At 58.8% G+C, this 55,245-nt stretch carries 58 protein-coding genes and 3 tRNA genes (2 of these 61 only partly in view); 23 read left to right on the forward strand and 38 right to left on the reverse strand.

Annotated elements, in window-relative coordinates:
* The 10 genes from flgK to flgB all read right to left on the reverse strand — a co-directional run.
* On the reverse strand, window positions 1-1,245 hold the 5' portion of the coding sequence (gene flgK, locus B3229_RS05090) for a flagellar hook-associated protein FlgK (protein WP_048784497.1). It extends 396 nt beyond the left edge of the window; 1,245 of the gene's 1,641 nt are visible here — the first part of the coding sequence; its start codon is at window positions 1,243-1,245; the stop codon falls past the left edge of the window.
* 121 nt (window positions 1,246-1,366) lie between these two features.
* A complete protein-coding gene (flgJ, locus tag B3229_RS05095) occupies window positions 1,367-2,305 on the reverse strand; it encodes a flagellar assembly peptidoglycan hydrolase FlgJ (RefSeq protein WP_096072933.1) in 939 nt (312 codons plus the stop codon).
* A 2-nt stretch (window positions 2,306-2,307) separates the two neighbouring features.
* Window positions 2,308-3,408, reverse strand: coding sequence for a flagellar basal body P-ring protein FlgI (locus B3229_RS05100; protein ID WP_376781090.1), 1,101 nt, complete (start codon window positions 3,406-3,408; stop codon window positions 2,308-2,310).
* Window positions 3,409-3,427: 19 nt separating this feature from the next.
* Window positions 3,428-4,090, reverse strand: a complete 663-nt coding sequence (locus B3229_RS05105; RefSeq protein ID WP_253296959.1) for a flagellar basal body L-ring protein FlgH — start codon at window positions 4,088-4,090, stop codon at window positions 3,428-3,430.
* A gap of 111 nt (window positions 4,091-4,201) precedes the next feature.
* Entirely contained in the window at window positions 4,202-4,984 is a 783-nt protein-coding gene (gene flgG / locus B3229_RS05110; protein WP_033750971.1) for a flagellar basal-body rod protein FlgG, read from the reverse strand.
* 15 nt (window positions 4,985-4,999) lie between these two features.
* The gene (locus B3229_RS05115; RefSeq protein ID WP_033750975.1) at window positions 5,000-5,758 is read right to left on the reverse strand and encodes a flagellar basal body rod protein FlgF; all 759 of its coding nucleotides are present in this window, start codon (window positions 5,756-5,758) and stop codon (window positions 5,000-5,002) included.
* 20 nt (window positions 5,759-5,778) lie between these two features.
* Window positions 5,779-6,996, reverse strand: a complete 1,218-nt coding sequence (flgE, locus tag B3229_RS05120) for a flagellar hook protein FlgE (RefSeq protein WP_286869952.1) — start codon at window positions 6,994-6,996, stop codon at window positions 5,779-5,781.
* Window positions 6,997-7,022: 26 nt separating this feature from the next.
* Complete coding sequence (flgD, locus tag B3229_RS05125; RefSeq protein WP_048784493.1) at window positions 7,023-7,694, reverse strand: flagellar hook assembly protein FlgD; 672 nt, start codon at window positions 7,692-7,694, stop codon at window positions 7,023-7,025.
* 12 nt (window positions 7,695-7,706) lie between these two features.
* A complete protein-coding gene (gene flgC, locus B3229_RS05130) occupies window positions 7,707-8,111 on the reverse strand; it encodes a flagellar basal body rod protein FlgC (protein ID WP_048784492.1) in 405 nt (134 codons plus the stop codon).
* 2 nt (window positions 8,112-8,113) lie between these two features.
* Window positions 8,114-8,527, reverse strand: coding sequence for a flagellar basal body rod protein FlgB (flgB, locus tag B3229_RS05135; RefSeq protein ID WP_033750987.1), 414 nt, complete (start codon window positions 8,525-8,527; stop codon window positions 8,114-8,116).
* A 154-nt stretch (window positions 8,528-8,681) separates the two neighbouring features.
* Here flgB and flgA point away from each other — a divergent pair, with 154 nt between their 5' ends.
* The 3 genes from flgA to flgN all read left to right on the forward strand — a co-directional run bounded on the left by flgA (window position 8,682) and on the right by flgN (window position 10,184).
* Window positions 8,682-9,341 carry a flagellar basal body P-ring formation chaperone FlgA gene (gene flgA / locus B3229_RS05140; RefSeq protein WP_286869956.1) on the forward strand — a complete coding sequence of 220 codons (660 nt, stop codon included), beginning with the start codon at window positions 8,682-8,684 and terminating at the stop codon, window positions 9,339-9,341.
* A 103-nt stretch (window positions 9,342-9,444) separates the two neighbouring features.
* Window positions 9,445-9,747, forward strand: a complete 303-nt coding sequence (gene flgM, locus B3229_RS05145; protein WP_033750992.1) for a flagellar biosynthesis anti-sigma factor FlgM — start codon at window positions 9,445-9,447, stop codon at window positions 9,745-9,747.
* Between the two features lie 5 nt (window positions 9,748-9,752).
* Window positions 9,753-10,184 carry a flagellar export chaperone FlgN gene (gene flgN, locus B3229_RS05150; RefSeq protein WP_048784489.1) on the forward strand — a complete coding sequence of 144 codons (432 nt, stop codon included), beginning with the start codon at window positions 9,753-9,755 and terminating at the stop codon, window positions 10,182-10,184.
* A 295-nt stretch (window positions 10,185-10,479) separates the two neighbouring features.
* Here flgN and murJ read toward each other — a convergent pair whose 3' ends face one another.
* The 4 genes from murJ to rimJ all read right to left on the reverse strand — a co-directional run bounded on the left by murJ (window position 10,480) and on the right by rimJ (window position 14,294).
* Window positions 10,480-12,018 carry a murein biosynthesis integral membrane protein MurJ gene (gene murJ, locus B3229_RS05155; protein ID WP_286869959.1) on the reverse strand — a complete coding sequence of 513 codons (1,539 nt, stop codon included), beginning with the start codon at window positions 12,016-12,018 and terminating at the stop codon, window positions 10,480-10,482.
* A 120-nt stretch (window positions 12,019-12,138) separates the two neighbouring features.
* Window positions 12,139-13,059: a Gfo/Idh/MocA family protein gene (locus B3229_RS05160; RefSeq protein ID WP_286869961.1), complete on the reverse strand. Its 921-nt coding sequence runs from the start codon at window positions 13,057-13,059 to the stop codon at window positions 12,139-12,141.
* Window position 13,060: 1 nt separating this feature from the next.
* Window positions 13,061-13,690 (reverse strand): YceH family protein, encoded by a 630-nt coding sequence (locus B3229_RS05165; RefSeq protein WP_033751005.1) that lies wholly within the window; start codon window positions 13,688-13,690, stop codon window positions 13,061-13,063.
* A gap of 13 nt (window positions 13,691-13,703) precedes the next feature.
* Window positions 13,704-14,294, reverse strand: coding sequence for a ribosomal protein S5-alanine N-acetyltransferase (rimJ, locus tag B3229_RS05170; protein ID WP_048780858.1), 591 nt, complete (start codon window positions 14,292-14,294; stop codon window positions 13,704-13,706).
* Between the two features lie 242 nt (window positions 14,295-14,536).
* Between rimJ and grxB the strand changes: the two genes are divergently transcribed.
* The 7 genes from grxB to solA all read left to right on the forward strand — a co-directional run bounded on the left by grxB (window position 14,537) and on the right by solA (window position 19,599).
* The gene (gene grxB / locus B3229_RS05175; protein WP_286869963.1) at window positions 14,537-15,184 is read left to right on the forward strand and encodes a glutaredoxin 2; all 648 of its coding nucleotides are present in this window, start codon (window positions 14,537-14,539) and stop codon (window positions 15,182-15,184) included.
* 110 nt (window positions 15,185-15,294) lie between these two features.
* Window positions 15,295-15,858: a lipoprotein gene (locus B3229_RS05180; RefSeq protein ID WP_286869965.1), complete on the forward strand. Its 564-nt coding sequence runs from the start codon at window positions 15,295-15,297 to the stop codon at window positions 15,856-15,858.
* Window positions 15,859-16,127: 269 nt separating this feature from the next.
* Window positions 16,128-17,174: a dihydroorotase gene (gene pyrC / locus B3229_RS05185; RefSeq protein ID WP_048786520.1), complete on the forward strand. Its 1,047-nt coding sequence runs from the start codon at window positions 16,128-16,130 to the stop codon at window positions 17,172-17,174.
* 69 nt (window positions 17,175-17,243) lie between these two features.
* A complete protein-coding gene (gene dinI, locus B3229_RS05190; RefSeq protein ID WP_033751014.1) occupies window positions 17,244-17,489 on the forward strand; it encodes a DNA damage-inducible protein I in 246 nt (81 codons plus the stop codon).
* A 145-nt stretch (window positions 17,490-17,634) separates the two neighbouring features.
* On the forward strand, window positions 17,635-17,904 hold the full coding sequence (locus B3229_RS05195) for a hypothetical protein (RefSeq protein ID WP_033751017.1): 270 nt from the start codon (window positions 17,635-17,637) through the stop codon (window positions 17,902-17,904).
* 221 nt (window positions 17,905-18,125) lie between these two features.
* Window positions 18,126-18,383, forward strand: a complete 258-nt coding sequence (gene bssS / locus B3229_RS05200) for a biofilm formation regulator BssS (protein WP_048786525.1) — start codon at window positions 18,126-18,128, stop codon at window positions 18,381-18,383.
* 97 nt (window positions 18,384-18,480) lie between these two features.
* Complete coding sequence (gene solA / locus B3229_RS05205; protein WP_286869970.1) at window positions 18,481-19,599, forward strand: N-methyl-L-tryptophan oxidase; 1,119 nt, start codon at window positions 18,481-18,483, stop codon at window positions 19,597-19,599.
* A 42-nt stretch (window positions 19,600-19,641) separates the two neighbouring features.
* On the opposite strand, the gene B3229_RS05210 is transcribed toward solA, so the two are convergent.
* The gene (locus tag B3229_RS05210; RefSeq protein WP_286869971.1) at window positions 19,642-20,691 is read right to left on the reverse strand and encodes a rhodanese-related sulfurtransferase; all 1,050 of its coding nucleotides are present in this window, start codon (window positions 20,689-20,691) and stop codon (window positions 19,642-19,644) included.
* A gap of 240 nt (window positions 20,692-20,931) precedes the next feature.
* On the opposite strand from B3229_RS05210, the gene B3229_RS05215 reads away from it, so the two are divergent.
* The 3 genes from B3229_RS05215 to B3229_RS05225 all read left to right on the forward strand — a co-directional run bounded on the left by B3229_RS05215 (window position 20,932) and on the right by B3229_RS05225 (window position 23,193).
* Window positions 20,932-21,855 carry a Kdo(2)-lipid IV(A) acyltransferase gene (locus tag B3229_RS05215; RefSeq protein WP_286869972.1) on the forward strand — a complete coding sequence of 308 codons (924 nt, stop codon included), beginning with the start codon at window positions 20,932-20,934 and terminating at the stop codon, window positions 21,853-21,855.
* 561 nt (window positions 21,856-22,416) lie between these two features.
* Complete coding sequence (locus B3229_RS05220; RefSeq protein ID WP_286869973.1) at window positions 22,417-22,683, forward strand: hypothetical protein; 267 nt, start codon at window positions 22,417-22,419, stop codon at window positions 22,681-22,683.
* 111 nt (window positions 22,684-22,794) lie between these two features.
* Window positions 22,795-23,193 carry a MysB family protein gene (locus B3229_RS05225; RefSeq protein ID WP_033751038.1) on the forward strand — a complete coding sequence of 133 codons (399 nt, stop codon included), beginning with the start codon at window positions 22,795-22,797 and terminating at the stop codon, window positions 23,191-23,193.
* On the opposite strand, the gene B3229_RS05230 is transcribed toward B3229_RS05225, so the two are convergent.
* The 3 genes from B3229_RS05230 to B3229_RS05240 form a co-directional block, all read right to left on the reverse strand.
* Entirely contained in the window at window positions 23,194-23,409 is a 216-nt protein-coding gene (locus tag B3229_RS05230; protein WP_075203257.1) for a YceK/YidQ family lipoprotein, read from the reverse strand. It lies immediately after the preceding gene.
* A 167-nt stretch (window positions 23,410-23,576) separates the two neighbouring features.
* Window positions 23,577-26,132, reverse strand: coding sequence for a glucans biosynthesis glucosyltransferase MdoH (gene mdoH, locus B3229_RS05235; protein WP_048786533.1), 2,556 nt, complete (start codon window positions 26,130-26,132; stop codon window positions 23,577-23,579).
* Complete coding sequence (locus B3229_RS05240) at window positions 26,125-27,663, reverse strand: glucan biosynthesis protein G (protein ID WP_193390109.1); 1,539 nt, start codon at window positions 27,661-27,663, stop codon at window positions 26,125-26,127. The genes mdoH and B3229_RS05240 overlap by 8 nt, the downstream gene beginning before the upstream one ends.
* 269 nt (window positions 27,664-27,932) lie before the next feature.
* Here B3229_RS05240 and mdoC point away from each other — a divergent pair, with 269 nt between their 5' ends.
* Window positions 27,933-29,057 (forward strand): glucans biosynthesis protein MdoC, encoded by a 1,125-nt coding sequence (mdoC, locus tag B3229_RS05245; protein ID WP_048786536.1) that lies wholly within the window; start codon window positions 27,933-27,935, stop codon window positions 29,055-29,057.
* Between the two features lie 43 nt (window positions 29,058-29,100).
* On the opposite strand, the gene B3229_RS05250 is transcribed toward mdoC, so the two are convergent.
* A complete protein-coding gene (locus B3229_RS05250; RefSeq protein ID WP_048786539.1) occupies window positions 29,101-30,561 on the reverse strand; it encodes a phospholipase D family protein in 1,461 nt (486 codons plus the stop codon).
* A 148-nt stretch (window positions 30,562-30,709) separates the two neighbouring features.
* Between B3229_RS05250 and B3229_RS05255 the strand changes: the two genes are divergently transcribed.
* Window positions 30,710-31,867 (forward strand): beta-glucosidase, encoded by a 1,158-nt coding sequence (locus B3229_RS05255; protein WP_286869977.1) that lies wholly within the window; start codon window positions 30,710-30,712, stop codon window positions 31,865-31,867.
* Here the strand turns inward: B3229_RS05255 and B3229_RS05260 are convergent.
* From B3229_RS05260 to B3229_RS05285, 6 genes are all read right to left on the reverse strand, one after another.
* Window positions 31,855-32,028 carry a hypothetical protein gene (locus tag B3229_RS05260; protein WP_187143625.1) on the reverse strand — a complete coding sequence of 58 codons (174 nt, stop codon included), beginning with the start codon at window positions 32,026-32,028 and terminating at the stop codon, window positions 31,855-31,857. The genes B3229_RS05255 and B3229_RS05260 overlap by 13 nt on opposite strands.
* A gap of 315 nt (window positions 32,029-32,343) precedes the next feature.
* The gene (locus B3229_RS05265; RefSeq protein WP_286869979.1) at window positions 32,344-34,554 is read right to left on the reverse strand and encodes a TonB-dependent receptor; all 2,211 of its coding nucleotides are present in this window, start codon (window positions 34,552-34,554) and stop codon (window positions 32,344-32,346) included.
* Window positions 34,555-34,746: 192 nt separating this feature from the next.
* Window positions 34,747-36,120, reverse strand: a complete 1,374-nt coding sequence (locus B3229_RS05270) for an efflux transporter outer membrane subunit (protein ID WP_286869980.1) — start codon at window positions 36,118-36,120, stop codon at window positions 34,747-34,749.
* Window positions 36,120-37,214, reverse strand: a complete 1,095-nt coding sequence (locus B3229_RS05275) for an HlyD family secretion protein (protein WP_286869981.1) — start codon at window positions 37,212-37,214, stop codon at window positions 36,120-36,122. Before B3229_RS05275 ends, B3229_RS05270 begins: the two co-directional genes overlap by 1 nt.
* Window positions 37,211-38,896, reverse strand: coding sequence for an MFS transporter (locus B3229_RS05280; RefSeq protein ID WP_048786580.1), 1,686 nt, complete (start codon window positions 38,894-38,896; stop codon window positions 37,211-37,213). The genes B3229_RS05275 and B3229_RS05280 overlap by 4 nt, the downstream gene beginning before the upstream one ends.
* Window positions 38,897-38,898: 2 nt before the next feature.
* Window positions 38,899-39,330, reverse strand: a complete 432-nt coding sequence (locus B3229_RS05285) for a MarR family winged helix-turn-helix transcriptional regulator (RefSeq protein ID WP_048786582.1) — start codon at window positions 39,328-39,330, stop codon at window positions 38,899-38,901.
* 160 nt (window positions 39,331-39,490) lie between these two features.
* On the opposite strand from B3229_RS05285, the gene B3229_RS05290 reads away from it, so the two are divergent.
* From B3229_RS05290 to B3229_RS05305, 4 genes are all read left to right on the forward strand, one after another.
* Window positions 39,491-40,336, forward strand: coding sequence for an AraC family transcriptional regulator (locus tag B3229_RS05290; RefSeq protein WP_048786584.1), 846 nt, complete (start codon window positions 39,491-39,493; stop codon window positions 40,334-40,336).
* A 41-nt stretch (window positions 40,337-40,377) separates the two neighbouring features.
* Window positions 40,378-40,785, forward strand: coding sequence for a DUF2000 domain-containing protein (locus tag B3229_RS05295; protein ID WP_048786586.1), 408 nt, complete (start codon window positions 40,378-40,380; stop codon window positions 40,783-40,785).
* 373 nt (window positions 40,786-41,158) lie between these two features.
* Entirely contained in the window at window positions 41,159-41,419 is a 261-nt protein-coding gene (locus B3229_RS05300; protein WP_048786588.1) for a biofilm/acid-resistance regulator YmgB/AriR, read from the forward strand.
* 145 nt (window positions 41,420-41,564) lie between these two features.
* Window positions 41,565-43,064: a SulP family inorganic anion transporter gene (locus tag B3229_RS05305; RefSeq protein ID WP_286869986.1), complete on the forward strand. Its 1,500-nt coding sequence runs from the start codon at window positions 41,565-41,567 to the stop codon at window positions 43,062-43,064.
* 41 nt (window positions 43,065-43,105) lie between these two features.
* On the opposite strand, the gene B3229_RS05310 is transcribed toward B3229_RS05305, so the two are convergent.
* Window positions 43,106-43,309: a DUF6404 family protein gene (locus B3229_RS05310; protein WP_048786591.1), complete on the reverse strand. Its 204-nt coding sequence runs from the start codon at window positions 43,307-43,309 to the stop codon at window positions 43,106-43,108.
* A gap of 231 nt (window positions 43,310-43,540) precedes the next feature.
* Between B3229_RS05310 and B3229_RS05315 the strand changes: the two genes are divergently transcribed.
* The gene (locus tag B3229_RS05315; protein ID WP_048786593.1) at window positions 43,541-43,711 is read left to right on the forward strand and encodes a hypothetical protein; all 171 of its coding nucleotides are present in this window, start codon (window positions 43,541-43,543) and stop codon (window positions 43,709-43,711) included.
* Between the two features lie 107 nt (window positions 43,712-43,818).
* Here B3229_RS05315 and B3229_RS05320 read toward each other — a convergent pair whose 3' ends face one another.
* From B3229_RS05320 to uvrY, 7 genes are all read right to left on the reverse strand, one after another.
* Window positions 43,819-44,019, reverse strand: a complete 201-nt coding sequence (locus B3229_RS05320) for a hypothetical protein (RefSeq protein WP_286869990.1) — start codon at window positions 44,017-44,019, stop codon at window positions 43,819-43,821.
* Window positions 44,020-44,181: 162 nt separating this feature from the next.
* Window positions 44,182-44,267: transfer RNA gene (locus tag B3229_RS05325), tRNA-Leu, on the reverse strand.
* An 11-nt stretch (window positions 44,268-44,278) separates the two neighbouring features.
* Window positions 44,279-44,352: transfer RNA gene (locus B3229_RS05330), tRNA-Cys, on the reverse strand.
* 40 nt (window positions 44,353-44,392) lie between these two features.
* A tRNA-Gly gene (locus B3229_RS05335) sits at window positions 44,393-44,468 on the reverse strand.
* A gap of 152 nt (window positions 44,469-44,620) precedes the next feature.
* On the reverse strand, window positions 44,621-45,169 hold the full coding sequence (gene pgsA, locus B3229_RS05340; protein WP_033751087.1) for a CDP-diacylglycerol--glycerol-3-phosphate 3-phosphatidyltransferase: 549 nt from the start codon (window positions 45,167-45,169) through the stop codon (window positions 44,621-44,623).
* A gap of 68 nt (window positions 45,170-45,237) precedes the next feature.
* The gene (gene uvrC / locus B3229_RS05345) at window positions 45,238-47,070 is read right to left on the reverse strand and encodes an excinuclease ABC subunit UvrC (RefSeq protein ID WP_286869993.1); all 1,833 of its coding nucleotides are present in this window, start codon (window positions 47,068-47,070) and stop codon (window positions 45,238-45,240) included.
* Entirely contained in the window at window positions 47,063-47,722 is a 660-nt protein-coding gene (uvrY, locus tag B3229_RS05350) for a UvrY/SirA/GacA family response regulator transcription factor (RefSeq protein ID WP_048782205.1), read from the reverse strand. The genes uvrC and uvrY overlap by 8 nt, the downstream gene beginning before the upstream one ends.
* Before the next feature lie 423 nt (window positions 47,723-48,145).
* Here uvrY and B3229_RS05355 point away from each other — a divergent pair, with 423 nt between their 5' ends.
* Entirely contained in the window at window positions 48,146-48,370 is a 225-nt protein-coding gene (locus tag B3229_RS05355; RefSeq protein WP_033751095.1) for a DUF2594 family protein, read from the forward strand.
* A 34-nt stretch (window positions 48,371-48,404) separates the two neighbouring features.
* On the opposite strand, the gene B3229_RS05360 is transcribed toward B3229_RS05355, so the two are convergent.
* Window positions 48,405-49,016 carry an acyl-homoserine-lactone synthase gene (locus B3229_RS05360; protein ID WP_033751919.1) on the reverse strand — a complete coding sequence of 204 codons (612 nt, stop codon included), beginning with the start codon at window positions 49,014-49,016 and terminating at the stop codon, window positions 48,405-48,407.
* Between the two features lie 122 nt (window positions 49,017-49,138).
* Window positions 49,139-49,861, reverse strand: coding sequence for a transcriptional regulator SdiA (sdiA, locus tag B3229_RS05365; protein WP_048782207.1), 723 nt, complete (start codon window positions 49,859-49,861; stop codon window positions 49,139-49,141).
* A gap of 556 nt (window positions 49,862-50,417) precedes the next feature.
* On the opposite strand from sdiA, the gene B3229_RS05370 reads away from it, so the two are divergent.
* On the forward strand, window positions 50,418-51,092 hold the full coding sequence (locus B3229_RS05370) for a DUF4396 domain-containing protein (RefSeq protein WP_286869994.1): 675 nt from the start codon (window positions 50,418-50,420) through the stop codon (window positions 51,090-51,092).
* 1 nt (window position 51,093) lies between these two features.
* On the opposite strand, the gene B3229_RS05375 is transcribed toward B3229_RS05370, so the two are convergent.
* Window positions 51,094-51,792 carry an extensin family protein gene (locus B3229_RS05375; RefSeq protein ID WP_048782212.1) on the reverse strand — a complete coding sequence of 233 codons (699 nt, stop codon included), beginning with the start codon at window positions 51,790-51,792 and terminating at the stop codon, window positions 51,094-51,096.
* Between the two features lie 283 nt (window positions 51,793-52,075).
* On the opposite strand from B3229_RS05375, the gene cycA reads away from it, so the two are divergent.
* The gene (gene cycA / locus B3229_RS05380; RefSeq protein WP_048782214.1) at window positions 52,076-53,470 is read left to right on the forward strand and encodes a D-serine/D-alanine/glycine transporter; all 1,395 of its coding nucleotides are present in this window, start codon (window positions 52,076-52,078) and stop codon (window positions 53,468-53,470) included.
* 123 nt (window positions 53,471-53,593) lie between these two features.
* Here the strand turns inward: cycA and B3229_RS05385 are convergent, their stop codons facing one another.
* Together B3229_RS05385 and rutR are read right to left on the reverse strand one after the other, a co-directional pair.
* Entirely contained in the window at window positions 53,594-54,568 is a 975-nt protein-coding gene (locus B3229_RS05385; RefSeq protein ID WP_048782216.1) for a metal-dependent hydrolase, read from the reverse strand.
* A 42-nt stretch (window positions 54,569-54,610) separates the two neighbouring features.
* Window positions 54,611-55,245: the 3' portion of an HTH-type transcriptional regulator RutR gene (gene rutR, locus B3229_RS05390; RefSeq protein ID WP_048782218.1), read on the reverse strand. Its footprint extends 1 nt past the window's final position; the window shows 635 of its 636 coding nt (coding positions 2-636); its start codon straddles the right edge of the window (only 2 of its three bases are visible, at window positions 55,244-55,245); its stop codon occupies window positions 54,611-54,613.

A 55,245-nucleotide genomic window follows, 5' to 3' on the forward strand; every position in this document is an offset into this window, starting at 1 on the left:
CTTCACCAGGAAGCTGTCCTGCGCGTTCGGCGTGCCGTTCACGGTCAGCTGCACGCCGTCGAAGCTCAGCGTGGCGTTGCCGGAGGCGTCGGTGCCGGCCGTGGCGGTAATTTTCACATTGTCGGACGCGCGCGTGACGTTCCAGTTCGCGCCGTCATAGCTGACGGTATAGTTAGAAGCTTTCAGCGCGCTGGTATCGGTCCAGCTCGCCGTCAGGGTCGTGGCGGAGCTGTTTTTACTGTTGCTCTGCACCGTTGGGCTGCCGATGGTGAAAAAGTCCGTGCCCTGATCGCCGTTGCTGTCGTAGCCCTGCTTATGCACCGCGTTGAAGCTGGTGGTAAAGGCGGCCGCCAGCTGGCCGAGCTGGTTCTGCGCGCTGTCCAGGTCCTGGGAGCGGAAAGCCAGCAGGCCGCCCAGCGAGCCGGTAGTGATGTTCTTTTCAGCAATCTCGACGTTGCCGGCGCTGTTATCCACATAGCCGACGGCGGTGCGCGTCGGATCGCTGCTGGAGGGCATCGCGACCAGGCTGGTGGATTTGTTGCCGTTGACCAGCGTTACGCTGCCCATGGCGACGATATAGTTGCCGTCCTGCTTAGAGACGGTTACCCCAACGATATTATTCAGGCTGTTGACCAGCTGGTCGCGCTGATCCAGCAGATCGTTCGGCTGCGCGCCGCTTGCGGTGCTTAGCTTGCCGATCTGCTTGTTGAGGTCGGCGATCTGGCTGGTAAAGGTGTTGATCTGGTCAATGTTCGAGGCGACATCGGTATTGACGCTGCTCTGCATATTGGTCAGATACTGCGCGGTGGTCTGGAACTGGTTTACCAGCCCCTGGGCGTTGCTCAGCATCGACTGACGCGCCGACGGATCGTTGGCGTTGCTCACCACGTTCTGAAGGTTGGTAAAGAAGCCCTGGATCGACGTCGAGAGACTAGTGGTTGAGGTTGAAAGCAGATCGTCGATGTTGGAGATTTGCGAGTACTGGGTGTTGGCCGCGCTGTAGGTGGCGCTGGAACTGCGCAGCTGCGCCGTAATGAACTCGTCATACTCGCGCTGCACGCCGGTAACGTTTACGCCGTTGCCGTAATAGCTGCTGCCCTGCAGGGTGCTGTTCGCCTGCGACAGCAGAATCGTCTGCCGCGAATAGCCCGCGACCGTGTAGTTGGTGATGTTGTTGCTGGTGGTGCTGAGCGCCGCCTGTGCGGCGCTCAGCCCACTCATCGCAGAGTTTATTATGCTGGACATTTCGGTTCCTTTCTTTCCCGTTAAGCGGGCTCGCACTCATCAATGCTCGCCCGTGCGCGAAAACGCGTCTGGCATCTGCTGATATTATCGGCGCGCCTGAGTGAAACTTGAGGCTGAGCCGCTAGAAGAGATCGTTTAAATCTTTGCTGTACGCCTTCACCACTTTCTCGCCCATGCTTTTGAATTGCTGGATCATTCCTACCAGCTTCTGCGCATATTTCGGATCGGTGGCGTAACCGGCGGCCTGCAGCGCGTGCGCGCCCTGCTCGGCGGTCTGCGCGCTGGTGACGGCGGCGTAACGCGGGTTGTTCGAGAGGAGTTTGACGTAGTCGGTAAGCGCCTCGAAATAGGAGTGGTAGACGCGGAAGCTGGCGCGCACCTTCTTCGCCTCGCCCTGCTCATACTCGGTGGTCATGATATCGGTGGTTTCGCCGGTCCAGTTGCCGCTCGCCTTGATGCCGAACACGTTGTAGCTTGGTTTGCCGTCGCGGGTCAGGATCTGGCGCTGGCCCCAGCCCGACTCCAGCGCTGCCTGCGCCAGAATCAGGTGGTGCGGAATGCCGCTCTCGGCGCTGGCCGCCTGCGCAGGCTGCGCCAGCTGGGCGATAAACTCGCTGCTGTCGGCAGGCAGGTTAGCCGGCGAGACCGGCAGGCGCGGCACCGCCTTGCGCACCATCTGCTCCAGCTGGCTGGAGGCCGCCGCGCTGTAGATAAAGCTGTCGTCGAGCGGCATCGGCACGGTGCCGGCGCGCTCGTCGGGCTCCTGCGCCGGCTGCATCTGCTTGACGATAAGATCGGCCATGCCCAGACCACGCTTGCCGATCTCCTGCGCAATCTGCTGATCGTACATCGAGGTGAACATTTTGGTCGATTCGTTGCTGAAGATGCCGTCCTGCGGCAGCGCTTCGCGCATGCTCTTCATCATCATCTGCACAAACATTCCCTCGACCTGTTTCGCTACCTGCAGCGCCTTGCCTTTCGGGTCGGTGCTGGCTTCGCGCTTCAGGTCGTTCAGCGAGCGGCTGTCAAAGGCCGCCTTCGTCAGCGATTGCGTATCCATCGTCAGATAATTTCCAGTTTGGCGCGCAGGCAGCCCGCGCTCTCCATCGATTGCAGAATCGACATCAGCTCGATCGGCGAGGCGCCTAAGGCGTTGAGCGCGCGCACCACGTTGTTCAGATTGGCGCTGGCGCTGACGCGCTGCAGCGCGCCGCCGCTCTGGCGCAGATCGATCTGCGTCTGCGGCGTCACCACCGTCTGACCGCCGCCAAACGGCGTATTCGGCTGGCTGACGTTCTGCGACTGGTTGACCGTGACCGACAGGTTGCCCTGCGCCACCGCACAGGTGCTCAGCGTCACTTCGCGGTTCATCACCACTGACCCGGTGCGCGAGTTGATGATCACTTTGGCGTCTTCAATCGGAATCGAAACGTCGATGTTCAGGATCTCCGCCAGCATGCGCACCTGGGAGCTGTTGTTGGGCGAAACGCGCACCTGTACGGTGCGGGCGTCAAGCGCCGTCGCCTGGCCGTAGCCGCCGCGTCCGTTGATGGCGTCGGCGATACGCTGCGCCATCGAGAAATCTTCATTGTTCAGCTGCAGGTTAAGGGTGTTCTGGCTGCCGAAGTTGCTTTGCAGTTCGCGCTCGACGGTGGCGCCACCGGTAATGCGCCCGCCGTTAAGCTGGTTGACCTGCACGCTGCTGCCGCCCGCCGACGCGCCCGCGCCGCCGACCAGAATGTTGCCCTGCGCCAGCGCGTAGACCTGATTGTCGACGCCTTTCATCGGCGTCATCACCAGGGTGCCGCCGCGCAGGCTTTTGGCGTTGCCCAGCGAGGAGACCACCACGTCGATGGTCTGCCCCTGACGGGCGAAGGCCGGCAGCTGCGCCGTCACCATCACCGCCGCGACGTTTTTCAGCTGCATGTTGGTGCCCTGCGGCACGGTAATGCCGAGCTGGGAGAGCATGTTGCTGACGGTTTGCGTGGTAAACGGCGTCTGGGTGGTCTGGTCGCCGGTGCCGTCGAGGCCCACGACCAGGCCATAGCCGATCAGCTGGTTGTCGCGCACGCCCTGCACGCTGGTCAGATCGCGAATGCGATCCGCATGGGCGCTCAGGCAGAGGCCGAGCGTCAGGCTCAGGCCGAGCAGTAAACTTTTCACACTTTTCATCATGACCTCATTACATCGGCGAGATGTTCAGGAAGAAACGCTGGAACCAGCCCATGGTCTGCGCTTCATTAATATATCCATTGCCGACATATTCGATGCGGGCGTCGGCCACCGCCGTCGACAGTACCGAGTTGCTGGCGCTGATCGTGCGCGGGTTCACCACGCCAGAGAAACGAATAAACTCGGTGCCCTGGTTGATCTCGATCTGCTTCTCGCCGACCACGCGCAGGTTGCCGTTCGACAGAACCTGATTCACGGTGACGGTAATGGTGCCGGTAAAGGTGTTGTTGGCGGTTGCGCCACCTTTGCCAGCGAAATCGTTTTTGCCGTTGGCGCCCACGTTGGCTTTCGAGCCGTCTGCGCCCACCAGGCCGTTCAGGCCGGTCGGAATAGCGTCGAGGCCGAAGCTGGCGCTGCCGTCGCGCGTCGCGTTGGCGGAAGAGCTCTTGCTGGCGCTGACGTTTTCCTGCAGGACGATAGTGAGCGTATCGCCGATATTGCGCGGGCGACGATCCTCAAACAGCGGCTGATAGCCGTAGTTGAGCGGCGCGACGCCTTGAAAAATAGAGCCGTTGACCACCGGCGGCGCGGAAGGCAGCGGCTGCGCCGTCGTTGCCCCTTCCACCAGCGGCGTGCGCGGCACTAACGCACAACCGTTAAGGGTCAGCAGCATTGTCGCCGCCAACCAATGTCCAGGCTTTATGTTCAGTTGCTTCGCCACGGAGTCACGACCTTATAGATGTGTTGACTTCAGGCCAGCCAGCGCTGGCCCTGATAACCGACATTAAATCTGCGTTAACTTCTGCAGCATTTGATCGGAGGTGCTGATCGCCTTGCTGTTGATTTCATAAGCGCGCTGCGTCTGGATCATGGTGACCAGCTCTTCCGCCACGTTGACGTTAGAGGTTTCCACATAGCCCTGATAGAGCAGGCCCGCGCCGTTCTGGCCCGGCGTGCTCTGGGTCGGCGCGCCTGACGCCTGGGTTTCCTGGTAAAGGTTTTCGCCCATGCTGTCGAGACCGGCATCGTTAATAAAGGTGCTGATAGTGAGCTGTCCGACCTGCGCCGGATTGGTCTGGCCCTGCTGCGTCACGCTCACCACGCCGTCGCGCGAGATGGTGATGCTGGTGGCGTTGGCCGGGATCGTGATGCCCGGCTGCACCGGATAGCCGGCGTTGTTGACCAGCTGACCGTTCTGGTCCACCTGGAACGAGCCGTCGCGGGTGTAGGCGGAGGTGCCGTCCGGCAGCTGCACTTCAAAATAGCCCTGGCCGTTGATCGCCACATCTTTGGAGTTGCTGGTCTGCGACAGGTTGCCCTGGGTATGCAGGCGCTCGGTGGTGACCGGACGCACGCCGGTACCGATCTGCAGGCCCGACGGCAGCGTAGTCTGTTCGGAAGACTGCGTGCCCGGCTGACGCAGGGTCTGGTACATCAAATCTTCAAACACCGCGCGCGAACGTTTAAAGCCGTTGGTGCTGACGTTCGCCAGGTTGTTGGAGATGACGTCCATATTGGTTTGCTGGGCGTCAAGACCGGTTTTGGCGATCCATAAGGAACGAATCATCTGTTTTCCTCTGCCTTAGCTGCTCATGTTCAGCAGCTGGTTGGCTTTTTGTTCGTTTTCGTCGACGTTGGTGATGACTTTCATCTGCATCTCGAAACGTCGGGCGTTGGCGATCATATCGACCATGGTCTCTACCGGCTTGACGTTGCTGCCCTCCAGCACGCCCGGCATCACCTGCACCGTGGCGTCGGCGGCCAGCGCCGCGCCGCGCGTCGCCTGGGTCTGCTGGTTGGGACGGAACATGCCGTCGTCGCCGCGCTGCATCTCTTTGCCGGTGGCTTTCACCAGCTTCAGGCGACCGATCTGCACCGTGGCGTTTGGCGCATCGCCCGCGTTGCGCGAAGTGATGGTGCCGTCCGCCGCAATGGTCAGCTCGGCGCCCTGCGGCACCGCGATGGGGCCGCCGTCGCCCATGACGGGATTGCCCTGGACGGTCAGAATGCCGGTCGAGCTGATCTGCATATTGCCGTTGCGGGTATAGGCTTCGCTGCCGTCAGCGGTACGCACCGCCAGCCAGCCGTCCTGCCCCATCGCCACGTCCAGCGTGCGTCCGGTATTGTCCATTGCGCCCTGGCTCATATCGGCGCCAGGCGTCGAGGCGGCTACCAGGGTGCGCGTCGGCAGCGACCAGCCGCTGACCGGCACCGCGCGCAGCGCATTGAGCTGCGCGCGAAAGCCCGGCGTTGAGGCGTTGGCGAGGTTGCTGGCCGTGACGGCCTGCTGATCCAGCGTCTGGCTGGCCGCGCCCATTGCGGTATATATCGCGTGATCCATAAAGCAATCCCGTTAGTGAATTAACGCAAGTTAACCAGGGTGTTGAGAATCTGGTCCTGAGTTTTGATGGTCTGGGCGTTCGCCTGATAGTTGCGCTGCGCCACGATCATGTTCACCAGCTCTTTGCTCATATCGACGTTCGACGCTTCCAGCGCGCCGGAGGTCAGCGAACCGTAGGTGCCGGTGTTCGCCAGACCGATCGCCGCCTGACCAGAGGAGCTGGTCGCGGACCAGACGTTGTCGCCCTGCGACTGCAACCCTTCCGGGTTAGAGAAGCTGGCCAGCACGATCTGGCCCAGCAGCTGGGTCTTTTTGTTGGAGTAGCTGCCGGTAATGGTGCCGTCGTCGTTAATGGCGTAGCTGGTCAGATCGCCCGGCGCGTAGCCGTCCTGCGCCGGGTTGCCGAAGGTGGTAGTGCCGGTGTTCTGCTGCAGGCTGCCCAGCATGCTCAGCGAAATGACCTGGCCCGCCGCCGCGCCGTTAGAGCCGTTGATGGTCAGGTTGACGGTTGACGTCGTGCCGCCGTTAAGGCCCGTCAGATTACCGCTCGCGTCGAACGCCGCGGTGAAATCCCCTGCGCTGGTGCCGGTGGTGGAGTCAATCGCGTGCACCGTCCAGTTGTTGTCGGCGGTTTTGACGTAGTACATGTCGAGGTTGTGGTCGTTGCCCTGAGAGTCGTAGATCGTCATGGTGCTTTTCGCGTTGTAGCTGTCGACATTAGCGGCGTTGAACGGCGTTACGGTCGGAATGGTGCTGGTAGAGTTCAGGTTCGCCACCTGGGTTGCGGTGGTGGTGGCGCGCGCCGACATCTGCGTGGTCGGAATGCTCAGCGCGACCGGGTTGGCGCCGGTCTGCACCGTCGGCGGCGTGCCGCTTACCGGATAGCCGGTGACTTTCAGGCCCTGGGTATTCACCAGGTTGCGGTTCTCATCCAGCGTCAGCTGACCGTTGCGCGAGTAGTAAACCGCGCCGCTGGCGTCAGCCATGCGGAAAAAGCCGTTGCCGCTCAGCGCGACGTCAAGGCCGCGGCTGGTGGTGGTGGTGGCGCCGTCGTTAAAGTTCTGGATCACCGCCGCCACCTTGGTGCCGAGGCCGACGTTGGAACCGGCGAACATATCGGCGAAGGCGATGGTGCTGGATTTAAAGCCCGCCGTCGCGGAGTTGGCGATGTTGTTGCCGATAACGTCCAGGTTGCTGGAGGCAGCGCCCAGGCCGCTCACCGCTTGGGAAAATGACATGTTTATTTCTCCTGTTTAGAGATGAATCAGAGAATCTGACGTACTTCATCAAGGGTTGCGGAGCCCATGGTGCCGAGATCCAGTTTGGTGGTGTTATCTGCCGTCGACACGCCGTTGACGTAGGCGTAGTTAAGCGGCTGGGCCACCAGTTGCGTGCTGCCATTGCTGGCGGCGATTGAAACCGTATATTTGCCGTCCGGCGCGGTGGAGCTGTCCGCCAGGGTGCCGTCCCACGAGAAGGTGTGCACGCCAGCCGAGAGCGCGCCCAGATCGATGGTGCGCACCACGTTGCCGCCGGCGTCTTTCACCGTGGCGGTGGTGGCGGTCGACGCGGTGGCCAGCTCGACGCCAAACGGCGTGGTGGTGCCTTTGCCGACCAGCACCTGCGTGCCGTTTACCATCACGCCGTGGCCGATCAGCGTCGAGCTCTGCAGCGACTGGCTGGTGCTGATCTGGCCGGAGATCGAACCCAGCGTGGTATTGAGTTTTTCAATTCCGCTCAGGGTGTTGATCTGCGCCAGCTGCGTGGTGAGCTGGCTATTGTCCATCGGATTGGTGGGGTCCTGATTCTGCAACTGCGTAACCAGCATGGTCAGAAACTGGTTCTGCAGATCCTGCGCGCTGTTGCTGGTGCCGCTGCTGGATGAGCTGAGGACCGTGGGGTCCAGTTTCTCGTTGACGCCTACTGCGATGCCCATGTCGTTTCTCCGTTAGGAACCCATGGTCAGGGTTTTCATCATCATTGATTTCACGGTGTTCAGCACTTCGACGTTGGCCTGGTAGCTGCGCGACGCCGACATGGTGTTGACGGTTTCCGCTACCACGTCCACGTTCGGCATCTTTACGTAGCCCTTGTCGTCCGCCAGCGGATTGCCTGGGTCGTACACCAGCTTCGCCGGAGAGGGATCGTCCAGCACCTGCGCCACTTTAACGCCGCCGGTCGCCGCGCCGGGCGCCGCATCGGTCTGGAACACCACCTGCTTCGCCACGTAAGGCTTGCCGTCAGGACCGGTGACGCTGTCGGCGTTCGCCAGGTTACTGGCGCTGACGTTGAGGCGCTGGGATTGCGCGGTCATCGCTGACCCGGCAATGTCAAAAATATTCAGCAATGCCATGTTTATTGCCCTTGTAACACGCTCATCATGCCTTTGATCTGGCTGCTGATGAGGGTGAGATCGGTCTGGTACTTCAGACTGTTGTCCGCGAACTGGGTACGTTCGCGATCCATATCGACGGTGTTACCGTCGGCTGCAGGCTGATCGGGAATGCGATAGAGCAGGTTGGCCGACGCCGCCGAGTTGACCTGCGCTTCGATATGGCGCGGTGAAGTCACCTTCAGCGACATGCCGCTGCCTTCGGCGCGACCATTTTTCATTACCCGACTAAGCTCGCTGGCAAAGTCGATATCCCGCGCCTGATAGCCTGGGGTATCGGCGTTGGCAATATTTGACGCCAGGATCTCCTGACGTTGAGCACGCAGATTGAGAGCTTCAGTGCCGAACTGCAGCGCAGCATCCAGTTTGTCGAGCATGCTTCCTCCGCAAATGAGAATTTCGAGCGGACAGCTTATGTGGGGAAAAGCAATAGCCATCGTCTGAATAACGTTAAAAACCACGGCTATTTTTCGCCTTGATTTTGTCGCGGCGCGAGTACACTCGTCGCCATTAGCAGCAAGGAGTCATGTGATGCGTACTATTACCGCCCTGTTGGCCAGCCTGCTGGCGCTGTTCGCCCTGCCCGCCGACGCCGCCGATCTTTCCGCCCAGCTGACGGGCTTTTTTCAGGCTCGCGACGCGCAGCACGCGGCGGGCATGACGGTTGAGATTAAGACGCCGCAGGCGCAGTGGCCGAACTGCGACGCGCCGCAGTTCACCCTGCCCGGCAATAGCCGCCTGTGGGGACCCATGAGCGTGGCCGCCACCTGCGGCGATACGCGACGTTTTCTTCAGGTGCAGGTGCAGGTTACCGGCCAGTATCTGGTGGCGACGCGTCTGCTGGCGCGCGGCTCGACCGTCAGCGCCGACGATTTCCGCCTGCAGAGCGGCCGTCTCGACACTCTGCCGGCGCGCGCCATGCTTGACGTCGGTTCGGTCGCGGATGCGGTGGTGCTGCGCGATATTCAGCCGGGCCAGCCGGTGACGCTGTCGATGGTGCGTCAGCCGTGGCGCGTGAAGGCGGGCCAGAGCGTGATGGTGATCGCCAGCGGCGAAGGCTTTAACGCCAGCGGCGAAGGCAAAGCGTTAAACAATGCGATTCTGGCGCAGTCGGTGCGCGTGCGCATGGGCAACGGTCAGGTGGTGAGCGGGAAAGTGGATGCGGATGGGAATATTCTGATATCGCTATAAGGCGCTAAAGAACGCTGTTTTTCTGCCGATAGAGAAATCAATTAAGCGATTACGCTATTCTGATTCAGGTGGCAGTTTCCCCTGACCGTACAGGAGCCCGAATATGAGCATCGACAGAACGCAACCTCTGAAGCCCGTCGCTACCGTGCAAACCCGTGAAAGCAACGAGTCCGCAACCGGTAAAACGCGCCAGGCGTCGAACGCTACCGCAACCACGCCCGCCGCAGCCCAGGTCAGCCTGAGCAATGCGCAGTCGCAGCTGACCCAGCCGGGCAGCCAGGACATTAACGTGGCGCGCGTCGAACAACTGAAAACCGCCATTCGCAATGGCGAACTGAAAATGGATACCGGCAAGATCGCCGATGCGCTGATTGCCGACACTAAGGCGTATTTAGAGGGTAAATAATCCCCATGAGCAACCTGTTGACCACACTAGATAAGATGCAGGAAGTGCTTTCCTCGCTGTCGAGCGTTCTCGAAGAGGAGCAGCACCAACTGGCCGCAGGCAGGATTAACAATAATCTGCTGCAGCGCATTACCGAAGATAAAGGCGCGCTGCTGGCGACGCTAAGCTATCTTGATGAGATGCGTCGCAGCACCGAGCGACAGCTCGGCACCCAGGCGCCTTATGCTGGTCACAGTGATATGACGCGCCGCTGGCAGAGTATCGGCCTGATGACGCGTCGCTTAAACGACGCCAATACCCATAACGGCCTGCTGCTCAATCAGCAGATCCGCTTTACCGAAGAGGCGCTGACCGTGCTTAAGCCGCATCAGACCCAGGCGTTTTACGGCCCGGACGGGCTGGGTAAAGGTCAGGCGACGCTAAGCCGGAAGGCATAAAAAAATCCCGCCAGAAGGCGGGATTTTTTTTACAGACAACGCGGAAGTGGAAACGCGGGTGGTATGGACCGAAGAGCAAGCGTCCCGCGCCAGGGACAAAAACGCCGGGAGCGTTTTTGAACAACGCAGCGCGTTGGCCCGTTAACGGGCGCACCTCAGGGATGAGGTGCGTAGCACGCGGGCCGAGCTGGCATGGATGCCGCTTTTGCGTCTTTGCGATCGGGCCATACCATCCGCGTCTGCACCCAGTCCGCAGGCAAAAAAAATCCTGCCTTTAGAGCAGGATTTTGCTGTTTTACGCGTGCGCCCGGCGCGCATAGTCGCGCAGCCGGAAGCCGAGTAGCCCCAGCGTCAGGAAGTAGGCGCCGCCGCCCACCGCGCAGACCGCCGCCAGACGTAGCAGACGCCAGACCATCGCGCCCTCTTCCCACGCCGGCATCAAATAAAGAATGCCCAACAGCGCCGCCGCCATCACGATGACCGCGATCACCAGACGCAGCAGAAAGCTTGCCCAGCCCGGCTGCGGCTGAAAGATATTCTTCTTACGCAGCTGCCAGTAGAGCAGCGCGGCGTTAAGGCAGGCCGCCAGGCCGATAGAGAGCGACAGACCGGCATGCTTCAACGGGCCGATAAAGGCCAGGTTCATCAGCTGCGTCATCACCAGGGTAATCATGGCGATCTTCACCGGCGTTTTGATGTCCTGTCGCGAGTAGAACCCCGGTGCCAGCACCTTCACCACGATCAGCCCCATTAGCCCCACCGAATAGGCAATCAGCGCGCGCTGCGTCATCAGGGCGTCGAAAGCGGTGAACTTGCCGTACTGAAACAGCGCGACGGTGAGCGGACCGGAGAGAATACCCAGCGCCACCGCGCTCGGCAGCGCCAGCAAAAAGCAGAGGCGCAGGCCCCAGTCCATCAGGCGGGAATATTCATCGTGATTGCCGCTGGAAAAGCTCTTCGCCAGCGACGGCAGCAAAATGGTGCCGAGCGCCACGCCCAGTACGCCCGACGGAAACTCCATCAGGCGATCGGCGTAATACATCCAGGAGACCGAGCCGGAGACGAGAAACGAGGCGAAAATAGTATTGATGATCAGCGAAATCTGACTGACGGAAACGCCGAGGATCGCCGGTCCCATCTGCCGCATCACGCGCCAGACGCCCGCATCCTTCAGGTTAATGCGCGGCAGCACCAGCATGCCGATCTTCTTCAGGTGCGGTAGCTGGTAGAAAAGCTGCAGCACGCCGCCCACGACCACCGCCCATGCCAGCGCCATCACCGGCGGATGGAAGTGCGGCGCGGCGAAGAGCGCGAAGCCGATCATGCTGATATTCAGCAGCGTGGGCGCGAAGGCGGGAACGGAAAAGCGGTTCCAGGTATTGAGGATGGCGCCTGCCAGCGAGGCCAGCGAGATCAGCAAAATATAGGGAAAGGTCACGCGCAGCAGCGCGCTGGTGAGCGCGAACTTATCGGCGGTATCCGCAAAGCCGGGCGCGGTGACCAGAATCACCCAGGGCGCGGCGAACATCCCCGCGATGGTCACCAGCGCCAGCGCCAGCGTCAGCAGGCCGGAGACATAGGCGATAAAGAGCCGCGTCGCCTCTTCGCCCTGCTTGCTTTTATACTCGGCGAGGATCGGTACGAACGCCTGCGAAAAGGCGCCTTCGGCGAAAATACGCCGCAGCAGGTTAGGCAGCTTAAAGGCGACGAAAAAGGCGTCCGTGGCCATCCCGGCGCCGAACACCCGCGCCACAATGGCGTCACGGGCAAAACCCAATACGCGGGAAAACAGGGTCATGGAACTGACCGCTGCCAGCGATTTCAACAGATTCATAATTGGCGCGCGTCCTGAAAAGAGTCGGCAAAATGAGCTACTTAGCGCGGGCGCCCAGCGGCGCCCGGCGATAGTCTACTGCCACGGCGGGAAATGACCAGCGCGGAGTGTTACAAGGCGTTATTCCTTCTCCGCCTCACGCCACATTTTTTCCACCACGCGCTGCGCCAGCAGCGCCTGTTCGCCGCCGGTTTCAGGCATCGTCTGATTTTGCACGCACTGGATAAAATGGTGCGCCGCGCCGCTGAAGCCGCGCTGGGTCAGATGGCTTTGCCAGGCGGGCGGCGGATCGATACGCACGCCGTCGCCGCGCTCCTCCTGCCAGTCGCGCATCTCCAGCACGTCGATGCAGCGGCCGTCGCCGACCAGGCTTACGCGCTCGCGCTGGCTGCCCGCGCGGCGATGCATGCTGGTGGCGATCTGCACGGCGCCAGCCGCGAAGTGGTGCTCGGCATAGAGCATTTCGCCGCGCTCGTTGGTGTGGATGTAGCCATGACGCTGGACGGCGCGATCGCCCGCAAGCCAGAGCGCGGTATCCACCACGTGCAGATAGTCGTCGAGCAGCGTAAAGCGCAGATCGTTCGGTCCGACGCTGTCGCTGCGGTGTTTCTCCACGCGCAGGCTGGCGGCCTGCGGCATCGCCAGCCGCAGCTGCTGATAGCGCGGCGCAAAGCGGCGGTTAAAGCCTACCATCAGTTTGCGTCCGCGCTTTTCCGCCAGCGCCACCAGCGCCTCGGCCTGACTGAAATTATCGGCCAGCGGCTTATCCACCAGCACATCTTTGCCCGCCAGCAGCAGGGCTTTGACAATCTCGTAGTGGGTGACGGTGCTGGTGTGAACGAACACCGCGTCGCAGGCGTCCGTCAGCGCGTTCAGCGAGGAGAAACAGGTCATGCGGTAGCTGTCGCACACCGTCTGCGCCTTCTGCTGATTCGGCGAAAAGCCGCCGACCAGCGTCCAGCTTTCCGCCTGTGCCAGCACCGGCAGCCAGGCTTTCTGCGCGATCGAACCCAGCCCGACAACGCCAATTCGCAGTTTCATCTCAGCCTCCTTTATGCAGCAGCGTTTGCACCAGCGCCTGTAAGGCGGCGAGCGACTGCTCAAGCACGGCGACGCGCGCGCTGAGATCGCCGTTATCTTCCTGCGGCGTTTCCGCCTGGCTGACGGACTGCTCGTCGCCGAACAGATGCAGGTAGCGGCTTTCGCGTTTGCCCGGCTCGCGCGGCAGGCGCGTCACCATCTCGCGTTCGGTTAACCCAGCCAGCACGCTTTCCACTTCCTCAACGTCGGCAAATTCGTGCAGTCTGCCGCTGCGCGTGCGCAGCTCGCCCGGCGTTTGCGCGCCGCGCAGGAACAGCAGCGTCAGAATCGCCACCTCGGCGCTGCTGAGCTGCAGATTGCCGAAGGTCGAATTGCAGAAGCGCTGCTCATACTTCGCCACGCGCTGGCCGAAGCCGCTGTTGGCGGTCGCCAGATGCTTTTTCGTCAGCCGGTCCAGCTCCTCCTGCACTTCGCTTTCGGTCAGGTTCATCACCGGCTCGCGGTTCGACTTCTGGTTGCAGGCGGTCACCACCGCATTCAGCGATAGCGGATACTGCTCCGGCGTGGTGACCTGCTTCTCCAGCAGGCAACCCAAAACACGCAACGCCAGCGGCGAAAGCGCCATTTTCATTCCGATCTCCTTATTAGCCACGCCGATCCGGCGTCCACTCCTGACGAGTCAGCGCGGTCAACACATGATCCTGCCAGCGGCCGTCGATTAACAGGTAGTCTTTCGCATAACCCTCTTTCTCAAAGCCGAGACGCGCCAGCAGCGCGCCGCTGCGCTGATTATGCGGCATATAGTTCGCCATAATGCGGTGAATGTTCTGCTGGCGCTGCATATAGCGGATAGCGACCTGCAGCGCCTCGAACATCAGTCCCTGTCCTTGCCACTTTTCGCCCAGCGAATAGCCGAGGTAGCAGGCGTGGAACGAGCCGCGCAGCACATTGCTGAAGTTGGCGACGCCGCGCACTTCAGACTCTTCGGGATCCATCAGAATGAAATAGTAGGCGGAGCCGCTTTTATGCATATCGGTGATCAGGCCCAGGCGCGCCTGCCAGCCGGAGGGATAGCAGTGGCTCTCGTCGCGCACCGGCTCCCAGGGTTTTAAGAAGGCGCGGTTTTCAGCGTAGTAATCCGCCAGTCGCCAGGCGTCGCGCTCGTGAACCAGACGCACCACCAGTCGGTCGGTGGTTAATCGCACCCTGGGCGCGGCAGAACGATAGCCAAACATCATGACTCCTGAAATCTGAGGCTTAAGGAAAGCGGTGCCAACAACATTGCTTTCACTATAACCGCCGCCCCTGCCGCGGTAAAATATTCGTTAACGACCGGCGTGAAACGCCTTGATTTTATTTTGCAAATCCCGGTCCGCTCGCGGCGTCGGTTTGCCCTCGCCCGGAATCTCTTCCATACTTCCGACACGCCCTCAATCAGGGTGACGCCCGTCGCCCTGACTATCTAAAGGAGACCGGGATGAAACTCTACATCTACGACCACTGCCCCTTTTGCGTCAAAGCGCGCATGATTTTCGGCCTGAAAAACCTGCCGGTAGAGCTCATCGTGATGCTTAACGACGATGAAGCGACGCCGAAAAAGCTGGTGGGCCAGAAGGTAGCGCCCATCCTGCAAAAAGATGACGGCAGCGCAATGCCGGAAAGCCTCGATATTGTGCGCTTTATCGATAAAAGCGACCGGGAGCCGCTGCTGAACGGCAAAATCAATCCGGCGATCGGCGACTGGCTGCGCAGCGTCAACGGCTACGTTAATAAGCTGCTGCTGCCGCGCATTGCGGACGCCGCCTTCGCCGAATTCGCCACGCCGGAGGCGCGCGACTATTTTCGCCAGAAGAAAGAGGCGGCGATCGGCGATTTCACCGAGCTGAAGAGCCATGCGCCGGGCCTGATCAAAAAGATCGGCGACGATCTACGCCAGCTCGACAAGCTGATCGTGAAACCCAACGCGGTCAACGGCGAGCTGTCGGAAGATGATATCCACCTCTTTCCGCTGCTGCGTTCGCTGACGCTGGTGGCCGGCATCGACTGGCCAAGCCGCGTGGCTGACTATCGCGACAACATGGCGAAGCAGACGCAGGTCAACCTGCTCTCCTCTATCGCTCTCTGACGCGGTTCGATGAGAGGCGCGCCGGCGTTTCTCATCGCCTTCTTAATGACACCTCATCCGCATTCAGGCACCCTATGCGCTGCATTAGCATCAATCTGGATGAGGACACAATGAAAAAGGCATTTCTGGGGCTGACGGCCCTGTTTTTCGCCGTGCTGGTTAGCGGCTGCAATCAGCTTACGCAGTACACCATCAGCGAGCAGGAAGTGAATCAGGCGCTGGCGAAGCACAACAATTATGAGAAAGATATCGGCGTCGCCGGCCTGGTGAACGCCCATATTCTGCTGACCGACCTCAATAGCCAGATTGGCCGCGAGGAGCCGGACCGCGTGACGCTGACCGGCAAGGCAAAAATCAACGTCACTTCGCTGTTTGGCCCGCAGGAAGCGGATATGCAGCTGAAGATGAAGGCGCAGCCGGTATTCGACGCGCAGCAGGGCGCCGTCTATCTGCGCGATCTGGAGATCGTCGACGCGCAGGTGCAGCCGGAAAAGATGGCGGCGGTGATGAAAAGCCTGACCCCTTATCTGAATCAGTCGCTGAAAAGCTACTTTAATCAGAAGCCGGCTTATGTATTGAGCGCCGATCGCAGCAAAGGCGAGGCGCTGGCGAAGAAATTCGCGAAGGGCCTTCAGGTCGAGCCTGGCCAGCTGGTGATTCCGTTTACGCAGTGACAAGGTGCAGGCGTGGGTGACATGGCCCGATCGCAAAGACGCAAAAGCGCCATCCCTGGCGGCTCGGCCCGCGCAGTCCCTTGCGCGGGACGCTTTGCTCTTCGGTCCATGTCACCCGCGCTGTAAGCTCATCTGCGGTCTGGCGCCGTGCCCGCTGTTCTTTTCCCCCTCCCTGCAAGAAAAGAGGTGCAAACGGTTGCCCGACACCTTATGCTTTGTACCCGGCCAAAACGCGCCTCTACGTTTCCTGACTAGCCGGAGCTTCACTGATGACTGCACACCCTCAGCAACTTACTATCCGCCGCCCTGACGACTGGCATATTCACCTGCGCGACGACGCGATGCTGAATACGGTCCTGCCCTATACCAGCGCGGTTAACGGACGTGCCATCGTGATGCCCAACCTGGTGCCGCCGGTCACCAGCGTCGCTGCCGCCGTCGCCTACCGCGACCGCATCCTGGCCGCGCTGCCGGCGGAACATCGCTTCACCCCGCTGATGACCTGCTACCTTACCGACTCGCTCGATCCCAATGAGATCGAACAGGGCTTCAACGCGGGCGTGTTTACCGCCGCTAAACTCTACCCGGCGCATGCCACCACCAACTCCAGCCACGGCGTTACCAACATCGCCGCCATCAGCAGCGTGCTGGAGCGCATGCAGAAGATCGGCATGCCGCTGCTGATTCATGGCGAAGTGACCCACGCCGACATCGATATTTTCGATCGCGAGGCGCGCTTTATCGACAGCGTAATGGAGCCGCTGCGCAAAACGTATCCGGAACTGAAAGTGGTGTTCGAACACATCACGACGCGCGAAGCCGCGCAGTACGTCGAGGCGGCCAACGATAAGCTGGGCGCCACCATTACGCCGCAGCATCTGATGTTTAACCGCAACCATATGCTGGTGGGCGGCGTGCGGCCGCACCTCTACTGCCTGCCGATCCTCAAGCGCAACGTGCATCAGGAAGCGCTGCGCAAGGTGGTCGCCAGCGGCCATCCGCGCTTCTTCCTCGGCACCGACACCGCGCCGCACCTGCGCCATCTCAAAGAGGCGAGCTGCGGCTGCGCGGGCGTTTTCAACGCGCCGACGTCGCTGCCCGCCTACGCCGCCGTTTTCGAAGAGCTGGACGCCCTGGCGCACCTGGAAGCCTTCTGCTCGGAGAACGGCCCGCGCTTTTACGGCCTGCCGCTGAACGAAGGAACGGTGACGCTGGTGCGCGAACCCTGGAAAGTCGAAGAGAGCATCAGCATGGGCGAGCACGCGCTGGTGCCCTTCCTCGCCGGCGAAACCCTGAACTGGCGCGTGAAAATCTGATCTGCGCTTTCGCTTGCCTCCGGTCTGAATATACTGTAAATATATACAGCATCTAATCCGGAGGCTGCTATGCGTGTTGAAATTACCGTTGCCAAAACGTCCCCGCTTCCGTCCGGCGCAATGGAAGCGCTGACGGCAGAACTTTCCCGCCGTATCGATGAAGAATTTCCCGACGGCCAGAACCACGTCAAAGTGCGCTATGCCACCGCGAACCAGCTCAGCGTGCTGGGCGGCGGCAAAGAGACGCGCGATCGAATCAGCGATATTTTACAGGAAACCTGGGAAAGCGCTGACGACTGGTTCATTACCGATTAACCGCCACTGCGCAGTTTTTGCCGGGTGTCGCCATCCGGCTTTTTTATCACTCTCCCCCCTCGCCAGAACTTTTTCCTGCATCTAGACTCTGATCGATCAATCGCCTATTCTTGCGCTCGTTATGCTTAACAGGAGGTGAGATGAAATGATGACAGAAAACCCGGAAGAGGCTATGACCTTCGGTGAACTGCTGGCGCTAATCGCCGATCAGCAACGTCGCCTGACGGTGCTGGAAAGCGCCTTCTCCAGCCTTACCCTCTGCCTCGACGAGCGCGCCGCTCAGCTGCTGGTGCATCATCTGACGCTTGAGGCGCAAAATCAGAATCACGACGAACCTCTGCAGCAGCACTTCGCCCGTCTGGCGCTGACGCTGCAAAAGCCTCACAGCGTACAGCCGGCTGACCCCCTGGCCTGATTTTTACTGGTGCGCGAGCGCGTAAAAAAACTGCCTGATGCGTCAGGCATTTTATTTTTTTTTTTCGCTTTTTTAACGCCGAATATTTCGCTCACTTTTTGTTCGCCGCACATTTTAATCGGATAGAGCGCTTTTTCTGTTATAATTGTCTCTCTATCGGATAAAAAAGCCGCATTGAACCTCATCATGCACTTCGTTTAACGAGTAATAAGGAGGTTATAATGGACAGTAATCATAAAGATGTTATTCAGACTCACCCGCTGGTGGGCTGGGATATCAGTACCGTAGACAGCTACGACGCTATGATGATCCGTTTGCATTCGCTCTCCTCGCAGGATCAAAAAGAAGAAGAAGCAGACGTCGGACCGACTTACTGGCTGACAACAGACGTGGCAAGACAGTTTATTTCTATTCTTGAAGCTGGCATTGCCAAGATCGAATCGGCCGAGCTAATGGGGCGCTACCAGTCCAAACATTAGTTTCCGCCAGATGAACGGGCACCCTCAGGGGTGCCTTTTTCATTTCTGATTCTGGTATGCTGCTGGGCGTGTTACGGCTTTCAGGAGTTACTCTTCAATGATTTATGATCTGATTGTGGTGGGCAGCGGGTCCGTTGGCGCCGCCGCGGGCTTTTACGCCACCCAGGCGGGCCTGTCGGTGCTGATGATCGATTCCAGCCATCCGCCGCATACCCAGGGCGCGCATCACGGCGAAACGCGGCTGATCCGTCACGCCTACGGCGAAGGCGAACGCTATGTTCCGCTGGTGCTACGCGCGCAGACCCTCTGGGACGAGCTGGAACAGCAGGCAGGCGAACGCATTATGCACCGCAGCGGCATTATTAACCTCGCCCCCATTCACTCTGAATTTATCCGCAACGTCATCGACAGCGCGCAGGCCTGGAAGCTGGACGTAGAGCTGCTGCAGGCGGAAGAGGTGTGCCAGCGCTGGCCGCAGATCAGCGTGCCGGATGGCTATATCGGCGTTTTCGAACCGCAGTCGGGCTACCTGAAGTGCGAGCAGGCGGTGCGCAGCTGGATCGCCCTCGCCGAGAAGGCGGGCTGTGCACAGCTGTTTAACTGCGGCGTGTCGCAGATTGGCCGCGACGGCGACCTGCAGCAGGTGGTAACGGCAGACGGCACCTTCCGCGCGCGCAAGATGCTGATCAGCGCCGGAACCTGGGTCGGCAAGCTGGTGCCGAATTTGCCGCTCAAGCCAACGCGTAAAGTGTTCGCCTGGTATCAGGCCGACGGCCGCTACAGCGAAAACAATAAGTTTCCCGGCTTTACGGTAGAGATGGAAAACGGCAGCCACTTTTACGGCTTTCCGGCGGACAACAACGCGCTGAAGGTGGGACGTCACGACGGCGGCCAGCCGATGAGCCAGCCGGAGGATCGCAAACCCTTCGGCAGCTTTGCCGAAGACGGTAGCGACGCCTTTGCGTTTCTGCGTAAATTTCTGCCTGGCGTCGGGGTCTGTCTGCACGGCGAGGCCTGCAGCTACGACATCAGCCCGGATGAAGACTTTATTATCGATACGCTGCCGGACGAGCCGAATCGTCTGATTATCACCGGCCTGAGCGGACATGGATTCAAGTTCGCCAGCGTGCTGGGGGAGCTGGCGACGGAGTTCGCGCTCGATAAACCCTTTTCGTTTGATCTCACGCCCTTCTCGCTCGCTCGCTTTACCCGCTGAAGCGATAAAAAAGCCTGACGCATGCGCGTCAGGCTCAGACCGTTACTCTTTCTCCGGCGACGGGATCGCCATGGTCAGACGACCGCGCGACTTATTGAAAATCTTATTGCCGTTTTCACGACCGGCGCGGCGCGCGCGCTGCTCTTCCGGCGACAGCTGCGACTCTTCCATACAGAGCGGGCTGCAGCAATTGTGGAACTTCTCGGCGCAGCTCGGGCACTGAATAAACAGCAGATGACAGCCGTCGTTGACGCAGTTGGTGTGCGTATCGCACGGCGCGCCGCACTGGTGGCACTGCGACAGCACATCGTCGGAGATGCGCTCGCCCATGCGTTCGTCAAAGACGAAGTTTTTACCCTTAAAGCGCACCGGCAGGCCCTGCTCGCGCGCACGGCGCGCATACTCGATAATGCCGCCTTCGATATGGTAAACATCGTCGAAACCGTTATGACGCATCCAGGCGCTCGCTTTTTCGCAGCGAATGCCGCCGGTGCAGTACATCACAATCTTTTTATCTTTCTGCTCCTGCAGCATCTCAACCGCCATCGGCAGCTGATCGCGGAAGGTGTCGGCCGGGATCTCCATTGCATTATCGAAACGGCCCACTTCATATTCGTAGTGGTTACGCATATCGACGAACACCGCGTCGGGATCGTCCAGCATCGCGTTGACTTCCGCCGCTTTCAGATAGGTGCCGACGTCGCTGGCGTCGAAGCTTTCGTCTTCAATGCCGTCCGCCACGATGCGGTCGCGCACTTTCAGGCGCAGCACCCAGAAGGATTTGCCGTCGTCGTCGAGTGCGATATTCATGCGCAGATTGTTCAGCGCCGGATCGAAGCCATACAGATAGTCTTTCATCTTCTCATAGAGACTGGCGGGGACGCTGATCTGCGCGTTGATCCCCTCTTTTGCCACGTAGACGCGGCCAAAGACCTTGAGTTCAGTCAGGCCAAGATAGAGCGCGTCACGAAAGGCTTTGGGATCGGCGATGTGAAAATATTTGTAGAACGAGACGGTCGTGCGCGGTTCGGTCTCCGCCAGCATGCGCGCCTTCAGCTCTTTATTGTTAACAAGGTTATGTAACACTGGCATGGTGTTCGTTCCTGTTTGGGATAAAAAATTGCGCGGCACATGATACAGCAATGGGCCAGGATGCAAAGAAAATTGATCTGGATCGCTTTTTATTCCCCCTTCAGGCGGGTTTCTTTTCAGCTGGCCCCATACGCAATCGCCCTGCGTTTATTTCAGCGCAGAAGAAAAGCTGGCACAATAGGGGAAAATCAACGAGATATTGGCGCCATCAGGCGCATTACGCAGGATAAGCTTTTTCATATGACTCAACTGCCGCAATTTTCCCGAGAACTTCTCCATCCCCGTTACTGGCTGACCTGGCTGGGCATTGCCTTTCTTTATCTGCTGGTGCTGCTGCCCTACCCGCTGCTCTATATGCTGGGCTGCGGATTAGGGCGTATTGCGATACGCTTTCTGAAGCGCCGCGTCGCCATCGCCCGACGCAATCTGGAGCTCTGCTTTCCCGATATGCCGACCAGCGAACGTGAAGCGATGGTAAAGCATAACTTCGAGTCGGTAGGCATGGGGCTGATTGAAACCGGCATGGCGTGGTTCTGGCCCGACTGGCGCATCAAAAAGTGGTTCGATGTATCCGGCCTTGAGCATATACAAAAAGCGAAAGATGAGCAGCGCGGCGTGCTGCTCATCGGCATGCATTTCCTGACGCTGGAGCTGGGCGCGCGTATTTTCGGCATCTATAACCCCGGCATCGGCGTTTATCGCCCTAATGACAACAAGCTGATCGACTGGCTGCAGACCTGGGGCCGGATGCGCTCCAACAAAGGTATGCTCGACCGCAAAGATCTGAAAGGCATGATCCGCGCGCTGAAAAACGGCGACATTATCTGGTACGCGCCCGATCATGACTACGGCCCGCGCAGCAGCGTGTTCGTGCCTTTCTTCGCGGTAGAAAAAGCCGCCACCACCGTAGGCACCTATCTGCTGATCCGCAGCGGCAAGCCGCACGTTATTCCCTTCGTGCCGCGCCGCCTGCCGCACGGTCGCGGCTACCAGATGTTGATCCTGCCCGACGTCAGCGAGCAGATCCCGCTCGACAGCGATGTCGCCACCGCCGCGCAGATGAATAAAGTGGTGGAAGAAGGCGTCCTGCTGGCGCCGGAGCAATATATGTGGCTGCACCGTCGCTTCAAAACGCGTCCCGAAGGCGAACCTTCTCGCTACTGATCTCCTTCCGGCGGACGCGCTGTCGTCCGCCGGCCTTAAGCATCATCGTCGCTTACGCTTAAAACCTTGCGCTACATCACACAACTTGTTGTTTCATAATGAAAAAAGCTTTTATACATGCCAATAAGGTCCACTCTAAACTAAAGCAAGGCATGTATTGATTTATCCCTTTTTTTAATTGTTCATGCGCGCTAAATTAATAGTGGCCAAAAGCAGGCATTATCCCGTAATATGGCTAATAAGCGGCTAAGAAATTAATGATTGCGATTTATCTTATTTGGATCTGATTTAAACCCACTCCAGGTCTTTTCCTATTTCTTCAATGATAACTCTTTGCCTTAGCTTATCTATCCAGTAAAATTAACTTATTTTACAAGGCATTGTCTGATTAGACCTGTTGCATATAAGCATTATGTCAATTAGATGGCTGTTTTATACTTTTATGGAATTTGAACAATTAGACACATATCGGTAATTTCGATCGTGACAGTTAATTATTTAACTGCCCTTCAAAAAATATAAAAAGATTACACACAGCGAATCTCTAGCAGGAACATAAAAATGAATAAAGGCATCTATTACTACGTGACAATCAGTACCGATCAGGATAATTACCATTATTTACACCGCAAAGAGTGTAAACGTATGCCGGGTAAAGAGGACATCGTTTTTATCGGCACGTTATATAATTTGAATCAGGCGTTATCTATTGCGCGAATTAATTTTAAAAAAGTCAAACCCTGTATTAAATGCTGTATTCGTTATGCGGCGCCCGTTATGCGTGAAACGGTGCGACCGGTGCTGCACTTCCCGCAGAAGTCACTCTGATCGATGACGGCGGGAGGACTTTCTCGCCCGCCGTCTCTTTTTCACCCTTTCCCCTGAAAAATTTCGTCTATCCTTCTCTGACATCCCGTTAATCAGGCAAGGAGAAGAGTAATGAGCATGTTCAGCACCTTAGAAGAAGCCATCGAGGCTGCGCGTGAAGAATTTCTCGCCGATCATCCCGACATTGAAGAAGAGGATGCCAGCATCAGTCAGTTTGGCCTGCAGAAGTATGTGATGCAGGATGGCGATATTATGTGGCAGGCAGAGTTCTTTGAAGAGGAAGGCGAGAGCGGCGAATGTCTGCCGATCCGCAGCGGCGAGGCGGCGCAGGCGATATTTGACGGCGATTTCGACGAAGTCGAGCTGCGCCAGGAGTGGTTAGCCGAAAATACGCTGCACGAATGGGACGAGGGCGAGTTTCAGCTTGAGCCGCCGATCGACAGCGAAGAAGGTGAAGCGGCGGCGCAGGAGTGGGAAGATGACAACAGCGAGTCCGATCGCCTGCTCTGATTACTCATAGGGCCCGTGGTGGGCATCAACCGGCAGCAGCATGGTGTCCACCACCAGCGACAGCGGCAGATCGAGAATAGTCAGCACGCGCCATGGGCCGTCGCGCACATCCCACTGCACGCCAGGATAGTATTGATTGCCGTGTCCCTGGCCAGGCACGGCGCGACTGATAATACTGCCGCATCCGCTTAATATCAGCGCCATCAGCGCGACCATCACTGTTTTCAGCAAACTTTTCACTCGCGATACTCATTTCAGCCAGCGGCTAGTGTAGATAATGGCGCAGCTATTTTGTCGCCTGCTTACGCCATCAAAACGTAATAATAGCGTTAAAGTGCGCGCATAAAAAAAGCGGCATCGCTGCCGCTTTAGGTTGGCGAATATTAACCCGCCTGAGGCGGTAGCGCCAGCGGATTGAGCGCCAGCTTCTGATAGCTCTCTACCCACTGATGATACTTATCGCCGTTCTCCCACAGGCGTGAGTGAACGCGCGCCAGCACCACCGGATCGCTGATCAGCTGCAGACGCTGTTCGCGGTTCAGCTTCTCGGGCGCATCGCTCAGCGCCTGATCGACGCGGCGGTCGCGCGCGTAATCCAGCAGCTGGCTCTGTCGGTGACGCGAGGTCGCCAGCGCGGTCGCTAGCGCGTTAAACGCCGGATGGAACAGCGCATGCATAAAGCCGTGCTTCAGGGCGCGCTCGCGGTTGAGCTGCAGGTAGCGGTCGGTGTCCACCAGCTCTTTCGGCGGCTCATACTCTTCCGGGATCAGGAACAGCTTCGCGCGCTTGCTCTTCAGCCCGACCGTCGCGCGGCTCGACATCACCGACACGAACGGCGACAGGATCAGCGAGAAGACGATCGGTGCCAGCCACCAGAGGAAGTTGAGATCCAGCACGCCCATGCCTACTGCCCAGACGATGCCGAGCAGCATCTGCGATCCGTGACGACGGAAGGCTTCGCTCCACGGCGTAGCGTCATCGTCGCGCTGCGGCGAATTCCACACCACTTCCCAGCCCAGGAAGGCGCTGACCACGAACACGGTATGGAACAGCATACGCACCGGCGCCAGCAGCACGGAGAAGAGCATCTCCAGCAGCAGCGAGATAAAGAGCCGGAACGCGCCGCCGTAAGGTTTCGCCCCTTTGAACCAGATCAGCACTACGCTGAGCAGCTTCGGCAGGAACAGCAGCACCAGCGTCGTCGAGAAGAGCGCAATCGCCAGCTCAGGACGCCACTGCGGCCAGACCGGGAAGAGCTGCCTCGGCTGCAGGAAGTATTGCGGCTCCATCAGCGTATGCACCACCTGCAGCGCGGTGGAGAGCGCCAGGAACATAAACCAGAGCGGCGCCGAGAGATAGGACATGACGCCGGTCAGGAATACCGCGCGGTGCACCGGGTGCATCCCTTTCACCAGGAACAGGCGGAAGTTCATCAGGTTACCGTGACACCAGCGACGGTCGCGCTTCAGCTCGTCCAGCAGGTTCGGCGGCAGCTCTTCATAAGAACCTGGCAGGTCATAGGCGATCCACACGCCCCAGCCGGCGCGGCGCATCAGCGCGGCCTCGACGAAGTCGTGCGACAGGATCGATCCGGCGAAAGAGCCCTCGCCCGGCAGCGGCGCCAGCGCGCAGTGCTCGATAAAGGGCTTGACGCGGATAATGGCGTTATGTCCCCAGTAGTGCGACTCGCCAAGCTGCCAGAAGTGCAAACCGGCGGTAAAGAGCGGACCGTAAACGCGCGTGGCGAACTGCTGGCAGCGCGCGTAGAGCGTATCCATGCCCGACGCCTTCGGCGACGACTGGATAATACCGGCGTTAGGGTTCGCTTCCATCATGCGCACCAGGCCGGTAAGACATTCACCGCTCATCACACTGTCCGCGTCCAGCACCACCATGTAGCTGTAGTTGCTGCCCCAGCGACGGCAGAAGTCGTCGATGTTGCCGCTCTTACGCTTCACGCGGCGACGGCGACGGCGGTAAAAGATTTTGCCGGCGCCGCCCACGTCGCGCACCAGCTCCATCCAGGCCTTCTGCTCCGCAATGGCGATATCGGGATCGTAGCTGTCGCTCAGCACGTAAACGTCGAAGTGCTCTGCGTTGCCGGTACGCGCGACCGATTCCCAGGTGGCGCGCAGGCCCGCGAAGACACGTTCCACGTCCTCGTTACAGATCGGCATAATCAGCGCGGTACGATGTTCGGGATTAAGCGGCTCGTCGCCTACCGTCGACCAGGAGATGCTGTACTTATCGCGGCCAATCAGCAGCTGCAGGAAGCCCATCAGCGCGGTCCAGAAGCCCGCCGAAACCCAGCAGAACAGAATGGCAAAGAGGAACAGAATGCCGGTCTGCAACACATAGGGCAGGATCTGCATCACCGACTGTTGCCAGTTCTGATTCAGCATCTCCATCGGATCGAGCAGCGTCCAGCCCTGATAGGGCAGGATAGTTTTCATGTACCAGGTGGCGATAACGGTCTGGAACAGGGTAAGGATCAGCAGCACATAGCGGCGAATGGAGCCGACGTGACGCCACTTCTCCTCAGCGCGCTGCTCTTCCGCATTGGCGTAGCGATGCGTCAGCTTTTCGCCGCGCAGCGAGCTCCAGGCACGCACCAGCGGGTTGGTCCGCCAGGCTTCCGGGAACATCAGCGAGCGTTTAACCTTCGGCATCGCCTTCAGCGTGGTGCGATCGAGATAATCTTTGCCGAACTGCTCGCCGTTGGCCAGCGAGTCCGGCCACGCCATTTTGACGCGGGCCGAGACCGACTTGAGCGGCGCATCGTCAGGACGATCGCTGGCGGCTACATCCTGGCCAAGCGTATCGTGAATGAAGTGAAACGCCTCGGCGTGCTGCAGCGAGGCGCTTAACCGGGCCTTCCCTGCCGCATCCAGCGGCAGGGCTTCCACGTAGTTTTTAGGAATAAATGTCGGATTATTCATTGGCAGGTAACTGATAGCTCCAGGTTTCCGTCAATGTCTTGTCGCCGCTAACCAGCGCGGCGCGCATTTCGGTAGGCTGTTTGTTATCTTTGACGCGCAGACGCAACACCAGACGCCAGCCTTTGGTGACCGGGTTATAGCGTACGCTCTGCTCAACCACTTCGCCGTTTTCGCCCACGCTAACCTGCGGCGCGACCTGGCTGTTATCCGGCATCTGGCTCATCGCTTTACCAACGAAGTCGATGGTGAAGGCGATAGAACCGTCCGGCTGACGCACCAGATTAGACTGCTTCACGTCGCCCGCTGAACGCAGCGTGTTTTTCACCCAGGCGGTATCGTCGGAGTGAAGCTGGCTCTCGTCGCGCGTAAAGTGCAGGCGGTAGTTGAAGTTCATCTCTTTGCCCGGATCCGGCAAATTCTCCGGCGTCCAGAAGGCGACGATATTGTCGTTGGTTTCGTCCGCGGTCGGGATCTCTACCAGCTCGACGCGGCCTTTACCCCAGTCGCCCAGCGGTTCAACCCAGCCGCTTGGACGCATATCGTAACGATCGTCGAGATCCTGATAGCGGTTGAAGTCGCGGCTGCGCTGCAGCAAACCGAAGCCTTTCGGGCTTTCAATGGTGTAGGTGCTCACCGCCAGATGGCGCGGATTATTGAGCGGCCGCCAGATCCATTCGCCGTTGCCGCTGTGAATCGACAGGCCGTCGGAGTCATGCAGTTCGGGACGGAAGTTGGTCACCGGCGAAGGCTGGTTGGCGCCGAACAGGAACATACTGGTCAGCGGCGCAACGCCAAGCTTACCGACTTTATCGCGCAGATAGACTTTCGACTGAACGTCGACAGTGGTTTCTTTGCCCGGATGGACGGTAAAGCGATAGGCGCCCGTCGCGCGCGGCGAATCGAGCAGCGCATAGATTACCAGCTGCTTATCCTGCGGCTTAGGACGCTGGATCCAGAATTCTTTAAAGCGCGGGAACTCTTCTCCAGACGGCAGCGCCGTGTCGATTGCCAGACCACGGGCCGACAGGCCATAAACCTGATCGGCGCCGATAACGCGGAAGTAGCTCGCGCCCAGGAAGCTGGTGATTTCATCATCTTTTTTATCGCGCGAGTTAAGCGGATAAAGCACTTTGAAACCGGCGAACCCTAAATTTTTCACCGAGTCGGCATCGTGTTTAACGTTGCCGAAGTTGAAATAGTCAGGGCTGTATTTGATTTCGCGCGCCGCGTTGGCCGTCACTTCGTTGATTTTTACCGGCGTATCGAAATACATGCCCTGGTGGTAAAACTCAAGCTTGAACGGCGTACGCAGTTTGCCCCAGTACGCTTTGTCGTGGTTAAACTGGATCTGCTGATAGTCAGCAAATTTCATTTCACGAAACTGAGAGGGTAAATTGCTCTTAGGCGCCTCAAAACTTTTCCCTGCCAGCGTTTTGGCTTCTTTTGCGACATCATCAAGGTTAAACGCCCAGCTATTATTGGCGTACAACGCCAGCAGAACTGCCGCGCCAAGCCAGCGCATCTTCATCAGTCCGCCTTTTTTTTCTACATTAATCAGCACATCCCCCCCTTTCGTGTGCTAAGTACAAACCCATTTATCTTAAAGGATTATTCGCTTTTCCGACAGCATATCCAAAAGAATGTTCCAGGGTTTCGTCAGGGCTACGCCTGCTTTTAAGACAATTAAACGTTCCAGAATCAACTGATAGTATACGCTGTTTACAGCAGGTAGAATTTCCCTGCGGCATAAACCAGTTTCAGGGGGAAACTGGCCGAAACGTACTAACAAACTGGAACTTTATGAGTACAGTAAAACCTGAACGTGAATATTTTCTCGATTCGATTCGGGCGTATTTGATGTTGCTGGGGGTGCCGTTTCACGTTTCCCTCATCTATTCCACCCAAAAATGGGCCGTTAATAGTCAGGAAGCGTCGCTCTGGCTGACGGTGCTGAATGATTTTATTCATGCCTTCCGCATGCAGGTCTTTTTCGTTATTTCCGGCTACTTCTCCTACATGCTCTACCTGCGCTACGAAGCGAAGCGCTGGCTGAAAGTGCGCCTGGAGCGCGTCGGCATTCCGCTGCTGACCGCCGTGCCGCTGATTACGCTGCCGCAGTTTTTTATGCTGCGCGCGCTGTCGGACAAGATGAGCAACTGGGATCAGCTGACGCTGTACGGCAAGTTCAATAACCTGATGTGGGAGCTGATTTCGCACCTCTGGTTCCTGGTGGTGCTGGTGATCCTCACCGCGCTGGGCATGCTGACCTTTAACTGGCTACGCCGCCAGCATCGGCATATCGATTACAGCCGCATCGGCTGGGGCAAGGTGACGCTGGCGATTATGGGCTATGCGCTGCTGTGGGACCTTTTCCGCCGCGCGATCTTTACCTTTTTCCCGGCGCTGCTGATGGATGGCCTGTTCAGCATTATGGTGATGCAGACGCTGCTGTTTTTGCCCTTCTTTATGCTGGGAGCGCTGGCATGGAAGCACCCTGCTCTGAAGCAGCTGTTCGTGCGCTTTAATCCGGTGATGTGCTTTGGCGCGATTCTGGTTTTCATCGCCTATAGCCTTAATCAGCGCTACAGCAGCGGCGACGGCTGGCTCTATGAGCTCGACGCGTTGATTACCACGCTGATGGGGCTCTGCATGCTCAACGTCTGCTTCAGCTTCGGCCACCGCATGCTTAACGCCCACTCGCCGCGCATTATGTATCTGGTGAACGCCTCGCTGTTTATCTACCTGGTGCACCATCCGCTGACGCTGCTCTACGGCATTTTCATCACGCCGCAGATCGGCAACAACACGCTGGGCTTCTTTGTCGGGCTGGCGATGGTGTTCGGCGTGGCGTTTCTGCTCTACGAAATCCACCTGCGCATTCCGCTGCTGCGCTTTCTGTTTTCCGGCAAGCCGCAGAAAAAATAGCAAGACGACCGCGCGGACGCCCTGCCGTCCGCGCGGTCGACGCCTACAGCAGCCACTCGATCGGCAGACGCCACACCAGCCGCACCAGCAGGCGCTGCACCCAGGTGCAGCGTGGCTCATGCTTATGCACAATCTCCTGCGCTTCCCCCGCATACTCTACCCAGTTGACGCGTCCCCACTTGTCGAGCCGCAGCGCCCAGGCGCGATCGCGCATTGCGGCGCTAAAGCGCTGATGGGTCTGCCGCGCCAGCGCCTCGCTCTCAATCACCAGCCCCATTTCGGTATTCAGCACCGCCGAGCGGGGATCGAAGTTGAATGAGCCGATAAACAGCGTCTCCTGATCGACGGTAAAGGTTTTGGCATGCAGGCTGGAGCCGGAGTTACCGGTGAGACCGCGGTCGTGCGGCGCGTCGGGCACGCCCGACTGCGGCTTCAGCTCATAGAGCTCAATGCCGCGCCGCAGCAGTTTTTTACGCCACTTAGCGTAGCCCGCATGCACCACCGACACGTCATTGGCGGCGAGAGAGTTGGTCAGAATCGCGATTTTCACGCCGCGCCGTTTCAGCGCCAGCAGCTGGGCGACGCCGGCGCGCGTGGGAACGAAATAGGCGGAGATGATATCGAACTGCCGCTGCGGCACGCCGATCACCTCCAGCATGCGCTGCGGCAGCAGGTTCCTGCGCTTCGCCCGGCCCAGCCCCTTACGCGGATCGTCGCTCAGCAGACGCGCGCGCGCCCAGGTCATGCTCAGCGTGCCCTGCTCCAGCTGGCTGACGAAGTGCGAGCTCTCCAGCCGCGCCAGATAGCGCTGCACCGCCTCGCTGTCGCGCCAGTCGGGCGGCAGCGCCACCGCGCCGTCCTGATGCTCGCTCTCATCCAGCACGCTCTTGAGCGGCGCTACCGGCTTGCTCTGCCAGTAGCGCTCGAAATCTTCCGAGACCTCTTCCACCACCGGGCCAATCGCCAGCACGTCGAGGTCGGCGAACAGCGGTTCGCTGCCGGTCGCGAAATATTCATCCCCGACGTTGCGCCCCCCGACAATGGTCGCCACGCCGTCCACGGTAAAGCTCTTGTTGTGCATGCGGCGATTAAGCCGGGCGAAATCGGAGAGATAGCCCAGCGCGCGCAGGGTGCGGAACGAGAAGGGATTAAACAGCTTCACCGTGATATTGGGATGGCGATCGAGACGCGCCAGCGTATCGTCCAGGCCCGGCGTGTTGTTGTCGTCCAGCAGCAGCCGCACCTTCACGCCGCGCCCGGCCGCCTCCAGCAGCGCGCTGAACAGCAGGCGTCCCGACATATCGTTCTGCCAGATGTAATACTGCACATCCAGCGTGCGCTCCGCTTTGCCCATCAGCAGATAGCGGGCCGCGAAAGCGTCGAGCCCGTCCGCCAGCGGATGAATGCCGCTCAGGCCGGGGTGGCGGGCACTGCGCGGGCCGATAATCTCCTCAAGCCAGCTGACGTCGGGCAGTTCGGTCAGCAGATTTAACGCTTCGGTCATTGGGGTTCCCTGAATAATCGACACGCTCTTATTATTTAACGCTTCGCCGGATATGGCTATACGCGCAGTCTGAGAGCAGCCAGACAGCGCCGTTTTTTCAGCTAGACTTAGCCAGACTATCACGACCGGCCAGTTACAGGAGCGGACCATGACGTCAGATTCATCCCTGCTTCAGCGCCATCATCCCCGGCTGTTTAAAAGTTTTTTTCAGGGCAGCTTCCCCTGCTCTACCGCCTGCCGCACCGCGGGCAAGCGGCTGGACATGGTGATCAGCAGCGGCCACGATATGCTGCTGGATAAAGATTACGCCGCGCTGGCGGCGCAGCGTCTGCATACGGCGCGCGACGGCGCACGCTGGTATCTGATTGAAAAAGAGCCGGACCGCTACGACTGGAGCAGCTTCCTGCCGATGGTGCAGGCGGCCAGACGCCATGAGATGGAGATTATCTGGGAGCTGGCGCACTTCGGCTATCCCGATCATCTGAATATCTGGAAGGCGTCGTTTATCGAGCATTTCGCCCGTTTCGCCCGCGCTATGGCGCAGGTGATGCGCGATGAGGGCATCGAGCGCCCCTTTTTCACGCCCATTAACCAGATTTCATTCTGGTCATGGGCCGGAGCCGACGTCGCCTGGTTTAATCCCCACGTCGCCAACCGCGGCAGAGAGCTGAAGCGTCAGCTGGTGCGCGCCTCGCTGGCGGCGATCCACGCTATCCGCGAGGTCTATCCCGACGCGCGCTTCGTACTCACCGATCCGCTGGTGCAGATCGCCAGCGATCCCCATAATCCCGACAGCAAACCCTACGCCGACGTGCAGCATCAGGCGCAGTTTGAGGCCTGGGATATGCTGGCTGGCCGCATCGACAGCGAGCTCGGCGGCAGCGAGGATTGCCTTGATATTCTCGGACTCAACTACTATCCCGACAATCACTGGTTCTTTCCCGGCGAGCCGATGTCGGCCACGCATCCGCTGCGCCAGCCGCTGCATCGCCTGCTGGCGCAGTGCTGGCAGCGCTACCAGCGCCCGCTGCTGCTGGCGGAAACCGGTGCGGAAGGCGAAGCGCGCGCCACCTGGCTGCAGCATATCAGCGAAGAGGTGATGCTGGCGCTCGATCAGGGAGTGGGCCTGGAGGGGGTTTCCCTCTATCCGGTGGTGGAATATCCCGCCTGGGCTGACGATCGTCGTTCGCCGGGCGCGCTGTTCGGGCTGGGCGATCCCAACGGCAACCGCACGCTGCATGAGGGCCTGGCGCTGGTGTTGCGCAGTCAGCAGATCAAGTTTCAGACAAGATTTCAGGAGGGATGAACGGGCGGTTTTTTCGGCGTGCAGCTCTGTACTTCAAGCGACGGATCGGCGGGATGGCGGACATCGGTGAGCCAGGTCATAGCAAAGAGAAATACCACGCCGATCAAGCAGGCGGCCAGCAGACCAATAATGGCGATCAGTTTGTCATCTCGCGATTCCATACTTTCTCCTTCTGAACCTCCCTGCCGCTTACGATTCTCTCTTTAACTCATCCAGAGCGTCACCAACAGGACGAAGATTATAAGCGTAACAGAGGTCACCGCAAGCACCACGATGGCGAAGTGAGCATCGTCCATTGTCTGGCGAAGGGGCTCATCTTGCGGATCGTGCGGCGACAGTGGAAGCATAGATTCTCAACGGAAATCGGTGGATCGCCGCAGGCTTGCGGCGGCGACCAGTGTAATAGAAACCGGCCCAGCCGCCAGCCTTTTCTTGAGCAAAAAAAAGCGGGACGCGAAGCGCGTCCCGTTAGCGGGTCAGAAGTCGTAGCTGACGCCAGCCTTCAGCGTGCGTCCGTCGCCGCGGAACAGGTAGGTGCCGGTATCGTCGACAGAGGACCAGTACTTCTCATTGGTCACGTTATCGAGGCCAACGCGCCACACCAGATCGTTTTCTTTCACCTTCATGCGGTAACGCATGCCCAGATCCAGCGTGGTATAGCTGTCGATCTTTTTGCTGTTGGCGGCGTCCGCCCACTGCGATCCGGTGCGCTGCAGCTGCGCCGTCGCCGTCAGGCCGTCAACCGGTCTGATGTCATACTCACCGCCGAACACCAGGTTGTAGCGCGCCACGCCGATGGCGTCCTTGCCGTTGTAGCTGCCGTTTTCGGTTTTGGTCATCTCTGGATCGATCCAGGTCGCGCTGCCGGTGAGACGCACGCCCAGCACCGGTTCGCCGAAGATATTCAGCTCCACGCCGCGGTTGCGCTGCTCGCCGTCCAGGCCATAGCTGCCGTCGCCGTTAAGAATGCCCGACGGCTTCTTGATCTCGAACAGCGCCAGCGATCCGCCCACGCGCTGGAAATCGACCTTCACGCCCACCTCATTCTGTTTCGCATGAGCGATGCCGGTCGTGGTGCCGTAGTTGGTGGCGTTGTTCGGCGCCACCTCGCCCGGCTGCAGCGACTCGGTGTGGTTGGCGTAGAGCGCCACCGACTCAAGCGGTTTATAAAGAATGCCGTAGGTCGGCATCCAGCGGCTGTCGGTGTAGCGACTCGAGGTATCTTCCGCGCCGGTGGCGTTGCTGTAGTTGCGCACCACCACTTTCTGATGGCGCGCGCCTAAAGTCAGCTGCACGCTGTCGTTCAGCACGCCCAGCGTGTCGCTCAGCAGGTAGCCCTGGGTGCGGTTGCGGCCGGTGGTGAGCGGATCGCCGTAGTCGCCGCCGGTGAGGTTGTTGGTCGGGTTCGGCACCTTGTCGGTGTGATAGATATTGGTCGACTCGGTGTTCGCGCCATAGGCCATGCGCCATGCGGTGTTGTTGCGCGAGGTGTAGGCGGAATAGCCGACGTTGACCTTATGGCTGATAAAGCCGGTATCGAAGCGGCCGCGCAGTCCGGCCATGCCGCTGAAGTTGTTGATGATGCGGTTGGTGTCAAGACGGCCGATTTGCGCGTTGCCGTCTGCATCGGTGAGCTTCGGCGACGCGTAGTCGCCTAGCTCGTGAGAGTGCTGCGCGCCCACTGCGCCGTAGAGCGTCCAGCTGTCGGTAACGTCATACTCGGCGCGCGCCATACCGAACTCTGACTCGATATCGCTGTAGACCCAATCCTGGCTGTAGTTGTGGCTGTTTGACGGCAGCTCTGGAATAAAGTCGATACCGCTGATGTTGACGCCGTTATCAGCATCGTGGAAAGTCTTTTTCTGATAGCCGACGTCCAGCGAGGTGCGCAGGCGTTCGCCGCGGTAGTCCAGCCCAAGCGACGCGGCGGTGGTGCGCTTCTGCTCGCCGTCGACGCCGGTTTCCCCTTCGCGATGCACCGCGTTCAGGCGCACGCCGAACTGATTATCATCGCCGAAACGGCGGCTGATATCGGTCGTTGCGCCGATCTGCTGCGCCGAGGTGTAGTCGACGCCGACGCGCGTCAGCGGCAGATCCTCGGCATGTTTCGGCTCAAGATTGATCATGCCGCCTACCCCACTGCTGGCGGCGCCGTTAAGCAGGCCGTTGGCGCCTTTGAAGATCTCGACGCGGTCGATCAGCGACGCGTCCATCACCTGGCGCGGCACCACGCCCGGCAGCCCGCCGAAGGTCATATCGTCGCCATCCAGCGTAAAGCCGCGGATGCGGTAGGTTTCGGCGAAGTTGCCATAGCCCTGCAGGCTCTGCACGCCCGCGTCATTTTTCACCACGTCGGCGATAGTTTTCGCCTGCCGATCCTGGATCATCTTCGAGGTGAAGCCGATAACGTTGAACGGCACCTCCATGGCGCTCTGCTCGCCCAGCATGCCGAGACGGCCGCCGTGAGCCACCTGGCCATCAAGATAAGCAGGCACCAGCTGATCGCCGCCGGGTTTGAAATCGCTCTGCGGCGCGGCGGTGACGGTCAGGACCTGCTCGTCGCTACTGGCGGTTGAAGCGGAATCACGGGTGTTGGTGGTAGCAGCCATCACTGGCAAACAACCGGCGCTGACCAGTAAGGCCAGCAGCGTCGGTTTATATCCCTGGGAAGAAAGCGAAAGGCGCATAGTCGATCCCTAATACGAAGATTACTGATAATCATTATTATTGCGGTTTGCGATTATGCGCAGCCTTGCTTTTATTGCAAGCGAAATCTTGAAGGACAAAAACATGAAGCGTCTGAGGGGTTATGCTGAAAGGGTTTTATGGAAAGCAGGATGCTGAAAACGCGGCGGCCTGCGCCGCCGCGCGAAAATGGCCTACTGCGCCTGCCAGCCGCCGCCCAGCGCGCGGTACAGGGCGATTTGCGCCAGCAGCAGGTTGTTTTTCACCGAGACCAGATTGAGCTGGGTCGTGAACAGCGTGCGCTGCGCGTCCAGCTCGTCAAGATAGGAGGCGTAACCGTTTTGATAGCGATTGCGGGCGATGCGCAGCGCCTCCGAGACGTACTCTTCCTGCTTCTGCAGCTCTGCCAGCTGCGCCTGCCCTTGCAGAATGGCGTCCATCGCGTCGTTCACCTCGGAGAAGGCGTTGCGCACCACTTTCTCATAGCCGTAAAGCGCCTGGTTGCGCGCCGCCATCGACACGTCCACCTGCGCCGTCAGCGCTTCGCGGTTCAGCAGCGGCGCCAGCACGCTGCCGCCGATGCTCCAGAGGCGGAACGGATTATCGATCAGCTGATGCAGCTCGCTGCTTTGCAGGGTGCCGCTCGCGGTCAGGTTAAGCGACGGCAGCAGCTTCGCCTGCGACGAGGCGAGCGTGGCGTCTGCCGCCAGCAGCAGGCGCTGCGCCTCGACGATATCGGGGCGCCGGTTAAGCAGCTGCGACGGCAGCACCTGCGGCATCTGCTGCAGCATAATCTGGTTGAACTGCGGGCGACGCGCGATCTCGCGCGGGTTCATCCCTACCAGAATGCTCAGGGCGTTCTCCTGCTGGGCGATCTGATGCCTGAGCTGCGGCACCTGCGCCTTCGCCGTCTGGAACTCGGACGCCGCCTGCATCCACTCCAGCCGCGAACTGTAGCCGGTTTCGAACTGGCGCTGCGCCAGCTGCAGCGAATTGCCGCGCGTCTCAAGCGTCGCCTCGGTGACGCGCAGCTGCTCGTCCAGCGCCACCAGGGTCAGATAGCCCGACGCTACCGAGCTGGCGACGGTCAGCTCCGCCGCCGACGCCGCCGCGCGCTGCGCCTCCAGCGACGCTTCGCTGGCCGCGATGCTGCTGCTGCGCGCGCCCCACAGGTCGACATCGTAGTTCGCCTGCAGCAGCCCCTGATAGACGGCGCTCTCGTAGGGCTGGCCGGTAGCGGCAGAGAGCGCGCGCTGATGCGTCGCGCCGACGCCAGCGCTTAGCGTCGGGAAGTTGTCGCCTTGTGCCGCGCGCAGCTCGGCGCGGTACTGTTCGACGCGCGAACGCGCCGTGAGAATATCGAGGTTATTGCGTAGCGCCTGCGTCACCAGCCGGTTGAGGTTGTCGTCGCCGAAGGCGCGCCACCACTCCGCTTCCGGCGCGGCGGCGGGTCCAACCTGATTACGCCACTGCGGCGGGATTGGCAGCGACGCGGGCGCTTTCTCTACCTCGGTGGCGCAGCCGGCCAGCGTGAGCGCCGCCAGACCGGCGCATAACAGCCGCCTCATTACTTCACCGCCTTATCGCGCGGTTGTGCGGCGGTATCGACGCTGACCTCCACCGACATGCCGGGGCGCAGCTCGCGCATATCCTCCGCGTCAATAGCGATTCGCACCGGAATGCGCTGGGCGATTTTGACGAAGTTGCCGGTGGCGTTATCCGGCGAAATCGCGCTGAACTCGGATCCCGCCGCCGGCGAAATAAATTCCACATGGCCGTTATAGCGCTTGCCGTTGAGCGCATCGACCCGGAAGGTCGCCGGCAGGCCCGGCCGAATATCCGCCAGCTGCGTCTCTTTCATATTGGCGATAATCCACTTATGGTCCGGCACCACCGAAGTCAGCCGCGTGCCCGCCGTAACATAGGCGCCTTTGCGCACCGAAAGCTGACCGAGCTGCCCGGCGTCCGGCGCAACGATGCGGGTATTCGCAAGATCGATCTGCGCCAGCTCCAGCGCCGCCTGGGCGCTGGCGACGTCGCCTTCCAGCGACGCGCGATTAACGATTACAGTTTGCAGATTCTGCTGCGCTACCGCTACCTGCGCCTCCGCCTGACGCACCGCCGCCTGCGCCTGCGCGTTGGCGGCGCGCGCCGCATCGCGTTCACGCACCGAGAGCGAGCCGTCGGCGGCCAGATTTTCGACGCGCTTCAGATCGAAGCCCCCCTTCAGCGCCTGCGCTCTGGCGTTCTCCAGCGCGGCCTTATTACTGGCGATGGTGGCTTCCGCGCTGCGGCGCTGCTGCAGGTTGTTGCTGAGTGCCGCCTGCTTCATCGCCAGCTGCGCCTCCGCCTGATGCACGCGCTGACGATAGATGCGATCGTCGATGGTCATCAGCAGCTGCCCTTTTCGCACCGGCTGAAGATCCACGACCTCCACCGAGGTGAGATAGCCATTGACCTGCGGGCTGATAAAGGTCACCTGGCCACGCACGTAGGCGTTCTCAGTACTCTGTATGGCGCTGGTGAAGGGCCAGAGCTGCCAGGCGTATAAAATGATCAGTACGCCCAGAATGGCGATGCCGCTTCCCGCCGCAATAGAAAGAATGCGCCGGCGACTGGCGCGCTCGCGCTCTGCCGCCTGAAGTTCATCCTGCTGACTCATCTTGACTCCATAGATTCTTGTGACGCTGCCGCCAGACGCTGCTCCATCAGATTAAAACGCGCCTGTCGCCAGTTGAGGTATCGCTGACGGGAGAGACGCCACAGCGCCCACATCAGGGTAATGAGCGCCAGCGCCGCCGTCAGTAAATAGGTATCGTTATAGGCCAGCACGTTCGCCTGCAGCGTCGCCACCACCTGCAGCTGGCTGGTGCTTTGCGCGCTCAGCAGCGCAGGATCGGCCAGCTGGCTGTTGAATAGCGCGCCGTACTGGCTAAGACGCTCCGTAACGTTGGGATCGAGCAGCGAGAGCTGATCCCCGATCAGGCTGGAGTGGTACTTCTCGCGCCAGACCTGAAAGGTGCCGAGGATTGCGGAGCCAATCAGGCCGCCCAGGTTCTGGCTCATGCCGAACAGCACCACGAAGCTCACCAGATTTTTCGGCTGCGTCACCACGCTGCCGATGCCGATCAGCATTGCGGGCGCCATAAAAAAGGTGCTGCTGAAGCCGAGCAGGAACTGGCTGAGATACATATTGTTGGCGCGCGTGACCGGGCTGGCCTGCGCATCCATCAGCGAGGCGACGATCATCACCGCCAGCGAGGTGACGATCGGCCAGTTAAGATGCGCGGGCCGGATGGTCAGCGCGCTGATGGCGATGCCGAGCGTCATGCCGCCGATAATCGCCAGCGACAGGCCGCGCATCTGATCGTTGAGGAGCCCCAGCTGCTGCAAAAAGCCCACCGCGCCGGTGTTCTGCTCCGCCAGCACGATGCGTATCATAATCATCACGATGCCGAGACGCACCATGTTGCCGCTGCTGAGCCAGCGCGTATTGATCAGCGGATTTTTCCGGTTGTGCTCAATAACGATCGCCGCGACGATCAGCACCAGCGCGATCGCCAGGCAGACGCCGAGCCAGGGCGTGGTGAACCACCATTCAATGCGCCCCAGCGACAGCACGCCGCAGAGCAGCGCCATGCCCGGCGCCAGCAGCATAAAGGTGACGAAATCGAGCTTTTCAAAAGCTTTAATGCGATCGCCCGGCGGCAGCTTCACCACCAGCACGCAGCCCAGCGCGATCATCGCCAGACCCAGCTCAAACAGATAGAGCCCGCGCCACTCTTCCAGCTGCAGCAGCTCGGATGAAAAAAGCCGCGCCATCGGAATGGCGAACTGCGAGACGGTCAGGCCGATCACCAGCGCCTTCAGCCGGTGCTTTGCCGGCCACGCCTGCACCTGGTAGTAGATCCCCAGCGAACTGAGCGCCGCGCCAGCCATGCCGTGGGCGGTACGCACAATGATCGCCGAGCTGAGATCGTTGGCGAAGAGATGGAAAAAGGCCACAAGCACGTAGAGCACCAGAAAAGCCTCGGTAAACACGCGCAGGCCAAACTGCTGGCGAAACTTTACCAGCAGCAGATTGATAGAGATATTGCCCATCACATAGACGGCGGGCAGCCAGGCGATTTCGTTAGAGTAGGCACCGAACGTGCCCTGAAGGTTAGTCAGGTTAGCGGTAACCAGCGCGTTGCTGAGCGCGCCGGTAAGCGAGATAAGCAGGCCTATCAGGCCAAAGGCAATCCGTTTCGGCGGCGAATGAATCGGGGTCGAGGGCGAGCCCGGCAGCATGGGTTTTTCATGCGGCAACCATTCGCGCTGCGCATAGGGATTGCGTCGTGCCACCGCTACATATTTCCCATACGCGTCAGCAGCTGTTGCAGCACCTGCTCCGTCGTCGCCAGCGCCTGCGGATCGATATCGCCGAGCAGATCGGCGCGCAGCGCGTCCGCCTCGTTTTTCACTAAGGCGAAAGCCTGATTGCCTTTTTCAGTCAGCACCAGATGGCGCTTGCGGCGATCTTCCGGCGGTTGCACGCGCGTCAGCAACTCCTGTTTCACCAGACGGTCGATAAGCGGCACCATGCTGGCGTCCTCCAGACCAAGCATCTGCGCCAGTTCCGTCTGGGTCAGCGGCCGCGTTTCACTGGCGATGAGGCCGATCGCCATCCAGCTGCTCATGCTCAAGCCGCTGTGTTTAAGGTGACGATCGACGGCCAGCCGCCACGCGTGCGCGGTCTGGTAGAGGAGATGGGTAAAGGTTTTATAGTGCAGAGTCAAAGCGTAGCGACCTGATTATTAGAGTTCTAACTAAATGAGTGCGTTATTATACGCCGAGCAAATTGCTAATGAAAATAGCACAGGGCGTTAAATAATGACGCGTATGTCGTCGGGTTTTAAGGTCATATTACTACCCAGACGGGGTAAAACTGGAGCTACTATGCCCGATCGCAACAGCAACTGGATAGATCTGCGCCGCGACGCCTTGCACGGCATCGAGACCATCCGCGCGCATTTCACCGGCCACGCCTACGATCCTCACTGGCACGACAGCTATCTGATCGGCGTGACGGAGCAAGGCGTGCAGCAGTTTCATTCGCGCCGTAAACAGCACCGCAGTCGTCCCGGCACGGTATTTATGCTGGAGCCTGAGGAGCTGCACGACGGCGACGCGGTGGATGCGCAGGGCTTTACCTATCGTATGCTCTATCTCTCGCCGCAGCAGATCGCGCAGCAGCTGACGCCGCTCTGCCCCCCTGACCACGGCGGCGAACTCCGCTTCGCCGCCACGCTGCGCGACGATCAGGCGCTCGCCTGGTCCGTCTGGCACTGTTTCGACGCGCTGTGGCACGACCATCCGGCATTGATCAAAGAGGCTACGCTAGACCGCCTGTTCCTGCAGCTGAGTCAGCATCCGCTATGGCGCAGCGAACCGCGCGCGGCGGATAACGATCGCCGGCTGGCGCAGCAGGCGCGCGACTGGCTTATCGCTCATCATGCGCTTAATCCAGGTTTACAGGCGATGGCCGAGGCGCTGCAGGTGGATCGCTTTCGCCTTTCGCGCCTGTTTCAGGCGCAGTGGGGTTTACCGCCGCACGCCTGGCTGGTCCAGTGGCGCTTATCCCAGGCCCGCCGCCAGCTGGCGGCGGGTGTCCCTGCCGCCGACGTCGCTGCGGCGCTGGGCTTCGCCGATCAAAGCCACCTGGGCCGCTGGTTTAAGCGCGCCTGCCATCTGACCCCGGCGCGCTATCAACAGGCCTGCACAAATCTTCCAGACGCCGGCTGAAGAGCGGGCCACAATGCCCTTTTTCTGTCTGGAGAAGTGCTATGCAAGACCCTCGTTGCGTCATGATTTTGCAAAACGATCTCGCCCCTGGTAAAGCCGCCAACGCCGCGGCGGTCATCGCGCTGACTCTCGGCCAGCGCCATCCCGCGCTGGTCGGCGAGGCGTTACAGGATGCCGACGCCTGCTGCTATCCCGGCCTTATCCCGGTCGGCATTCCGGTGCTGGCAGCTACCCATGCCGAGATGGACAGGCTGCGCGCCCGCTGCGCCGAGCTGGCGTGCGATCTGGTGCTCTTTCCTGAGCAGGGTCAGACCACCACCGACTACGCGGCCTTTAGCGCGGCGATGCGCGACATCCCGGCCAGCGAGTGGCGCCTGCTGGGCCTGGCACTGGTCGGCGAGAAGCAACAGGTGCGAAAGCTGACGTCGAAGTTAAAGCTTTTTAGCTAAACCGAGGCGAGAAAGGCAGCAGAATTTTCCCATTTTAGCTGTACAAGTGTTCCATTGTACAAACAACTTGTACAGCTTTGACTCGCACGGTATACATTTATGCATATGATAATTAACAAATAGCACAAATTGACTAATATTGCCCTTGTGTCTGTACACCTTCATTGTATAACTTTACGTCCCATGAATCGGATAACGATTCCGTAACGAATGATGCGTTTGCGTCGCCTCTGAAGGTGTCAGTGGATTTCCACCTTCAGAGGTCCTTTTTTTGATGATCTGGCACCCTTTACATCTGTCCATGTAAGGGGATTTTCATCGTTAATTGATCTGGTATTCGATCTGGACGCCAGAGCTATTTTAGAGCTGACACATGCAAAACGCTGTTTCGCAAACCGATAAAGAGATGGGTGATCGCTTCAATGCCGCGGCCAACAACGGCGCTAGCGAAATGGAAATGCTGGGTTTAGCAATCGCGGAGATTCTCCAGGCGGGCAATCCTGTGACCAATAAAGCGATTATCGCTAAACTGATCCACCGGCTGGAGCTGGAGTCGGATCCGGCGACGCTCGACATCTATCGTCAGCTGCTGGAGCTGGTGGTGCATAAAACCCCCGACGATTTAACGGTGTAATCCTGACTCCAGGGATGGAGTTATCCTGCTGGTTCCGCCATCGCTGGCAAATTTTCCTTTCAGACAGTACTCTCTCCAGCTTAATTTCTGCTGCGCTCTCCGCTTCTGTCGCGAGAGCGAATAATTAAAAAGAGCCTGCAAGTTTATGAGTCAACCTAATGACGTTGTCCCATCTCTGGACAACGACCTGAGCATGGGCCGCGTGCTGCGTTCCCCCGCCCTGCTCACCCGCGAGTGTCTGGCCGGCGTGATCACCGCGCTGGCCCTGATCCCAGAAGTCATCTCCTTTTCCGTGATCGCCGGCGTCGACCCCAAGGTCAGCCTGGTGGCGTCGGTAGTGCTCTGCCTGACGCTCTCGATACTGGGCGGGCGTCCGGCGATGGTGACCGCCGCCGCCGGATCGGTGGCACTGGTGATCGGCCCGATGGTGCATGCGCACGGCGCGGCCTATATATTGCCCGCCGTGGTGCTGGGCGGCGTGATTCAGATCCTGTTTGGCGTGGCCGGCCTGGCGCGCATGATGCGCTATATCCCGCGCTCGGTGATGCTCGGCTTCGTCAATGCGCTGGGTGTCCTGATCTTCTTCGCGCAGGTGCCGCACGTCTGGGGGCAAAGCTCGCTGGTATGGCTGCTGTTTGCCGTGACGCTGGCGATCGTGCTGCTGCTGCCGCGCCTGCTGAAAAGCGTGCCCTCGCCGCTGGTCGCTATCCTGGTGGTCACCGCCGTCGCGCTGCTAATGGGCTGGCGCGTGCCCAACGTGGGCGACGAAGGCCCGATGAACGCCGGCTTGCCCGGTCTCAATGCGCTTCAGGTGCCGTTAAGCCTGCAGACGTTACAAATCGTCTGGCCGACCGCGCTCAGCATCGCCTTTGTCGGCCTGATGGAGTCGCTGCTCACCGCCAAGCTGGTAGACGACCTGACCGATACGCTCTCCAGCAAGCGTCGCGAGTCCTGGGGATTAGGTGTCGCCAACATTTTCGCCGCCTTCTACGGCGGCATCGCCGGCTGCGCGATGATCGGCCAGACCATCGTCAACGTCGAGCTGGGCAAGGCGCGCACGCGCGTCTCAACCATGGTCGCCGGGCTGGTGCTGCTGCTGCTGGTCACCGGGCTGAGCGCCGTCATGGCGCAAATTCCGATGGTGGTGCTGGCGGGCATTATGATGGTGGTCGCGGTGAAGACGGTGAACTGGCACAGCCTGCAGCCCGCCACGCTCAGGCGCATGCCCTGGTCGGAGACGCTGGTGATGGCGCTGACGATTGGCGTCACGGTCTGGACCGGCAACCTGGCGCTGGGGGTGCTGGCGGGCGTGATCGCCGCCATGATGCTGTTCGCGCGCCGTATCGCCCACGTGATCCACGCCGAGCGCGAAGTCAGCGCCGACGGTCAGTCGGTGCGCTATCGGGTGCGCGGCCCGCTCTTTTTCGCCAGCAGCAACGATCTGTTTGAACACTTCGATTACGGTCATGACCCGAAACAGGTGACGATCGATCTGACCGATGCGCAAATCTGGGACGCCTCGTCGGTGGCCGCGCTCGACGGCATTGAATACCGCTATCAGCGCCACGGTGCGCAGGTGACAATTGTCGGTCTGGATACCCGCAGCAGCGATTTTCATCGCCGCCTGACCGGCAAATTCGAGTGATTTACGGCTGATGATGCGATGCGGCGGAAGCCGCATCGCCATTAAAGCGGTTTGGCCTGTCGGCGCGCCTTGAAGCGCGCGATGAGCGTGGTCATCGCCTGATAGAGAACGCCCGCATAGAGACTTTGTAAGATCGCCATCCCTGTTTCCATTCCCTCCTTTTGCCAGAAGGAGAACCACATAAACAGGCCCCACAGCAGGGCAAACAGTAGACAGCCTTTAATAAATTTCACGACGCCCTGCATCTCGTTTCCTTTTTAGTCAGCGCAGCCCGTGCCGCGTTGTCGAGGCGAAAAAGTATCGCATCGCACGGCGATTTGCACTTCTGGCTGTATCGGATGAGAGACGGGTCAAATTTTACCGCCATGCGATCATTTATTCGTTTAAAGCTGGTGCGCTGGCGCTGGCCTGCTACGCTTTAATTTCATTGCATTTTTATGCTTTCTTTTTCAATACCGGAGAATGAGGTGGCAACGATGAGCAACGTGAAAAAAGGGATCTGCATTACGCTGGCGGTACTGGCGCTGGCGGGCTGTATGCACCGCAGCGACGCGATTAAATCGGATGGCCGACCTCATGCGCCAAGCGGCCAGTCGTCGCCGGGCGGCACGCTGGGCTCAGGTCCAGTTGGACAGCCGCAGTCATAATGAAAAAAACCCGGTTAACGCCGGGTTTTCTATTTTAACTTTCCTTTCTGTCTGAAAGGGTACCGCCCGCTGTAAAGGTGTCAGGTCGGAGTTAAAGGCGTGCGCACTCAATGCAGAGAGTGATCAAGTAACGCCATCGCGGTTTCGTAGACAAGTTCGGGTTTTGCATCAGGCAGCATCACCTTAATCTTTTCTTTAAGCGCGCGGTTAGTCACCGGTTGACGATCGGCCAGCAGCTCAAGCACGGCCTGCCCAAACATCAAACGACACACATGAATAGCATCTTTAGCGTACTTCGTTTCCATCATAACCTCCCCTGTTGGTGAGGAAGTAAAGTAACGCGATTTACAGGAACGCTTATATTGATTAGCTGGCGGGAAAATTCAGGCACAAAAAAACCGCCCTGAAGGCGGTCACGACATTGCTTACTACTGCTTTGTTTTAATTTGGTTTTTTTAAATCGATAGAGATGGTGCCCGGGGCGGGACTTGAACCCGCACGACCATAAGCCGAGGGATTTTAAATCCCTTGTGTCTACCGATTTCACCACCCGGGCAGGGTGTAAAGTGGAGGCGCGTCCCGGAGTCGAACCGAGGTGGACGGATTTGCAATCCGCTGCATGGCCACTCTGCCAACGCGCCTTTATCCGCTGTGCCGTCAGGGGATCCTGACCTGCAAATCTGGAGCGGGAAACGAGACTCGAACTCGCGACCCCGACCTTGGCAAGGTCGTGCTCTACCAACTGAGCTATTCCCGCATTGTTCAGCAATCTAATGGAACTTGCTGATTTTGCTTATCTTCTGGCAGCCTTGCCGCCGTTCGATGCGATGCATTCTACTGACCTGACGCACTGAGTCAACAGAATTATCTTCACAGTGCGTCCGTTTGCTGCTTTTTAAGTCGCTTCGATCAGCTATCGAGCAGATCGCCGCGCGCAGCGCTTAAATACTGAAACATAGACCAGAATGTCAGCACGGCGGCGATATAAAGCGCCACCACGCCCACGGCAATAACCGTGGTGTCGGGACGCCACAGCAGCGCCACCAGTGAGAGCATCTGCGCCGTGGTTTTCACCTTGCCGATCCAGGAGACGGCGACGCTGCTGCGCTTGCCGATCTCCGCCATCCACTCGCGCAGCGCGGAAATAATAATTTCGCGCGCGATCATGGTCGCGGCCGGCAGAGTAATCCACCACGAGTGAAAGTATTCCGCCACCAGGACCAGCGCAATCGCCACCATCACCTTATCGGCCACCGGATCGAGGAAGGCGCCGAAGCGCGTGGTCTGCTTCCAGCGACGGGCGAGAAATCCGTCGAACCAGTCGGTTACCGCAGCGACCACGAAGATCAGCGCGGTGGCGAACGGCGCCCAGTAGAACGGCAGATAGAAAGCCAGCACGAAGAAAGGAATCAGGACGACTCGAAACAGGGTGAGACACGTCGGAATGTTAAATTGCATATGCCGGTAACTGTCTGGAATGGGTAGAATTTCCCCTATGTTCCTACATTGCCTCACCTGTTTCAATGCTAGTGTTTTAGCGAATGGTATATTTTTTCCGCCAGCGCGAACGAAATGCCGGGCACATTGGCGATCTCTTCAACCGTAGCGTTCATCAAGGGTTGCAGGCCGCCCATGTACTTAAGCAGCTGCTGGCGACGTTTTGGGCCAATCCCTTCGATGCTCTCCAGCGCGCTGGTGTTCTTTACTTTCGCCCGTTTTTTTCGATGGCCCGAAATTGCATGATTGTGAGCGTCGTCACGAATATGCTGGATAACGTGCAGCGCCGGAGAGTCCGGCGGCAGCGAAACGCCCTCGCCTTCCGCTTCAAAGAAGAGCGTTTCGAGGCCCGCTTTACGATCGCTGCCTTTCGCTACGCCCAGTAAAATCGGTCGCGACTTATCCCATTCCACGTCCAGTTCGGCAAATACCTGCTTCGCCTGCGACAGCTGTCCCTTGCCGCCGTCGATCAGGATGACGTCGGGTATTTTGTCCTCTTCCAGCGCTTTGCCGTAGCGGCGGCGCAGCACCTGATTCATCGCCGCATAATCATCGCCAGGCGTAATGTCTTCAATATTGTAGCGGCGGTAGTCGCTGCGCAGCGGCCCGTTGGGATCGAACACCACGCAGGATGCGATGGTCTGCTCGCCCATGGTATGGCTGATGTCGAAGCACTCCATGCGGTTGATTTTGTCCAGCTCGAGAAACTGCGCCAGCGCCGCCAGCCGCTGCTGGATAGTAGAGTGCTGCGATAGCCGCGTGGTGAGCGCCGTCGCCGCGTTGGTGCGCGCCAGCTTAAGATAACGCGCGCGGTCGCCGCGCGGTTTGCTCTGAATGGTCACGCGTCGCCCCGCCAGCTCGCTCAGCGACGCGGCTAGCAGTTCGCGCTCCGGCAGATCGAAGTCCAGCAGGATATCGCCCGGCAGGGTGCGCGCTTCGCTGCCCTGCAGGTAAAACTGGCCGACGAAGGTCTGCACCACCTCCGCCAGCTCGGTATCGGCCGGGACTTTCGGGAAGTAGCTGCGGCTGCCCAGCACTTTGCCCTGACGAATAAAAAGCACGTGCAGGCAGGCCATGCCGGCGTCGTAGGCGACGCCCACCACGTCCAGATCGTCGCCCTGATTGGAGACGAACTGCTTTTCCGTGATGCGGCGCACCGCCTGGATCTGGTCGCGCAGACGCGCCGCCTCTTCGAAGCGCAGCCCGATACTCGCCTCTTCCATGCGCTTCACCAGCATGTTCAGCACCTGGTCATCTTTACCGGCGAGAAACAGCCGCACGTACTCAGTCTGCTGCGCATACTCCTCTTCGCTCACCAGACCGGCGACGCACGGACCGAGGCAGCGTCCAATCTGATACTGCAGGCAGGGTCGGGAGCGATTGCGGTAGACGCTGTTTTCACACTGGCGAATCGGAAAGACTTTTTGCATCAGCGCCAGGGTTTCACGCACCGCATAACCGTTCGGGAACGGACCGAAATATTCGCCTTTGGCATGTTTCGCGCCGCGATGGTAGGCCAGGCGCGGATGCGTATCGCTGCTGAGAAAGATAAACGGATAGGATTTATCATCGCGCATCAGCACGTTGTAGCGCGGCTGATAAAGCTTGATGTAGTTGTGCTCGAGCAGCAGCGCTTCCGTTTCAGTGTGCGTCACGGTGACGTCTATATGATGGATGTTGCTGACCAGCACCTCGGTCTTTCGACTGCCGACGTGGCTGCGAAAGTAGCTGCTGAGGCGCTTCTTAAGATCTTTGGCTTTTCCTACATAGATCACGGTGTCCGAGGCGTCGTACATGCGGTACACGCCCGGCTGGCTGGTCACCGTGCTGAGAAAGGCTTTGGCGTTGAAAACTTCACTCACTACTGATTAACGGCTCCGCATTGAACAGGCCATGTCGAATGGCCAGATGCGTTAACTCTACGTCGCCGCTGATGTTCAGCTTGCTGAACATGCGATAACGGTAGCTGTTAACGGTTTTAGGACTGAGATTGAGCTGCTCGGAAATTTCCGTCACCTTTTGCCCTTTGGTGATCATCAGCATAATCTGCAATTCCCTTTCCGACAAACAGCTGAAGGGCGATTCCGCTTTTTGCGGCTCGATCTGGCTCAGCGCCATCTGCTGGGCGATATCTGATGCGATGTAGCGCTGGCCGGCGTGTACGGAGCGGATAGCGTTAACCACTTCCTGCGGCGCAGCGCCTTTGCTGAGATAACCCGCCGCGCCTGCCTGCATCACCTTAGCGGGCAGCGGGTTTTCGGTGTGGATGGTCAGCATGATAATTTTGATATCGGGATTGAAGCGCACGATTTTGCGCGTCGCTTCCAGTCCGCCAATGCCGGGCATATTCATATCCATCAGGATCACGTCGACCTGATGAGATCGGCACCATTTCACCGCGTCCTCGCCGCAACAGGCCTCTCCCGCGACCACAAGACCTTTCATATCTTCCAGTATGCGGCGAATACCGGCGCGTACCAGTTCATGGTCATCTACAAGAAGAACACTGATCAACGGGGAGCACTCCGCAAGCTAAAATGAGGAATAATTCGGGTAATGAATCCGCGCATGATACCTGCTTTTCGTCATAATGAACATCAATCGCCCGAATGTTTGGCCGTATTCAATGATTTACATCAAGGCTTTCCAGTCAGCCAAATTAATATGTCGGGCGCATAAAATATGATCATTTTATCTTTTTATTTTTCATTAAATTTCATAAGGTTGAATTATGCATCAGGCAAAATGTCGCTCGCCGTTTAAATGCAGCCCAGGCAAGCTGTGAAAATTATTCACCTGCTGCTTTAAATAATATCCTGTTGATGAATCGGTCGCGCTGACGCTGCGCTTGCGCAGGTAAATGGCGCGCTGTGATATACTGATGCACGGCTGCGCGGAACATGCCGGCACGATCGATTAACCCCCAAGGAGAACACGATGAGCGATGAAGAATTTGTTACCTCGCACGACACGCTGAAGCTGGCCGACGAAGTCGCCTGTCTGAAAATGATGGTGACGCTGATTCTGAAAGGAATGGGCCAGGCGGATGCCGGCAAAGTGATTATTAATATGGAACGCTACGTGCAGACTCTGGGCGACAAGCCGCAGGCGGAAGTGTTTAGCAATACCATTAAGCAGATTAAAACCGCGTATCGTCAGTGATGCGTCCGCCCCCGCCTGACGCGGGGGCGCGCTGTCAGGTGTGCGACTGCCAGTTGACGGAGACGCCCAGCGACGGCAATACCTCTTCCGGGCTGAAGCGCCGCGTGCCGCGATACTTTTCCGCCAGCGCCGGCTGCGCCACTGGAATACGAATGGCGAACAGGTTGTCTTCCGACTGAATCAAGCCCGGCGTGAGCGGCTCATAGGCAACCTGGTGATCCTCAAACATCTTCTCCAGCATCGGCGTCGCCGAGCTAATTAAATACTCCATGCCGTTGAGTTCGGCGAGCTGTACTGCGTGCCATAACAGGTTGAACGGCAGTTCCGCGTCCACTTCCAGCTTCGCCGAGAAGCGCGACATCTCCCACACTTTTTCATGACTGAACGGTACCACCAGCCCTTCGCTCTGGGCGGGCTCATGCCACGGCATCAGCCGCGCGCAGCCGCTAATGCCGTCGCGCGCGCTCCATGCCAGCAGCCAGGTGACATCTGAACGATCAAAACGGTCATACTCCTGACCCGGCGTGCTGAGACGCGGCGGAATCGACCAACCTTCTCCACGCGCAAATACGCTATAACGGTAGCTGCCTAACTCGGCCAGCAGAGAGGACGGCATATCCTTTAACTGGGTTTGAATTATCTTCATCATGCGCCCCTGACATCCTCATGTTTGCACTGATTTACGCTACGCCCGCCTGGCAAAGTCCCGGCGCAGGGTAGACAACTGCTTCCGGCAACGTAACTACTAAATTTAGTAGTTGCCTTTTTCTATATCAGACCAATTGCCGCCGCATAACAGGCAATTTGGGTTTTATTGGAAACATTAAATCGCTTTTGCATATTCTTTTGGTGAAAATTTACCGTATGCTGCGAAATAGCTAAAATAAGCGAAATTTCAGCCGAGGTTTTGCCTTCAGCTGTCCATTTCAAAATCTCCAGCTCGCGCTGACTGAAATCATTTTTTAGCACCATTAGCGCATCATCGGAAAAACGCTGAAGCGCACGCAAGCTCAGCTCCGCCAGAAAGTGCAGTTTCACTTCCAGCTCGGTATGCAAATGCTGCGTCTTGCTTGCCAGGCGAGATGCTATAGATAATATACCAATGGCGCGATTTGACGCCATTGCAGAGCAGGAAAATCCGCTGTTTAGCCCATACTCCTGCGCCTCTTTCCACAAATCGCCGGCCCCAGCGAAGATGTCGTCCGTCCACTCCAGCCCTCGTCCCGGCTGCTGGCAAAGCAATAACACCGGATCGACGGCGTAATAGTTTTTTTCCTCATAGCGTTTCATCCAGGCTTTTGGATAAGTGTGATGCAAAAAAAGGCGCGGACGGGTAAAAGGCACAGGATGCTGAATCAAAAAGGAATAGCTGTCGAACCCTAATGACACTGCCTGTGTCTGAATGAGCATCTTCAATTCTTCAGTTGAAGTGAGAGCCTGAAATTCTTTTTCCGTCTCTCGGCGCCAGACGAAATAATTTTCGTTAGTCATATTGCCTCGGCGTTATCCTCACGCTGACGCGTCTGGTTATTGAGGTTGTACATTTTTAAAAAAAATAAATTTATAAGAGAAAAAAGTTTTATTGAGAAAAAAACAGGCAGGCCAGTAAAAACCACGTACGTCCGATTGTGCGTGTTTTACTTAAAGCATGTTTCCTGTGCTTCTCGAAAGAGAATCCCATTCTCAGCAGTATAGCCGCTGAAAAAACAGAATAAGATTTTTCTTAAACAGATTCAATCTGCAACACAACAATAAATCCCTCATACATTGGCCATCATTCAGCATAGCTATTAAGTTAAATTAGTTTAGATGCGTAATTTATTTGTAAACATAGAGTTAAGGTATTCTAAAGCGAAACTGCCGACAGTAGTGGAAATGCGTGCTTTTTTTTGCCGTCTCGCTTAAGCATAGATCATTTCCTTGTGTTGCGATTGGGCTACGCTTAACCATGGACCCCTTACCTCCCCATTACGCGCGGCATGCAGGCCTCTGGCAGCCTTCGGCCGTTTTTACGGATGCGCTTTTACCTTTGCAGGTGGGAAACACTATGTTGAATCAGCTGGCATTACCCTTCCTGGTATTAGGAGCCTGTACCGCTCTGATGATCCTTAAGGATATTTTTCGCCATCCACATCCTGTCGGGATAATGAACATTATCTGGCCACTGACCGGACTCTACATGCCGTTCTTTGGCTGGCTGGCCTGGTGGTATCTTGGTCGAAAACCGTCGCGTCAGCTTAAACTTGCGCTATTGGTTCCGCAAAAAATTCATCATTACGCCGGCTGGCAAACCATATTTATTACCACTTCTCTCTCGGCGGCAGCCTGCATTTTTAGCGAACTGATTACGATTCCGATTATCACTCTGCTAAACCACTATCATTTTGCTACGCCGCTCTGGATGCAGGCAATTATCTGCCTGGCTATTTCTCTGATTAGCGGTCTGTTTTTACAATTCATGGCGATCAGGCAGCGCGAAGCATTTTCTGTCTGGCGCGCCTTGCTGGTCGCCTTTCGCACCGAAACTTTCCCGCTGCTGGTTTATCAGGCGGGTATTTTCCTCTTTATGAGCCTGGCCCTAAAGTTTGTGCTTCATCAGCAAATCAATCCGCTGATGGCGGCTTTCTGGTTTATGCTGCAGCTCGCGACGATGACCGGATTTATATTTTCCTGGCCCGCCAATCATTTCCTGATTAAACGCGGGCTGAACCCGGCGGTTTAATTCATCGACAATATCCGGTTCCGCGCATGCCGAAATGAAAATGGCCGGCATGCGCGGCGTTATAATCCGGTCCAAGCGCATTGCCGAAGTTATTACACCCCTCCTGCCAGAGCTGATGCAGCAGAGCCGACTTGCTCTCCGGCTGCGTCCAGTTTTTCCCTACCTCTATGCGTTGACCATCGGCCAGCTGAAAGCCGGTGACGTCCCAGGCGTCCGCGGTGGCATGCTCGCTTAAGCGCCCTTCTGTACGGTGATAGATATTACGGCAGGCGTAGCTGCCGACATGGTTGATGCGCGCCAGCGACGCGCCGGGCTGCGCCTGTGCCAGACGCTGCTGGCTGCGCAGAACAAACATAGTGCTGGCGACGGCCATTGGGCAGCTGGCGAGAAAGCTGCTGCTCAGGCTGACACTGCCGAAACGCTGGATGCGCAGCGGGTCAGGCAGTGGACAGGCGCCCGTGACGGCGGGACGCGCGCTAAACGTCACCAGGCCCGCCTGCTGCGCGCGGCGCATCACGTCGAGGCAGGCAGCGGGATCGCCAGCCAGCCGCTTGAGTTTGTAGCGCGTCATCCAGCCGGGCGGATCGGTGACCGCCAGCGGCGTAAAGGGGTTGAACTGGAGCGGCAGATGCTGTTTTAGCCACGGCAGGCTCCACCACCCAACGGCTATTAGCACCAGCAGCAGAATAATCGTGCGCATTATCACTCTTGCAGCAGCTTGATTTAGAGAACAAAAGTGTAGAAGCTACGCGCCGGTTTCGCGCCGGGAATGGCGCTTTTCGCTTAAAACAGCCGCGTTGTGCCGCAAGTTTGTGCTGCGTAAAGATTTTCTGACATGTTAATAAGACGTAAAGATCGCATTTGGACAAAAAAATTAGCGAGCTTTTGCCTTATTCCTCTATCTTATGCCCACTTGCCTCCAGGCAAGCGATCGCAAACAGCCAGCAGAGCTGACACAACATCCAGACAGGAATAACAATTTTATGGTTGATCAAATAAAAGAAGCCGTTGCTGAGCAGGAGAATCCTGACAAGCTGCGGCGTAATCTGCATAACCGTCATATTCAGCTTATCGCCATCGGCGGCGCCATCGGCACCGGACTGTTTATGGGTTCCGGCAAAACCATCAGCCTGGCGGGCCCGTCGATCATTTTCGTCTATATGATCATCGGCTTTATGCTCTTTTTTGTGATGCGCGCAATGGGCGAGCTACTGCTCTCCAATCTGGAATACAAATCCTTCAGCGACTTCGCCGCCGATCTGCTCGGCCCCTGGGCGGGCTACTTTACCGGCTGGACCTACTGGTTCTGCTGGGTGGTGACCGGCATTGCCGACGTGGTGGCGATATCGGCCTATTTTCAGCTCTGGTTCCCCGGCTTTTCCGTGTGGATGAGCGCCCTGCTGTGCGTCTTCGTCTTCCTTGCGCTGAATATCGCCACGGTGAAAATGTTTGGCGAGATGGAGTTCTGGTTCGCCATCATCAAAATCGTCGCCATCGTGGCGCTGATTATCACCGGCATCGTGCTGGTGACCCTGCACTATCCGTCGCCAGGCGGCGGCACCGCGTCGCTGAGCAATATCTGGGATCACGGCGGCCTGTTCCCGAAAGGGCTGAGCGGCTTTTTCGCCGGTTTCCAGATTGCGGTGTTCGCCTTTGTCGGCATTGAGCTGGTCGGTACGGCGGCGGCGGAAACGCACGATCCCCACAAGGTGCTGCCGCGCGCCATTAACGCCATTCCGCTGCGCGTGATTATGTTCTACGTGCTGGCGCTGATGGTGATCATGGCGGTAACCCCCTGGACGCAGGTGCTGGCGGATCGCAGCCCCTTTGTTGAGATGTTCGTGCTAATCGGTCTGCCGGCGGCGGCCAGCATCGTGAACTTTGTGGTGCTGACCTCGGCGGCCTCTTCCGCCAACAGCGGCATCTTTTCCACCAGCCGTATGCTCTACGGCCTGTCGCAGCAGGGCGTGGCGCACCGCGCCTTTGGTCGACTCTCCGCGCGTGCGGTGCCGACTGCCGGACTCTTTTTCTCCTGCCTCTGCCTGCTTGTCGGCGTCGCGCTGATTTATCTGATCCCGGACGTGATGACGGTGTTCACTATGGTGACCACGGTGTCGGCGATCCTGTTTATGTTCGTCTGGACCATTATCCTGTGCAGCTATCTGGCCTACCGCAAGAAGTATCCGGAGCGCCACGCGGCGTCGGGCTTTAAGATGCCGCTGGGCAAGTTCATGTGCTGGGTGGTGATGGCGTTCTTCGCCTTCGTGCTGGTACTGCTGACGCTGCAGGAGGATACCCGTCAGGCGCTGATGGTCACCCCGCTGTGGTTTGTCATGCTGACCATGGGCTGGCTGCTGCGCCGTCGCGCCGCCCGTTAATCGCGTTGATCCCGGGCCTTAAACCGCGCTCAACAGGGCTCAGCCGTTAACGTGCGGGAGGCATCAACCGGGAGAGCAACGCGCTGAACCGCACCTCAGGGAGGAGGTGCGTCATTGCCGCTTTTACAATCGCTCCCCAATTTTTTTAAAACTCTGCCCCAGGGAAGGACGCGCGGAAGGCAGCCGCTCAGGATGCGCGGCGGGCGACTGCGGCGTGCCCAGCCCGAAGGTAAAGGTATACCTTCCCTCTTCCCCCATGCGTAAATCGGCAATAAGCGTCTGCCCATCCTGCTCGCGCAGCGCATAGAAGCCGTGGCTGAACCAGGCGACGCGCTCCGCATACCAGCTGCCCTGCAGCGGCGCGAACAGCGCCGTGTGTCGCGGCTGCCAGCGGATCTGCAGCGGCCGCGTCGGCGACAGCAGCGACCACCAGGCTTCGCCATAGCGATCGCCGTCGATAATCACCGCGCGCCACACCAGCGTATTAAACGCGGTTGGCGTCACCAGCACCTTCTCGTCGGACACCTTCTGCTGCGCCAGCGATTGCCCGATCTGCCAGCCTGCCACGCCCTGAATCGCCACGCTCCAGGCGAGATAGAGCGTGCTCAGGGTTAATCCGACCCGATTCCAGCGCAGACCGCTGGCGCCGCCGCGCCGCAGCGCTACCGCGAGGCAGATTAGCAGCGGCAGCGTATAGAGCGGATCGACGATATAGATGCTGCCGACGGCGAAGGGGTGATCGGTGAGCGGCAGGCCAAGCTGCGTGCCGTACACCGTCATCAGATCCAGCAGCGGATGGGTAATCAGCGCCAGCCAGATCGCCAGCCACCACTGCTGCCAGCTGACTCCGCGCCGGAACAGGCCCGCGATAAGCCAGGCGAGCAGCGGCGAAGCCAGCGTCAGCCACAGCAGCGCATGGCTCTCGGTGCGGTGCAGCGTCATATTGCGGATGGCGTCGCCGTGATCGATAAACACATCGAGATCGGGCAGCGTGCCGCAGACGGCGCCCACCGCCGCCGCCTGCCAGAGCGGCGTCCGGCGGCCCATCGCCGCGACGCTGACCGACGCGCCCAGCAGCAGTTGCGAAACAGAATCCATCGATAACTCCGTGGCAGAGCGGCGGCGCCAGCCGCCAAAAAATTAGCGCACGCGGATCCCTTCGATGATCATGCGCTGCACGTTTTCGACCGTTTCATCAAAAAACTGGGGATCGCTCAGGGTCTGCCCGGTAATCGCCTCGACCTGGCTGGCGAAATCCGCATAGTGCTGCGTCGCCGCCCACAGCATAAAAAAGAGGTGCTGCGGCTGGACGCCCGCCAGCCGCCCTTCATTGATCCAGCGCTCAACGATTGCCGCCTTATCGTCCACCAGCTGTTTGAGATCGCCCGCCAGCTCCCCTTTTAGCAGCGGCGCGCCCTGCAGCATCTCCAGACAGAAGAGCCGCGACGCCTGCGGATGATCGCGCGACACCTCAAGCTTAAGACGGATATAGCGGCGGATGGCGCTGAGCGGATCCATATCGTGCTGCAGCGCGCGCAGCGGCGCCAGCCAGACGTCGAGGATCTCTTTCAGCACCGCGATATAGAGCGTTTCTTTCGAAGGGTAATAGTAGAGCAGATTGGTTTTCGAGACGTCGGCGCGCTCGGCGACCTGATCGAGACGCGTGCCGTGAATACCAAACTGAGAGAAAAGCGCCAGCGCGGCCTCCAGAATGGCGGCGCGTTTCGCCGCAGTCGCGCGCGAACGTCGCGTCGGTTTTTTTTCATCGGTTTTCA

The sequence above is a fragment of the Pantoea sp. UBA5035 genome (assembly GCF_002415245.1).
GTDB lineage: Bacteria > Pseudomonadota > Gammaproteobacteria > Enterobacterales > Enterobacteriaceae > Pantoea > Pantoea septica.

Excerpts from the sequence above, each read along its gene's own strand:
- flgJ (WP_096072933.1), bottom strand. The coding sequence starts at position 2,305 with ATGGATACGCAATCGCTGACGAAGGCGGCCTTTGACAGCCGCTCGCTG.
- B3229_RS05105 (WP_253296959.1), bottom strand. The coding sequence starts at position 4,090 with ATGCTGCTGACCCTTAACGGTTGTGCGTTAGTGCCGCGCACGCCGCTG.
- flgG (WP_033750971.1), bottom strand. The coding sequence starts at position 4,984 with ATGATTCGTTCCTTATGGATCGCCAAAACCGGTCTTGACGCCCAGCAA.
- B3229_RS05115 (WP_033750975.1), bottom strand. The coding sequence starts at position 5,758 with ATGGATCACGCGATATATACCGCAATGGGCGCGGCCAGCCAGACGCTG.
- flgE (WP_286869952.1), bottom strand. The coding sequence starts at position 6,996 with ATGTCATTTTCCCAAGCGGTGAGCGGCCTGGGCGCTGCCTCCAGCAAC.
- flgD (WP_048784493.1), bottom strand. The coding sequence starts at position 7,694 with ATGGGCATCGCAGTAGGCGTCAACGAGAAACTGGACCCCACGGTCCTC.
- flgC (WP_048784492.1), bottom strand. The coding sequence starts at position 8,111 with ATGGCATTGCTGAATATTTTTGACATTGCCGGGTCAGCGATGACCGCG.
- flgB (WP_033750987.1), bottom strand. The coding sequence starts at position 8,527 with ATGCTCGACAAACTGGATGCTGCGCTGCAGTTCGGCACTGAAGCTCTC.
- flgA (WP_286869956.1), top strand. The coding sequence starts at position 8,682 with ATGCGTACTATTACCGCCCTGTTGGCCAGCCTGCTGGCGCTGTTCGCC.
- flgM (WP_033750992.1), top strand. The coding sequence starts at position 9,445 with ATGAGCATCGACAGAACGCAACCTCTGAAGCCCGTCGCTACCGTGCAA.
- flgN (WP_048784489.1), top strand. The coding sequence starts at position 9,753 with ATGAGCAACCTGTTGACCACACTAGATAAGATGCAGGAAGTGCTTTCC.
- murJ (WP_286869959.1), bottom strand. The coding sequence starts at position 12,018 with ATGAATCTGTTGAAATCGCTGGCAGCGGTCAGTTCCATGACCCTGTTT.
- B3229_RS05160 (WP_286869961.1), bottom strand. The coding sequence starts at position 13,059 with ATGAAACTGCGAATTGGCGTTGTCGGGCTGGGTTCGATCGCGCAGAAA.
- B3229_RS05165 (WP_033751005.1), bottom strand. The coding sequence starts at position 13,690 with ATGAAAATGGCGCTTTCGCCGCTGGCGTTGCGTGTTTTGGGTTGCCTG.
- rimJ (WP_048780858.1), bottom strand. The coding sequence starts at position 14,294 with ATGTTTGGCTATCGTTCTGCCGCGCCCAGGGTGCGATTAACCACCGAC.
- grxB (WP_286869963.1), top strand. The coding sequence starts at position 14,537 with ATGAAACTCTACATCTACGACCACTGCCCCTTTTGCGTCAAAGCGCGC.
- B3229_RS05180 (WP_286869965.1), top strand. The coding sequence starts at position 15,295 with ATGAAAAAGGCATTTCTGGGGCTGACGGCCCTGTTTTTCGCCGTGCTG.
- pyrC (WP_048786520.1), top strand. The coding sequence starts at position 16,128 with ATGACTGCACACCCTCAGCAACTTACTATCCGCCGCCCTGACGACTGG.
- dinI (WP_033751014.1), top strand. The coding sequence starts at position 17,244 with ATGCGTGTTGAAATTACCGTTGCCAAAACGTCCCCGCTTCCGTCCGGC.
- B3229_RS05195 (WP_033751017.1), top strand. The coding sequence starts at position 17,635 with ATGATGACAGAAAACCCGGAAGAGGCTATGACCTTCGGTGAACTGCTG.
- bssS (WP_048786525.1), top strand. The coding sequence starts at position 18,126 with ATGGACAGTAATCATAAAGATGTTATTCAGACTCACCCGCTGGTGGGC.
- solA (WP_286869970.1), top strand. The coding sequence starts at position 18,481 with ATGATTTATGATCTGATTGTGGTGGGCAGCGGGTCCGTTGGCGCCGCC.
- B3229_RS05210 (WP_286869971.1), bottom strand. The coding sequence starts at position 20,691 with ATGCCAGTGTTACATAACCTTGTTAACAATAAAGAGCTGAAGGCGCGC.
- B3229_RS05215 (WP_286869972.1), top strand. The coding sequence starts at position 20,932 with ATGACTCAACTGCCGCAATTTTCCCGAGAACTTCTCCATCCCCGTTAC.
- B3229_RS05220 (WP_286869973.1), top strand. The coding sequence starts at position 22,417 with ATGAATAAAGGCATCTATTACTACGTGACAATCAGTACCGATCAGGAT.
- B3229_RS05225 (WP_033751038.1), top strand. The coding sequence starts at position 22,795 with ATGAGCATGTTCAGCACCTTAGAAGAAGCCATCGAGGCTGCGCGTGAA.
- B3229_RS05230 (WP_075203257.1), bottom strand. The coding sequence starts at position 23,409 with ATGGTCGCGCTGATGGCGCTGATATTAAGCGGATGCGGCAGTATTATC.
- mdoH (WP_048786533.1), bottom strand. The coding sequence starts at position 26,132 with ATGAATAATCCGACATTTATTCCTAAAAACTACGTGGAAGCCCTGCCG.
- mdoC (WP_048786536.1), top strand. The coding sequence starts at position 27,933 with ATGAGTACAGTAAAACCTGAACGTGAATATTTTCTCGATTCGATTCGG.
- B3229_RS05250 (WP_048786539.1), bottom strand. The coding sequence starts at position 30,561 with ATGACCGAAGCGTTAAATCTGCTGACCGAACTGCCCGACGTCAGCTGG.
- B3229_RS05255 (WP_286869977.1), top strand. The coding sequence starts at position 30,710 with ATGACGTCAGATTCATCCCTGCTTCAGCGCCATCATCCCCGGCTGTTT.
- B3229_RS05260 (WP_187143625.1), bottom strand. The coding sequence starts at position 32,028 with ATGGAATCGCGAGATGACAAACTGATCGCCATTATTGGTCTGCTGGCC.
- B3229_RS05265 (WP_286869979.1), bottom strand. The coding sequence starts at position 34,554 with ATGCGCCTTTCGCTTTCTTCCCAGGGATATAAACCGACGCTGCTGGCC.
- B3229_RS05270 (WP_286869980.1), bottom strand. The coding sequence starts at position 36,120 with ATGAGGCGGCTGTTATGCGCCGGTCTGGCGGCGCTCACGCTGGCCGGC.
- B3229_RS05275 (WP_286869981.1), bottom strand. The coding sequence starts at position 37,214 with ATGAGTCAGCAGGATGAACTTCAGGCGGCAGAGCGCGAGCGCGCCAGT.
- B3229_RS05290 (WP_048786584.1), top strand. The coding sequence starts at position 39,491 with ATGCCCGATCGCAACAGCAACTGGATAGATCTGCGCCGCGACGCCTTG.
- B3229_RS05295 (WP_048786586.1), top strand. The coding sequence starts at position 40,378 with ATGCAAGACCCTCGTTGCGTCATGATTTTGCAAAACGATCTCGCCCCT.
- B3229_RS05300 (WP_048786588.1), top strand. The coding sequence starts at position 41,159 with ATGCAAAACGCTGTTTCGCAAACCGATAAAGAGATGGGTGATCGCTTC.
- B3229_RS05305 (WP_286869986.1), top strand. The coding sequence starts at position 41,565 with ATGAGTCAACCTAATGACGTTGTCCCATCTCTGGACAACGACCTGAGC.
- B3229_RS05310 (WP_048786591.1), bottom strand. The coding sequence starts at position 43,309 with ATGCAGGGCGTCGTGAAATTTATTAAAGGCTGTCTACTGTTTGCCCTG.
- B3229_RS05315 (WP_048786593.1), top strand. The coding sequence starts at position 43,541 with ATGAGCAACGTGAAAAAAGGGATCTGCATTACGCTGGCGGTACTGGCG.
- B3229_RS05320 (WP_286869990.1), bottom strand. The coding sequence starts at position 44,019 with ATGATGGAAACGAAGTACGCTAAAGATGCTATTCATGTGTGTCGTTTG.
- pgsA (WP_033751087.1), bottom strand. The coding sequence starts at position 45,169 with ATGCAATTTAACATTCCGACGTGTCTCACCCTGTTTCGAGTCGTCCTG.
- B3229_RS05355 (WP_033751095.1), top strand. The coding sequence starts at position 48,146 with ATGAGCGATGAAGAATTTGTTACCTCGCACGACACGCTGAAGCTGGCC.
- B3229_RS05360 (WP_033751919.1), bottom strand. The coding sequence starts at position 49,016 with ATGAAGATAATTCAAACCCAGTTAAAGGATATGCCGTCCTCTCTGCTG.
- sdiA (WP_048782207.1), bottom strand. The coding sequence starts at position 49,861 with ATGACTAACGAAAATTATTTCGTCTGGCGCCGAGAGACGGAAAAAGAA.
- B3229_RS05370 (WP_286869994.1), top strand. The coding sequence starts at position 50,418 with ATGTTGAATCAGCTGGCATTACCCTTCCTGGTATTAGGAGCCTGTACC.
- B3229_RS05375 (WP_048782212.1), bottom strand. The coding sequence starts at position 51,792 with ATGCGCACGATTATTCTGCTGCTGGTGCTAATAGCCGTTGGGTGGTGG.
- cycA (WP_048782214.1), top strand. The coding sequence starts at position 52,076 with ATGGTTGATCAAATAAAAGAAGCCGTTGCTGAGCAGGAGAATCCTGAC.
- B3229_RS05385 (WP_048782216.1), bottom strand. The coding sequence starts at position 54,568 with ATGGATTCTGTTTCGCAACTGCTGCTGGGCGCGTCGGTCAGCGTCGCG.